The sequence below is a fragment of the Micromonospora sp. NPDC047527 genome, from assembly GCF_040643015.1.
Lineage (GTDB): Bacteria > Actinomycetota > Actinomycetes > Mycobacteriales > Micromonosporaceae > Micromonospora.
Map to the genome: position 1 here is coordinate 1 of NZ_JBEYTK010000013.1, position 57671 is coordinate 57671.

Annotated in this window: 36 protein-coding genes and 2 pseudogenes (1 of these 38 running past the window's edge); 20 read left to right on the forward strand and 18 right to left on the reverse strand. The window is 70.6% G+C overall.

Annotated elements, in window-relative coordinates:
* The 8 genes from ABZ808_RS29840 to ABZ808_RS29875 all read right to left on the reverse strand — a co-directional run.
* A partial coding sequence (locus ABZ808_RS29840; RefSeq protein WP_357012722.1) for an amino acid adenylation domain-containing protein occupies positions 1-10843 on the reverse strand: 10843 nt, incomplete at its 3' end.
* Positions 10840-15837 carry an amino acid adenylation domain-containing protein gene (locus ABZ808_RS29845; RefSeq protein ID WP_357012723.1) on the reverse strand — a complete coding sequence of 1666 codons (4998 nt, stop codon included), beginning with the start codon at positions 15835-15837 and terminating at the stop codon, positions 10840-10842. The genes ABZ808_RS29845 and ABZ808_RS29840, both read right to left, overlap by 4 nt.
* Positions 15838-15885: 48 nt before the next feature.
* On the reverse strand, positions 15886-16092 hold the full coding sequence (locus ABZ808_RS29850) for an MbtH family NRPS accessory protein (protein WP_124855650.1): 207 nt from the start codon (positions 16090-16092) through the stop codon (positions 15886-15888).
* A 10-nt stretch (positions 16093-16102) separates the two neighbouring features.
* Positions 16103-17125, reverse strand: a complete 1023-nt coding sequence (gene sbnB / locus ABZ808_RS29855) for a 2,3-diaminopropionate biosynthesis protein SbnB (RefSeq protein ID WP_357012724.1) — start codon at positions 17123-17125, stop codon at positions 16103-16105.
* Positions 17119-18087, reverse strand: coding sequence for a 2,3-diaminopropionate biosynthesis protein SbnA (gene sbnA, locus ABZ808_RS29860; protein WP_357012801.1), 969 nt, complete (start codon positions 18085-18087; stop codon positions 17119-17121). Before sbnA ends, sbnB begins: the two co-directional genes overlap by 7 nt.
* Positions 18088-18300: 213 nt before the next feature.
* Positions 18301-19656 (reverse strand): condensation domain-containing protein, encoded by a 1356-nt coding sequence (locus tag ABZ808_RS29865; protein WP_357012725.1) that lies wholly within the window; start codon positions 19654-19656, stop codon positions 18301-18303.
* Positions 19653-19907, reverse strand: a complete 255-nt coding sequence (locus tag ABZ808_RS29870; RefSeq protein WP_357012726.1) for an acyl carrier protein — start codon at positions 19905-19907, stop codon at positions 19653-19655. Before ABZ808_RS29870 ends, ABZ808_RS29865 begins: the two co-directional genes overlap by 4 nt.
* A 42-nt stretch (positions 19908-19949) precedes the next feature.
* Positions 19950-20906 (reverse strand): beta-ketoacyl-ACP synthase III, encoded by a 957-nt coding sequence (locus ABZ808_RS29875; RefSeq protein WP_357012727.1) that lies wholly within the window; start codon positions 20904-20906, stop codon positions 19950-19952.
* Positions 20907-21086: 180 nt separating this feature from the next.
* Between ABZ808_RS29875 and ABZ808_RS29880 the strand changes: the two genes are divergently transcribed.
* Positions 21087-21974 (forward strand): SDR family NAD(P)-dependent oxidoreductase, encoded by an 888-nt coding sequence (locus ABZ808_RS29880; RefSeq protein WP_357012728.1) that lies wholly within the window; start codon positions 21087-21089, stop codon positions 21972-21974.
* Here the strand turns inward: ABZ808_RS29880 and fabG are convergent.
* The 4 genes from fabG to ABZ808_RS29900 form a co-directional block, all read right to left on the reverse strand.
* On the reverse strand, positions 21946-22692 hold the full coding sequence (gene fabG / locus ABZ808_RS29885; RefSeq protein WP_357012729.1) for a 3-oxoacyl-ACP reductase FabG: 747 nt from the start codon (positions 22690-22692) through the stop codon (positions 21946-21948). The genes ABZ808_RS29880 and fabG overlap by 29 nt on opposite strands.
* Positions 22689-23153: a beta-hydroxyacyl-ACP dehydratase gene (locus ABZ808_RS29890; RefSeq protein ID WP_357012731.1), complete on the reverse strand. Its 465-nt coding sequence runs from the start codon at positions 23151-23153 to the stop codon at positions 22689-22691. Before ABZ808_RS29890 ends, fabG begins: the two co-directional genes overlap by 4 nt.
* The gene (locus ABZ808_RS29895) at positions 23153-23521 is read right to left on the reverse strand and encodes a hypothetical protein (protein WP_357012732.1); all 369 of its coding nucleotides are present in this window, start codon (positions 23519-23521) and stop codon (positions 23153-23155) included. The genes ABZ808_RS29890 and ABZ808_RS29895 overlap by 1 nt, the downstream gene beginning before the upstream one ends.
* A 76-nt stretch (positions 23522-23597) precedes the next feature.
* The gene (locus tag ABZ808_RS29900; protein WP_357012734.1) at positions 23598-25418 is read right to left on the reverse strand and encodes a BTAD domain-containing putative transcriptional regulator; all 1821 of its coding nucleotides are present in this window, start codon (positions 25416-25418) and stop codon (positions 23598-23600) included.
* Positions 25419-25700: 282 nt separating this feature from the next.
* Here ABZ808_RS29900 and ABZ808_RS29905 point away from each other — a divergent pair, with 282 nt between their 5' ends.
* From ABZ808_RS29905 to ABZ808_RS29915, 3 genes are all read left to right on the forward strand, one after another.
* Entirely contained in the window at positions 25701-28883 is a 3183-nt protein-coding gene (locus ABZ808_RS29905; protein ID WP_357012735.1) for a type 2 lanthipeptide synthetase LanM family protein, read from the forward strand.
* Positions 28883-29137: a hypothetical protein gene (locus ABZ808_RS29910; RefSeq protein ID WP_357012737.1), complete on the forward strand. Its 255-nt coding sequence runs from the start codon at positions 28883-28885 to the stop codon at positions 29135-29137. The genes ABZ808_RS29905 and ABZ808_RS29910 overlap by 1 nt, the downstream gene beginning before the upstream one ends.
* A gap of 102 nt (positions 29138-29239) precedes the next feature.
* A complete protein-coding gene (locus ABZ808_RS29915) occupies positions 29240-32143 on the forward strand; it encodes an AAA family ATPase (RefSeq protein ID WP_357012738.1) in 2904 nt (967 codons plus the stop codon).
* 88 nt (positions 32144-32231) lie between these two features.
* Here ABZ808_RS29915 and ABZ808_RS29920 read toward each other — a convergent pair whose 3' ends face one another.
* Complete coding sequence (locus ABZ808_RS29920) at positions 32232-34931, reverse strand: ricin-type beta-trefoil lectin domain protein (protein WP_357012740.1); 2700 nt, start codon at positions 34929-34931, stop codon at positions 32232-32234.
* Between the two features lie 1236 nt (positions 34932-36167).
* Between ABZ808_RS29920 and ABZ808_RS29925 the strand changes: the two genes are divergently transcribed.
* Positions 36168-36521 (forward strand): hypothetical protein, encoded by a 354-nt coding sequence (locus ABZ808_RS29925; protein WP_357012742.1) that lies wholly within the window; start codon positions 36168-36170, stop codon positions 36519-36521.
* Between the two features lie 41 nt (positions 36522-36562).
* Here ABZ808_RS29925 and ABZ808_RS29930 read toward each other — a convergent pair.
* Positions 36563-36695: pseudogene (locus tag ABZ808_RS29930) on the reverse strand (kinase); the annotation flags it as partial.
* Between the two features lie 102 nt (positions 36696-36797).
* Here ABZ808_RS29930 and ABZ808_RS29935 point away from each other — a divergent pair.
* The 4 genes from ABZ808_RS29935 (at position 36798) to ABZ808_RS29950 (ending at position 43738) form a co-directional block, all read left to right on the forward strand.
* The gene (locus ABZ808_RS29935; protein ID WP_357012743.1) at positions 36798-37235 is read left to right on the forward strand and encodes a sigma-70 family RNA polymerase sigma factor; all 438 of its coding nucleotides are present in this window, start codon (positions 36798-36800) and stop codon (positions 37233-37235) included.
* 52 nt (positions 37236-37287) lie between these two features.
* On the forward strand, positions 37288-38841 hold the full coding sequence (locus ABZ808_RS29940; protein ID WP_357012745.1) for a recombinase family protein: 1554 nt from the start codon (positions 37288-37290) through the stop codon (positions 38839-38841).
* 959 nt (positions 38842-39800) lie between these two features.
* A complete protein-coding gene (locus ABZ808_RS29945) occupies positions 39801-40910 on the forward strand; it encodes a nitroreductase (protein ID WP_357012746.1) in 1110 nt (369 codons plus the stop codon).
* Between the two features lie 92 nt (positions 40911-41002).
* Complete coding sequence (locus tag ABZ808_RS29950; RefSeq protein WP_357012747.1) at positions 41003-43738, forward strand: cation-transporting P-type ATPase; 2736 nt, start codon at positions 41003-41005, stop codon at positions 43736-43738.
* A gap of 302 nt (positions 43739-44040) precedes the next feature.
* Here ABZ808_RS29950 and ABZ808_RS29955 read toward each other — a convergent pair whose 3' ends face one another.
* Positions 44041-44598, reverse strand: a complete 558-nt coding sequence (locus tag ABZ808_RS29955; RefSeq protein WP_357012748.1) for a CBS domain-containing protein — start codon at positions 44596-44598, stop codon at positions 44041-44043.
* A 95-nt stretch (positions 44599-44693) separates the two neighbouring features.
* On the opposite strand from ABZ808_RS29955, the gene ABZ808_RS29960 reads away from it, so the two are divergent.
* From ABZ808_RS29960 to fdhF, 3 genes are read left to right on the forward strand one after another with little or no spacing between them, the layout of a single operon-like run.
* Positions 44694-45212: an NAD(P)H-dependent oxidoreductase subunit E gene (locus ABZ808_RS29960; RefSeq protein WP_357012749.1), complete on the forward strand. Its 519-nt coding sequence runs from the start codon at positions 44694-44696 to the stop codon at positions 45210-45212.
* Positions 45209-46447, forward strand: coding sequence for an NADH-ubiquinone oxidoreductase-F iron-sulfur binding region domain-containing protein (locus ABZ808_RS29965; protein ID WP_357012751.1), 1239 nt, complete (start codon positions 45209-45211; stop codon positions 46445-46447). The genes ABZ808_RS29960 and ABZ808_RS29965 overlap by 4 nt, the downstream gene beginning before the upstream one ends.
* Complete coding sequence (gene fdhF, locus ABZ808_RS29970) at positions 46448-49159, forward strand: formate dehydrogenase subunit alpha (protein ID WP_357012753.1); 2712 nt, start codon at positions 46448-46450, stop codon at positions 49157-49159. It abuts the gene before it with no gap.
* Between the two features lie 511 nt (positions 49160-49670).
* Here the strand turns inward: fdhF and ABZ808_RS29975 are convergent.
* Both ABZ808_RS29975 and ABZ808_RS29980 read right to left on the reverse strand, forming a co-directional pair.
* Complete coding sequence (locus ABZ808_RS29975; protein ID WP_357012755.1) at positions 49671-50783, reverse strand: FUSC family protein; 1113 nt, start codon at positions 50781-50783, stop codon at positions 49671-49673.
* Between the two features lie 174 nt (positions 50784-50957).
* Positions 50958-51641 (reverse strand): BON domain-containing protein, encoded by a 684-nt coding sequence (locus tag ABZ808_RS29980; protein WP_357012756.1) that lies wholly within the window; start codon positions 51639-51641, stop codon positions 50958-50960.
* Between the two features lie 316 nt (positions 51642-51957).
* On the opposite strand from ABZ808_RS29980, the gene ABZ808_RS29985 reads away from it, so the two are divergent.
* From ABZ808_RS29985 to ABZ808_RS30020, 8 genes and pseudogenes are all read left to right on the forward strand, one after another.
* Positions 51958-52401, forward strand: coding sequence for an SCP2 sterol-binding domain-containing protein (locus ABZ808_RS29985; RefSeq protein ID WP_357012758.1), 444 nt, complete (start codon positions 51958-51960; stop codon positions 52399-52401).
* Complete coding sequence (locus ABZ808_RS29990; protein WP_357012760.1) at positions 52398-54467, forward strand: glycogen debranching N-terminal domain-containing protein; 2070 nt, start codon at positions 52398-52400, stop codon at positions 54465-54467. The genes ABZ808_RS29985 and ABZ808_RS29990 overlap by 4 nt, the downstream gene beginning before the upstream one ends.
* Positions 54468-54503: 36 nt before the next feature.
* Positions 54504-54998, forward strand: a complete 495-nt coding sequence (locus tag ABZ808_RS29995) for a DUF892 family protein (RefSeq protein WP_357012762.1) — start codon at positions 54504-54506, stop codon at positions 54996-54998.
* A 171-nt stretch (positions 54999-55169) separates the two neighbouring features.
* A pseudogene (locus ABZ808_RS30000) lies at positions 55170-55394 on the forward strand (hypothetical protein); the annotation flags it as partial.
* Complete coding sequence (locus ABZ808_RS30005) at positions 55391-55576, forward strand: hypothetical protein (RefSeq protein WP_357012763.1); 186 nt, start codon at positions 55391-55393, stop codon at positions 55574-55576. The pseudogene ABZ808_RS30000 and the gene ABZ808_RS30005, both read left to right, overlap by 4 nt.
* A 72-nt stretch (positions 55577-55648) precedes the next feature.
* Entirely contained in the window at positions 55649-55936 is a 288-nt protein-coding gene (locus ABZ808_RS30010; protein WP_357012765.1) for a magnesium transporter, read from the forward strand.
* 101 nt (positions 55937-56037) lie between these two features.
* Positions 56038-56757: an MFS transporter gene (locus ABZ808_RS30015; protein WP_357012767.1), complete on the forward strand. Its 720-nt coding sequence runs from the start codon at positions 56038-56040 to the stop codon at positions 56755-56757.
* A 12-nt stretch (positions 56758-56769) separates the two neighbouring features.
* Entirely contained in the window at positions 56770-57387 is a 618-nt protein-coding gene (locus ABZ808_RS30020) for an MFS transporter (protein ID WP_357012769.1), read from the forward strand.
* Positions 57388-57488: 101 nt separating this feature from the next.
* Here the strand turns inward: ABZ808_RS30020 and ABZ808_RS30025 are convergent, their stop codons facing one another.
* Positions 57489-57671 carry the 3' end of an IS630 family transposase gene (locus ABZ808_RS30025; RefSeq protein WP_357012771.1) on the reverse strand. Its footprint extends 936 nt past the window's final position, so the window shows 183 of its 1119 coding nt (coding positions 937-1119); its start codon lies off the right edge, out of view; it ends in the stop codon at positions 57489-57491.

Sequence of the window (57671 nt, forward strand, 5' to 3'; positions counted from 1 at the left end):
CCGGATCCGCCACCATCGACTCCAACACCACCCGGAACATCCCCGCCAACCGCACCAACCCCGCCGAACCAAACACCCGCCCATCAGCAACGAGGTCGAGGAATCCGCTGGCCGCGGTGACCTGGAGGGCGAACTCGGTGCCACCTTCACCGGCGACGGCTTCGAAGCCGACCTGCTCCTCGCTGTCGGTGTTGGCACGCCGGAACTCGGTGTAGTCGAAGACGACGTCGATCGGGTGCGTGTCGACACCCGTCAGCCTGCATACCGCCGGCAACGGGAAACGCCGATGCGGCCACAACCGCACCTCACCGTCGAACACCGACCGCACCAGATCACCCCACGAACCCCCACCCCGCTCATGACCGAACGGCAACACATTGATGTACATGCCATGCACACGCTCCGCACCCCGCACCTCCGGCCGCGCATCACACACCAAACCCGTGTAAAAACGCCGCTCATCAGTCAACTGACTCATCACCTTCAAATGAGCCGCGTGCAGAACAGCCTTGGGTGACACCTCGAGCGTCGAGGCCAGGGCGCGGATCCGTGGGTCGAGGTCCTGGTAGCTGATCCGGTGCCGCAGCACCGTCCCGGGAGTCGCGGCCGCCTCGCCCCAGCCCGACGGCGGAACGAATCTGGCGTACTCGGAAGTGATCTCCCGCCAGTACGCCTCGTCGCCCTCCGAGGCGAGCGCCGCCCGCTCGCCGGCGACGAAGTCGGCGTACCGGACCGCGGTCGGCTCCGGTGCCTCCGGCGCCATGCCCACGCACCGCCGCTCGTAGCAGCTGAGCAACTCGGCCAGCAGGGTGTTGAGGTCCCATCCACCGGTCACGAGGTGGCTGATCGCCACGGTGAGCCACCATCCGCCGTCGGTGGCGACGTGAGCGCTGACCCGCAGCAGCGGGGCGGGGTGCTCGGCGTCGAACGGTCGGGCCCGCTCGGCCTCGACATAGCCGCGCAGGTGCGCCTCGGCCCGCTCCTCGTCCAGACGCAGGATCCGTACGTCGACGGGGGCCTGGGCGTGCACGAGTTGCAGCGGCACCGAGTAGGTGTGCGGGTCGAACGACGTACGCAGAGTCTCGTGCCGGGAGACGATGTCGTGCACAGCCGTCGTGAGCGCGTCGCCCGAGAAGGGCTGGCGACTGTGCACCCGGAAGCAGCGGACGATGTGGTACAGCGACCGCGTCGGGTCCTTCTGGATCTCCACCAGCATGCCGAGTTGGACCTGGGCGATGGGGTAGGCGTCGGTGAGGCCGGCGGGCAGAGCGGCCCGGTCGGCGTCGTCGAGCAGCGCGAACGGCGCGACCGGCTGGAACTCCGGTGCGACCTCGGCGGCGTCCTTTGCCGCGAGGTGCGCGGCGAGCGCGGCGACGGTGCGGTGCACGAAGACGTCCCGGACACCGACGGGGAAGCCGGCTCCACGGAGGGCGCCGACCAGAGCGACCGCGCGCAGTGAGTCGCCGCCGAGGTCGAAGAAGCTGTCCACGACGCTGACCGTGTCGAGGGTCAGCACGCGTGCCCAGATTTCCGCGAGCTGCCGTTCCAGGTCGGTACGGGGAGCCACGTGCGCCCGGCCGGATGCTCCGACCGACGCGGCGAGGGCGGCCCGGTCGACCTTGCCGTTGGCGTTCAGGGGGATCGACTCCACCACGACCAGGTCCGCCGGGATCATGTACTCCGGCAGTCGAGTTTCGCACTCCTGCCGGACCCGGGCGGCCAGGTCGGCGTCCGGTCCTGCGGGCACGTAGAAGGCGAGCAGCCGCGCCTCTTCCGGATCGATCAGGGCCACCGTCTCGCGGACGCCGGCCACGGCGCTGATCACCGACTCGATCTCACCCAGCTCGATGCGATAACCACGAACCTTCACCTGATGATCAACCCGACCGACGAACTCGACCGCACCATCGGGCAACCGACGAACCAGATCCCCGGTCCGATACAACCGCGACCCATCCGAGGCGAACGGATCCGGCACAAACCGATCCGCCGTCAACCCCGACTGACCCACATAACCCCGAGCAACACCAACACCACCAACGAACAACTCACCAACCACACCCACCGGCACCAGATTCATCAACGAATCAAGCACGAACATCCGCATACCCGGCAACGCACGACCAATCGGCACCACCGGCAACGTCTGCTCCACCCGCACCGGGAAAACACACGTCCCCACCGACGCCTCCGTCGGCCCATACTCATTAATCAAATTCCCCGGACCCAGAAGACCCAACCACCGATTAGCCAACGCCGCAGGCAAACCCTCACCCGCAACCACCACCACCGGCGCCAAACCAGCCAACAACTCATCCGGCAACTGCCGACCCAAAATCTCCAAATGACCCGGCGTCAACTTCAAAAAACTAAACGGAGCAGCCCCCGACAACACCGACCCCAACTCCGCCAAATCCAAATCCTGATCCACCATCAACACCCGCTGGCCCACCACCAACGGCGCCCACACATTCGGCACCTGCAAATCAAAAGCCACCGACGAAAACACCGCCGACCCCGCCGAACCACGACCCGCCAACACCACCGACGCCCAACGAACATGATTCGCCAAACCCCGATGCGTAACCTGCACACCCTTCGGCCGACCCGTCGAACCCGACGTGAAAATCACATACGCCAAATCATCGGAATCCACCACGCCCGGCAACACCACCGACTCCACCGGCGGAGCGTGGTCCACCACCAACACCTCGACGCCGGACGGGAACCGATCCGCGTAACGCGCCGAGGTCACCACACGAGACACACCGGCATCGGCCAGCATCGAGGCGATCCGACCGGCCGGATACGACGGGTCCAGCGGCACGAACGCCGCGCCCGTCTTCCACACCCCCAGCAGCGCCGCCACCAGATCAACACTCCGATCCAGCAGCACCCCCACCACCGACCCACGAGAAACACCCCGCGAGGCCAACCACGACCCCAGCACCACCGCCCGCGCATCCAACTCCGCGAATGTCACACCGTTGACGGCCTCACCCGACGGCACCGCCGTGACCTGGCGCTCAACAGCCGCCAGCACCGACTCCGACACGGGCTCCACCGCGCCGTCACCATCGGCCAACACCACCGACACCTCGCCGGCCGGCAGACACACCACCCGCGCGTCCCCACCCGGGTCCGCCACCATCGCCTCCAACACCGCCCGGTACATGGCGCCCAAGCGCAGCACGTTGGGGTAGCTGACGACGTGGGGGTCGCTGAGGATGCTGAGCGTGCCGTCCAGCGTGGAGACGTGCAGGTCGAACTCACTGGATGCCTCGTAGACGGCGTCGTCGAAGCCGACCCGCTCGGTGTCGACCTGCGCGAAGTCGAGGTAGTTGAAGAGGATCTCGATGGGCCGGGCACCGTCGGTGAACCGCTGCACCGACGGCAGCGGGTAGTGCCGGTGCGGCCACAGCTCCACCTCGGCGGCGAAGGTCTGCCGGATCAGCTCCGTCCAGGTGGCTGCCGGACCACGGTGCACGATCGGCAACGTGTTCAGGTGCATGCCGTACACCTGGTCCGCGCCGGTCACCTCGGGCCGCCCGTGGCAGACCAGGCCGCTTGTGAAGACGGGCTCGACGGTGATCTGGCTCATCACCTTCAGGTGCGCGGCCAGCAGCACGCTCTTCAGCGCGGTGCCGGTGCTGCTGGCCAGGTCCCGGAGCCCGTCGAGCAGGTCGTGCAGCGGCACCCGGGTGCCGCACTGGAACTGGGGGTCGGAGTCGGGGGCACCCCAGCCGGTGGGCAGGGCGAACCGCGGGTACTCGACGACACCCCGCCAGTACGCCTCGTCCTCGGCGGACGTCAGCGCGGCCAGTTCCGCGGCGACGAAGTCGGCGTAGCGCACGGGCAGCGCGTCGACGGGCACCGGAGCACCGGTGTCCCGCAGCCGCCGGTAGTTGTCCAGGATTTCCATCAGCAGGGAGTGGTGGCTCCAGCCTTCGAGGATGCCGTGCGACATGGTCAGCACGAACCACCAGGCGTTGCCCTCGCCGATCGCACCGGCGACGCGTATCTGCGGGACCTCATCCGGAGCGAACGGGTTGGCCCGTTCGGCGGCCATGAAGGCGCTCATCCGGGCCTCGGTGTCCGGGCCGCGCAGGTCGAGTTCGGTCACCTCGATCGGCACCTCGGCGTGCACGAGTTGCAGCGGCACCGAGTAGCCGTTCAGGTCGAACGACGTACGCAGGATCTCGTGCCGGTCGACGACGGTCTGCACGGCGCGGCGCAGCGCGTCGAGGACCAGCGGCTGCTCGTCGTGGATCGGGAAGGCCGAGACGTTGTGGTACGTGTGCCGCTCGGTGTCGGTCATCGTCTTAACGAGCATGCCGAGCTGGACCTGGGCGATGGGGTACGCGTCGGCGAGGCCGGCGGGCAGTGCGGCCCGGTCGGCGTCGTCGAGCAGCGCGAACGGCGCCACCGGCTGGAACTCCGGAGCGACCTCGGCGGCGTCCCCCGCCGACAGGTGCGCGGCGAGCGCGGCGACGGTGCGGTGCACGAAGACATCACGTACCGAGGCGGAGAAGCCGGCCGCGCGCAGCGCGCCGACGAGAGCGATGGCGCTGATCGAGTGGCCGCCGAGGTCGAAGAAGCTATCCGCCACGCTGACCGTGTCCAGGGTCAACACCCGCGCCCAGATCTCCGCGAGCTGCCGCTCCAGGTCGGTACGCGGGGCCACGTGCACCCGCCCGCCACCGGTCACCGACGCCGCGAGAGCAGCCCGGTCGACCTTCCCGTTGGCGTTCAGCGGGATCGACTCCACCACCACGAGGTCCGCCGGGATCATGTACTCCGGCAGCCGGCTCGCGCACTCCTGCCGCACCCGCTCTGCCAGACCGACATCGGGACCGTCCGGCACATAGAACGCCACCAGCCGCGAGCCCTCGCCCTGGACCAGGGCCACCACATCGCGAACCCCGGCCACGGCGCTGATCACCGACTCGATCTCACCCAGCTCGATCCGGTAACCACGAACCTTCACCTGATGATCAACCCGGCCGACGAACTCCACCGCACCATCGGGCAACCGACGAACCAGATCCCCGGTCCGATACAACCGCGACCCCGCCGGCCCGAACGGATCCGGCACAAACCGATCCGCCGTCAACCCCGACTGACCCACATAACCCCGAGCAACACCAACACCACCAACGAACAACTCACCAACCACACCCACCGGCACCAGATTCATCAACGAATCAAGCACGAACATCCGCATACCCGGCAACGCACGACCAATCGGCACCACCGGCAACGTCTGCTCCACCCGCACCGGGAAAACACACGTCCCCACCGACGCCTCCGTCGGCCCATACTCATTAATCAAATTCCCCGGACCCAGAAGACCCAACCACCGATTAGCCAACGCCGCAGGCAAACCCTCACCCGCAACCACCACCACCGGCGCCAAACCAGCCAACAACTCATCCGGCAACTGCCGACCCAAAATCTCCAAATGACCCGGCGTCAACTTCAAAAAACTAAACGGAGCAGCCCCCGACAACACCGACCCCAACTCCGCCAAATCCAAATCCTGATCCACCATCAACACCCGCTGGCCCACCACCAACGGCGCCCACACATTCGGCACCTGCAAATCAAAAGCCACCGACGAAAACACCGCCGACCCCGCCGAACCACGACCCGCCAACACCACCGACGCCCAACGAACATGATTCGCCAAACCCCGATGCGTAACCTGCACACCCTTCGGCCGACCCGTCGAACCCGACGTGAAAATCACATACGCCAAATCATCCAGCTCCACCACACCCGGCAACACCACCGACTCCACCTGCGGCACAGAGTCGACGGTCAGCACCTCGACGCCATCGGGGCAGCGGTCCACGTGCCCCGACGACGTCACAAGCACCGACGCGCCCGCATCGGCCAACATGGCCTCGACCCGACCCACCGGATACGACGGGTCCACCGGCACGAACGCCGCACCCGCCTTCCACACCCCCAGCAGCGCCGCCACCAGATCGGCACCCCGATCCAGCAGCACCCCCACCACCGACCCACGAGAAACACCCCGCGAGGCCAACCACGACCCCAACGCCACCGCCCGCGCATCCAACCCGGTGAACGACACACCGTTCACCGCCTCGCCCGACGGCACCCGGGAAACCTGCTCCTCGAACCACCGCAGGACCGACCCCGACACCGGCTCCACCACACCACCGCCGTCGGCCACCACCACCGACAGCTCACCCGCCGGCAAGCACACGACCCGGGCGTCCCCATCCGGATCCGCCACCATCGCCTCCAACACCACCCGATACATGGCGCCCAGGCGGCGCAGGGCGTCGTGGCCGACGTGCCGTTGGCTGGCTTGCAGGGTGAGGAAGCCGAGCCGGCTGAACACGCCCAGCGGGAACTCGGTGGGGCTGTCGTCGATGGACTCGGCGTAGTCGATGTCGTCGGCGTCGATCTGGTGGAAGTCGTGGAAGCTGAACCGCACGTCGAGCATGCGGGCGTCCTCGCCGACCTCCCGCTGCAGGGTGGACAGCGGATAGCGCCGGTGCGGCCACAGCTCCACCTCGGCGGCGAAGGTCCGCTGGATCAGCTCCTCCCAGGTGGCGGCCGGCCCGTCGTAGCCGACCGGCACGGTGTTGAGGTGCATGCCGTACACCCGGTCGGCGCCGGCCGCCTCGGGCCGGATGTTGCAGACCAGACCGGTGTAGAACCGCTCCGCGCCGGTGAGCTGGCTCATCACCTTCAGGTGCGCGGCCAGCATGGTCGACTTGAACGGCACGCCGAGGCGCCGGGCCAGGTCGCGCAGCGAGGATTCGAGGTCCTGCACCGGCACCCAGTGCTCGTGCTTGGCACCCTCCGGCGCCTCGGGGTCACCCCAGCCGGTGGGCAGGTCGTGACGGGCCCGACCGGCCAGGACACCACGCCAGTACGCCCGGTCGGCGTCGCCGGTGACCGACCGCCGTTCGGCCGCGACGGCGTCGGCGAACCGCACCGACGGGACCGGCTGCGGCGACAGCGGCTCTCCGGCACGGATCTGCTGGTACGCGCGGACCAACTCCATGATCAGCGAGTGGTAGCTCCATCCGTCCAGGATCGGGTGGCACTCGGTGATGGTGAGCCACCAACTGCCGTCCGGGCAGGTACGGGCGTGCAGCCGCAGCAGCGACGGGCGATCGAGGTCGAACAGTTGGGCCCGCTCGACAGCGATGTGCTCACGCAGTTCCCGGTCCAGCTCAGCCCGCTCGGTGGTGACCGTGTGGTCGTGCGTGACGGTCAGCTCGGCGGTGGCGTGCACCAGCTGCATCGGCACCGAATAGCTGGTCAGGTCGAACGAGGTACGCAGCACCTCGTGGCGGCGCACCAGCAGTGCCGCGGCGGCGCGCAGCGCGTCCAGGGAGAACTCCCCTTCGCCACGGACCCGGTAGCTGGTCACGTTGTGGTACGGGTTCTGCTCGGTGTCGGACAGCAGCTCGACCAGCATGCCGAGCTGTCCCTGGGTGCACGGGTAGGCGTCCACCAGGCCGGCGGGCAGCGCGGCGCGGTCCTCCTCGCCGACCAGCTCGAACGGGTCGACCGCCGGCTCCGGCTCGGCGGCCGGCCGCGCGGTGAGCAGTTCGGCCAGCTCGGCGACGGTACGCCGCTCGAAGATGTCCCGGACCTCGACGTCGAAGTGCGCCTCACGCAACGCGCCGGCCAGTGCCACCGCACGGATGGAGTCGCCGCCGAGGTCGAAGAAGCCGTCCTGCACACCGACCCGGTCCAGCCCGAGTGTGGCGGTCCAGATGTCGGCGAGCTGCTGCTCCACGGTCGTGCGCGGGGCCACGTAGGGGCGGTCGACGGCGGCCACCGAACGGCCCGGGGCGGGCAGCGCGGCATGGTCGAGCTTGCCGTTGACGGTCAGCGGGATCCGGGGCAGCGGCATGAACGCCGCCGGGACCATGTAGTCCGGGAGCGTCCGGCCGAGCGCCGCGCGCAGCTGCGACGGGCGCAGCAGCGTCGAGGTGTCGTCGGCCACCAGGTAGGCGGTCAGCCGCTGGTCGCCCGGGTTGTCCTCGCGCAGCACCACCACCGCGTGCCGGACACCGGGCAGGACGGTCAGGGCCGCCTCGATCTCGCCCAGCTCCACCCGGTAGCCGCGGATCTTGACCTGGTGGTCGATGCGTCCGACGAACTCCAGCCGTCCGTCGGCGTGCCGGCGGGCGAGGTCGCCGCTGCGGTAGAGCCGCGAACCCGCCGGCCCCCACGGGTCCGGCACGAACCGCTGCGCGGTGAGTTCGGCGCGACCGAGGTAGCCGCGGGCGACGCCCGGGCCACCCACGTGGATCTCACCCGGTACGCCGATCGGCACCGGTCGACCGTCGGCGTCGAGCAGGTGGACGGTGAGGTCCGACAGCGGTACGCCGATCAGGCTGGCCGTACCGCCCACCTCGTCGGCGGTGACCCGGTGGTACGTGGTGTGCACGGTGGTCTCGGTGATCCCGTACATGTTGATCAGGTGCGGTGCGTCCACGCCACGGCTGGCCACCCACGGTGCCAGCTCGGCGAAGTCCAGTTTCTCGCCGCCGAAGGTCACCACCCGCAGGGCGAGCCGGTCGACCCGGGGGTCGCCCTCGGCCGCCAGCCGGACCAGCGCGCGGAACGCCGTGGGCGTCTGGCAGAGCACCGTGACCCGGTGCGCGATCAGCTCGTCGAGCAGCTCCTGCGGGGATCGGGCCAGCGCCCGGGGCACCACGAGCAGCCGACCGCCGTGCAGCAGGCAGCCCCAGATCTCCCAGACGGAGAAGTCGAAGGCGTACGAGTGCAGTAGCGTCCACACGTCGTCCGGGCCGAACCGGTAGTCGGCGGCGGTGACGGTCAGCAGCCGCAGCACCTGCCGGTGGGCCACCGCGACACCCTTGGGGCGGCCGGTGGAGCCCGAGGTGTAGATGACGTAGCAGAGGTTGTCCACGTCCATGGGCACGGCCGGGTCGGCGGCCGACTGGGTGGCCAGCTCGGCGACGAGGGACGGGTCGTCCAGCAGCACAACTGTCCCACCGAAGTCGGCGAACCGGTCGCGGTGGGCGGTCGTGGTCAGCACGATCTCCGCCCCGGCGTCGTTGATCATGAAGTCGAGGCGCTCGTCCGGCGAGGCCGGGTCGAGGGGCAGGTACGCCGCGCCGGACTTGAGCACGCCGAGCAGGGCCGGCACCAGTTCGGGGCCGTGGTCGAGATGCACACCGACCAGCCGCTCCGGGCCGGCACCGTGGCCGCGCAGCCAGTGGGCGAGCCGGTTGGCGTCGGCGTTCAGTTCGGCGTAGCTACGGGTGGTGTCGCCCGCCGTCACCGCCGCCGCGTCGGGGTGGGTGGCCGCCATCGCCTCGAAGACGCCGTGCACGGTGCCGGTGACCGGGTCCGCCGTGACCGGCCCCCGGGTCACCACTGCCAACTCGGCGGCACCGAGGATGGCCAGGTCGGACAGTCGGGCCATCGGGTCGGCCGTCACCTGCTCCAGGAGCCGCACCAGGTGGTCGGCGGCGCGCTCGACGGTGGCCGCGTCGAACAGGGCGGTGGCGTACTCGATCCGGCCGCGCAGCCCGCCGTCGGCGCCCTCCATCATGTGCAGCGTCAGGTCCACCTTGGACGTCCGCAGGGGCAGCTCGACCGGCTCCACGCGCAGGTCGCCGGGCCAGTTGGTGGAGGGCGGCTCGCTCTGGAGGGTGAACGCGACCTGGTAGAGCGGGGTACGGGACAGATCCCGTTCCGGCTCCAGCTCGTCGGCCAGCAGCGCGAACGGGGCGTCGGTGTGGTCGAACGCGCCCAGCACGGTGTCCCGGGTCTGCGCCAGCAGGGCGGCGAACGAGGGGTCGCCGCTCCACCGTGCCCGCAGCACCAGGTTGTCGATGCCGTACCCGACGAGGTTGTGCAGCTCCGCGCGGCTGCGCGCGGACGACACCGTGCCCACGGCGAGGTCGGTCCGGCCGGTGTAGCGCGACAGCAGCACCTGGAAGGCGCTGAGCAGGGTGACGAAGACGGTGGTGCCGGCGTCGCGGGCGACGCCGCGCAGCGCGGCGGAGAGATTGGCGCTCAGGGTGAAGGGCACCGACGAGCCGCGCCAGTCGCGGTTCTTCGGACGGGTCCGGTCGGCCGGCAGCTCCACCGGCGTCAGCCCGGCGAGCTGGTCGCGCCAGTAGTCGAGCGACCGGGCCACCGACTCGGCGCGCGGCCGGCCGCGCTGCCAGGCGGCGAAGTCGGCGTACTGCACGGCGGGTGCCGGCAACCAGGGCTCGACGCCGGCCCGCAGGGCGGCGTACAGCTCGGCCAGCTCACCGGTGAGCACCGCGACGGAGGGCGCGTCGCAGGCGATGTGGTGCAGCGCCAGGGCGAGGACGTGCTCGTCGGTGTCGAGCCGGACCAGCACGGCCCGCACCGGCCAGTCCCGGGCCAGGTCGAACCCGGTCAGCGCGGCGTCGGCGAGCACCGCGTCGAGCGCCGCCTCCCGCTCGGTGCCGGGCCGGTCGGTCAGGTCCACCACCGGCAGGTCGCGGTGCGCCGGCGGGTCGATCACCTGGACCGGAGCGCTGCCGGCGAGGGCGTAGCGGGTGCGGAGGATCTCGTGCCGGGCGACCAGAGCGTCGAGGGCGCGGCCCAGCGCGTCGGCGTCCAGTTGTCCGCGCAGCCGCAGCGCGCAGGAGACCAGGAACTCGGCGCTGGTGGGGTCCATCCGGTTGAGGAACCACATCTGCTGCTGGCCGTACGACAGCGGCAGCTCCCCGGACCGGTCGACGGTCGGGATCCGGTCCCGGCGGCCGGTACGACGGCCGGCCAGGCGACGCTGGACGAGTTCTTCACGCAGGTTCGGCTCGTTGGCGATGCTGGTCATGCCGGGGACTCCTCGGATCGCGAAAGGTCGTGGGTGAGGTCGGCGGCGTCCAGCGCGTCGACCTCCGCCCGGATCAGGTCTTCGATGGCGATCGCCTGGGCGCGCACCGTCGGGTGCTCGAACACCAGCCGGATCGGCAGGTCGAGGTCGAACTCCTCCTGCAACCCGGCGATCAGCCGGGCGGCGAGCACCGAGTGACCACCCAGGAGGAAGAAGTCGGTGGTCGCGCCGATCCGCGCGTCCAGCAGCTCCGCCCAGTTCTCGGCGACGCGCTTCTCGACCACGGTCTGCGGTGCGACGAACTCGGTGGGGTCGGCGGTGCCGTCGGCGAGCGCGGCGTCGAGCCGGCCGCGCAGGGCGTCCCGGTCCACCTTGCCGTTGGCGTTGAGGGGGATCCGCTCCACCGGTACGAACAGGCTCGGCACCATGAAGTCGGGCAACTGCCGGGCGCAGTACGCGGCCAGGTCGGTGGCCTCGCCGAGGTAGAAGGCGACCAGGCGGTCCTGGTGGGCGAGGACCACGCAGTCGCGTACCTGGGGATGTTGGGCGACGACGGCGCTGATCTCGCCGGGTTCGATTCGGTAGCCGCGGACCTTGACCTGGTCGTCCACCCGACCGACGAAGGCCATCGTGCCGTCGGGTCGCCAGTGCCCCCGGTCGCCGCTGCGGTAGAGGCGGGCACCCGGTGGGCCGAAGGGGTCGGGCACGAAGCGCTCGGCGGTCAGCCCGGGCCGCCCGAGATAGCCGGTGGCCAGGCACGCGCCACCGATGTACAGCTCGCCGACGGCGCCCACCGGCAGCAGCCGCATCGCGTCGTCCAGGATCCGCACCACGGTGTTCGCCATCGGCCGGCCGATCGACACGATCTCGCTGGTCTGTGGTGCGACCACCGGGTACGCCGACATGATCACGGTGGTCTCGGTCGGACCATAGGAGTTGATCAAGCCGCCGGGACCGAGCAGGTCGAGCCACTGGTTCGCCACCGACCGGCGCAGCACCCCGCCGGCCACCCAGAGCTGACCGGCCAGCCGCTGCGCCTGCGCGGCGTCGACCTGCGCGGCCAGCAGCTCCAGGTGCGGGGGCGTCATGATGAAGCGGTCGTACGGGCCGGCCGCCAGCAGCAGCGCGCCGAGCTGGGTGAGGTCGAACTCCTGCGGCAGCAGGGTCACCGGCTGCCCGGCCACCAGCGGCCCCCAGAGGTTGGAGATCGACAGGTCGAAGGCGATGGTGGAGAAGAGCGGGGCCCCGCCACCGGCCGGGCGGCGTCCCCGGTCGCCGAGCGCCTCGGTCTCCGTGGCGCAGGCCAGGAAGTTCGTCACCGCCGCGTGGGAGAGCAGCACCCCCTTGGGGCGGCCGGTCGATCCGGAGGTGAACAGCACGTACGCCGTCTGCGCCGGGTCGAGGTCGCGAGTCGGCGCGGTAGGCGGCTCGGCACTGACCATCAACCGGTGGGTGTCCACCTGGAGGGTGGGCACACCGAACCGGTCGGCGTACCGCGAGTCGGTGATGGCGAGGCCGACGCCAGCGGTGTCGAGCAGGTAGCCGATCCGGTCGGCCGGATACGAGGGGTCCAGCGGAAGGCAGGCGGCACCCGCCTTCCAGCAGCCGAGAATCGCGGCGACCAGGTCGGGTCCCCGCCCCAGCAGTACGGCGATGGTCGTGCCCGGCGCGACGTCGGACCGACGCAGGTGGTTGGCGAAGCGGTTGGCCCGGTCGTCCAACTCGGCGTAGCTGGTGCGCGCGTCGCCGTGGCGCAACGCCACGGCGTGCGGTGTCGCCGCGCGGCGTGCCTCGAACAGGTCGACCACGGTGGTGGCCGGCCGGGCCACCGTCGGCCCGTTCCACTCGTGCAGCAGCCGGTGCCGCTCCTCGGCCGAGAACAGGTCGAGCTGGTCCAGGCGGGCGTCCGGCTCGTCGGCGGCGGCGCGGAGCAGCCGGACGAAGTGGTCGGCCAGTCGTCGCACGGTGGCGTCGTCGAACAGCGCGGTGGCGTACTCCACGGCTCCGGCGAGCGAGCCGTCCGGCTGCGGCCACAGGTGCACGGTCAGGTCGGTCTTGGCCACTGTGGACGCCTGCCGCAGCGCGTCGATCGTGAGCGGATCGTCGGCCACCCGGCCGGTGATCCCGCCCTCCTGGTAGTTCAGCGCCACCTGGTAGAGGGGGGTGCGGGAGAGGTCCCGCTCACCGACCAGGTCGTACACCACCCGGTCGAAGGGCAGGTCCTGGTGGGCCAGGGCCGCGGCGGTCCGGTCGCGGACCTCCCGGACCGCCTGGGTGAAGCCGGACGCCGGGTCCAGCGTGCAGCGCAGCACCACCGGATTGAGGAAGATCCCGGCGATCTGGTCCAGCTCGGCGGGCCGGTGCCCCGAGGTGGGCGTGCCGATCGGCACGTCCCACTGCCCGGTGTAGCGAGCGAGAACCGTGGCGAAGCCGGTGAGCAGCGCGATGAACGGGCTGGCCGCGCAGCGCCGACCCAGCTCGGTCAGTGCGCCGGCGACCTCCGCCTCGACGGTGAAGCCGAGCATCCGGCCCTGCGCGTCCCGCCGGGCCGGGCGCGGACGGTCCAGCGGCAGCTCCAGCTGGGGCATCCCGGCCAGCGTCTCCCGCCAGTACGCCAACTCCCGCTCGACGACCTCGTCGGTGAGGTGCCGCTGCTGCCAGACCGCGTAGTCGGCGTACTGCACCCGCAGCTCCGCCAGGTCGGCCGGCCGTCCCCGCGCGGCGGCGTCGCACAGCTCCCGTAGATCCCGTTCGAGGACGTCGGCGGTGCCGGCGTCGGACGCGATGTGGTGCACGGCCAGCACCAGCAGGTGATCACGGCCGGCGGCGATGGCCAGCCCGGCCCGCCACAGCGGCCCGGTGTGCAGGTCGAAGCCCCGGCCGAGTTGTGCGGTGATCAGTTCGGCCAGCCCGCCGTCGCTGACGTCGCGCACCTCCAGGTCGACCTCTCCCGGCGACACGACCTGCTGCCGGGCCACCCCGTCGACGACCAGGTAGCGGGTGCGCAACGGCTCGTGCCGTACCTCGAGCGCGTGCAGGGCCGCCCGGACGTGGTCGGGGTGGATGGCGGCGGGCAGCCGTACGTGCACGGGGACGACCCACTCCTTGCTGCCCGGGTCGAGCTGGTCGAGCATCCAGAGGCGGTGCTGGGCTGCGGAGAGCGGCAGGGGTCGGTCGCGTCCCACCGGCAGCACCGGCGGAGCCGCCGGGGTGGCCGCCTCCACCAGCCGGGCCTGCGCCGCCACGGTGGTGTGGGTGAGCAGGTCGCGCAGCGCCACCGCGCCGCCCGCCCCGCTGAGCCGGCTCTCCAGCAGCAGCGTCACCAGTGATGAGCCGCCGAGCTGGTAGAAGTCGTCGTCGACGCCGACCTGGTCGACGCCGAGCAGGTCCCGCCAGATGGCCGCGACCGTCTGTTCGGCGGCGGTCCGCGGTGGCCGCAGCGCCGGCCGGTCGAGAGGGTCGATCGCCGGCAGGGCGGACCGGTCGATCTTGCCGCTGGCGGTGAGCGGGAACTCCGCCACCGGCTGGAACACGGCCGGCACCAGCGCCTCGGGCAGCCGGCCGACGCAGAACGCGCGCAGGGCCGCCGGGTCGAGTGACCGCCGACCGGCGACGTACGCGGCGAGCTGCCGGCGACCGGCCGGGTCGATGTGCCCCACCACCACCGCCGACTGGACGTCCGGGTGCGCGGCGAGCACCGCCTCCACCTCGGCCGGTTCGATCCGTACCCCGTTGACCTTGAGTTGGTGATCGGTCCGACCGACGAACTCCAGGCTCCGGTCGGCGCGCCACCGGACCTGGTCGCCGGTGCGGTAGAGGCGCTCGCCGGGCGGCCCGTACTCGTCGGGCACGAACCGTTCGGCGGTCAGGTCCGGCCGGTGCAGATAGCCCCGGCCCAGGTTGGCCCCACCGACATAGAGCTCGCCGACCACACCCACCGGCACCGGCCGACGGTCGGCGTCGAGCACCTGGACGCGGACGCCGGGCAGCGGGCGTCCGATCGGCACCGGCCCGGCCGGCTGGGACGGGTCCACCGGGTGGGCGGTCACGTCGATGGCGCACTCGGTGGGGCCGTAGGTGTTCCACACCCGCACGTCGGGCGTGACCGTCAGCCGTCGGCACAGGTCTGCGTGCAACGGCTCGCCCGCCGAGAAGATGAGCCGCAGGCTGGTGCAGTCGACCCAACCGGGCTGGTCGACCAGCCGACCGAACACCGACGGCACTCCCTGTAGGACGGTGATCCGGTGCCGGACGACCGCCGCGACGAGTGCGGCGGGATCCCGGTGTGCCCCTTCCGGCGCGAGCACCACGGTGCCGCCACTGGCAAGCGGGGCGAAGAACTCCCAGCCCGCCGCGTCGAAACTGACCGAGGTCTTCTGCAACACCCGGTCGCCCGGGCCCAGGCCGTGCTCCCGGATCGTCCAGGTCACCCGGTTGCCGATGCCGCGATGGGTGATCAGCACTCCCTTGGGTTCGCCGGTGGACCCGGAGGTGTAGATGGCGTACGCCAGCGAGTCCGGGTCGGGTGACGGCACCGCGGCGGTGTCCGGGCAGGCCGCGATCCGCGCCCGGTCGGTGTCCAGGCAGACCACGCGACCGGGCGTCGCCTCGTCGCGCAGCGCGTCACGGGTGAGCAGCACCGCCGCCCCGCTGCCGGCGAGGAGACGCCGCCGCCGCTCGGCGGGGTGGGTCGGGTCCAGCGGCAGGTACGCGGCACCGGCGCGCCACACTCCCAGCAACGCGACCACGAGGTCGACGCCGCGGTCCAGGTTGACCGCGACAAGCGATTCCGGGCCGACGCCCAGCTCGGCCAGGTACCGACCGAGTTGGTTGGCCCGCCGGTCCAGTCCGGCGTAGTCCAACCGCTCGGACTCGCCGCTCACCGCGATGGCGGTGGGGGTCAGCGCGGCCTGCCGGGCGATCAGCTCGGACAGGGTGCCCGCCCCCTGGGTGGCGGCTGCGGCTGCGGGCGCCGCTGGCGGAACGATGCTCATGGTGCTCCTCCGGGGGACCGGGCGCGGGCGTGGGATCGGATCAGTTGGTCAGGCCGTGGCCTGGGACTCCATGCGCTGGCGCAGGCTCAGCGGCCGCATGTCGGTCCAGATCTCGTCGATCCGGGCCAGGCATTCGTCGCGGCTGCCCTCGGTACCCTCGGCACGCCAACCGGCGGGCAGGTCCCGGTCGGTCCACCAGACCGAGTACTGCTCCTCGTCGTTGAGCACCACGCGGTAGCTGCGGTTGTCGGTCATTGCCACTCCTTCAGAGAGATCCGGCGAACGCCCCGGTGGCGTCCCCCACGGGTAGGAAGTCGTCGACGCGTACGCCCAGGTGCCGCCGGTCGGCGGTGGCGCGGACGTGCTCGGCGAGCACGAGGTCCAGCACGCCCAGGCCGAACGGGGACACCACCACCGGCACGTCGTCGACGGGCAGTCGCACCTCGCCGCCGGCCAGCGAGCCGATGGTGGCGTGAATGAAGTCCCGACCGCCGGTGAGCTGCTCGGCCAACTGCAACGAGGTGCCCTCACGGCAGGCGTGATCGGCGTCGTCGACCACGTTGCGCGCGGTCAGCAGCCCTTCGGGGCGCAGATCGCGCAGGGACAGGTGCAGCACCACCGCGCCGGGCCGGCAGGCGGCCAGGTCGAGGTGGGGCTCGGTGGCGGTGGTGGCGATCGAGACCAGCCGGTGCGCGGCCAACGCCTCTTCGGCGGTCCCGGCGAGTGTGGTCGGCGTACCCGGCAGCAGGGTCCGGGCGGCCTCGGCGAAGGCCTCGGCCCGGTTCGGGTCGGTGTCGAACAGCGTCAGCGCCGGTGGCGGGGCGACGGTGCCCGCCACGAACCGGAGCACCTGCTGGTTGATCAGCCCGCAGCCGATCAGGGCCAGGCCGTCCGGGCGGCGGCGCGCGGTGAGCAGGCCGGCCGCGAGCGCCGCGCTCGCCGCGGTACGCCGGGCCGAGATGACCGAGCCCTCGACCAGGGCCACCGGGTGGCCGGTACGCATCGAGTTCAGCAGGACCGCCGCGCTGGCCCGCTCCAGCCCGACGGCCAGGTTGCCGGGGAAGGAGGAGATCCACTTGATCCCGCTCACCGGCGGGTCGGCGCCGAGGTAGGCGGGCAGGCCGATGATGCGGTCGCGGGGCCGCTGCGGGAAGCGCAGGAAGACCGAGTGCGGCAGGCTCGTATGGCCCTGCTCGTGCAGCAGGTACGCGTGCCGGACCAGATCCACCACCCGGGCGTCGTCGCCGTCGAGGATGTCCCGCACAACAGCCCGACCGATGATCAGCACGTGGCGTCCTTCCACAGGTGGGTGATCTCACCGAAGTGCCGGGACACCCACTGATCCGAATAGATCGTGTCGAGGTAGCGGTCACCGTTGTCGGGCAGGATCAGCACGGCGGTGGCACCCGCCGGGATGTCCGCCATCCGCTGGCGCAGCGCGGCCACGGTGGCGCCGGAGGACCCGCCGGCGAGGATGGCCTCCCGGTGCAGCAGCAACCGGCAACCGACCACGCAGTCCAGGTCGGAGACGTGCATGATCTCGTCCGGTGCGGCGTCGGCGGCCAGGGGCGGCACCACCGAGGCGCCGTGCCCGGGGATCAACCGGGTCGCCGGCTCGCCGCCGAAGATGGCGCTGCCCACCGCGTCCACCGCCACCACCCGCGTGGACAGCCCGTGGTCGCGCAGGTAGCCGACGCAGCCGACAAGCGTCCCGCAGGTGCCGGTGGAACAGAACAGGTAGTCGATCCGCCCGTCGAGCGCGGTCACGATCTCCGCCATCGTCTGCCGCTGCGCGGCGGCGTTGAGCGGGTTGGCGTACTGGTCCGGGCGGTAGGCGTGCGGGACCTGCTCGCACAACTCGCGGACGCGGCGTTGCCGGGCCGGCAGGTACTCGCCGGTCACCGGGTCAGGGTGCTCGACCATCTCGATCTCCGCGTGGTACGCGGTCAGGATCGCGAGGTTCTGCCGGGTGGTCTTCGGGTCGACCACGCAGATGAACCGGATCGCGTAGTACGCGCAGACCTGGGCCAGCCCGATGGCCAGGTTGCCCGAGCTGGACTCGACGACCACCGATCGGCCGGGCACCAGCTCCCCGGAGTCGACCTTGGCGCGCAGCATGCTCAGCGCGGTGCGGTCCTTGATGCTGCCGCCGGGATTGAAGCGTTCGAGCTTCACGAATAGCCGGGAGGGGAACTCCGGAAACAACCGGACCAGCTGTACCAGCGGTGTGTTCCCGACCGTCGAGAGGATGCCCTCGCGCACCGTTCCTCCCTCCACGAGTGATCTACCAACGCCACGACGTTGTCAACCGGCGCTATACCGGCCCTATACCGGTGCTCGGGCGGTCAGCGCCGGGCCTGGACCCGGCCGGCGACGGGGGTCGCGCCGGCCGGATCCGGCCCGTACGGCGGGCACACCGTCCCGGTGGCACCAGAGGCGCCACGGGGGCCACGCCGCACCGGTCTATGAGGTGCCGAGCGCCAGCAGAGCGCGCAGCTCCGCCTGGTCGACCATCGGCGCCAGGGACACCACCGCCTCCGGCGTCGTGCAGGCCACCCGCAGCATCTGGAGGAAGTGCCCGGCCAGCCGCCGCACTGTCGCCTCGTCGAACAGGTCGGTGTCGTAGCCGAACTCCGCCTGGAGCCGGCCGTCCTGATACTGGGTGAGGGTCACCGACAGGTCGAACTGCCCCTCGTCGTACGGGATGTCCAGCAGCCGGATCTGGTGCCCGGCGAACGCGTGCCGCTGGCTGGTGTAGTTGTCGCCGTGCTGGTGAGCCAGCAGGGTGACGGTCACCCGCACCGGCGGCGCCTGGTTACGCCGACCCGATCTGAGCAGCGGGAACGGGTAGGCGGCGTGGGCCACGGCGTCGGTCAACTGTCGGCCGGCCGCGGTGATCGCCGTGGCGAACGTGGTGCCCGCGTCGAACGACCCCCGCAACGCGATCGTGTTGATCAACATGCCGACCACGCCGCGCAGCGCCCGTCCCCGCCGAAGCGACGCCGGACAACCGACGGTGAACTCCCCCAGACCGGTGTAGCGGTACATCGTCGCCTGGAACGCGGCGAGAACGACGGCGTACGGCGTCACCCCGGCCGCCGCCGCGGTCTCCCGCAGCCGGGCGGCGAGGTCGTCCGGGAGTTCCTGGCTGAACGCGCCGCCGCGAAACGAACGCACCGGCGGACGGGGCCGGTCGGTCGGCAGGGTGGCCGCCGTGGCACCGTCGCAGACCCGATCCCAGTACGCGCGCAGCCGCTCGCCGCGCTCGCCGGCCAGCGCCGCCCGCTCCCGGGACAGAAAGTCGTCGTAGCTGCCGGAGACCTGCGGCAACTCCACCGGCCGCCCCGCCTGCAACGCCCCGTACGCGGCGTCCAACTCCTGCCAGACGATCCGCTGCGAGTGGAAGTCGGTGGCGATGTGGTGAATGACGACCACCAGCACGCAGTCGGTACGCCGCCGCAGCAGCGCCATCCGCATCGGACCGTCCCGCTCGAGCCGGAGCGGCCGGTCGCCGAACTCCTGGCAGCGGCGCAACAGCCCATCGTCGTCCAGGTCGGGAACATCGTGGACCTCGACCTCGCACCCGAGGTCGGGATCGACGACCCGCACCGGCCCCTGATCGGTCTGCACGAACCGGGACCGGAGCAGGTCGTGGCGCGATCGCACCGCCGCCACCGCCCGGCGTACCAGGTCGGGGTCGAGCGCAGGTTCGACGTGCAGCCCGTGCACCACGTTGCTGGCCGGGCTGTCCGGGGCCAGCCGGTGGACCAGCCACAGCGCCCGCTGCCCGACCGACAACTCCCGGACGTCCTCGGTCACACCGCAGACCGTGCGGAGAGGACGAAGTCGGTGAGGTCCTGGACCTTGGCGAAGCTGCCGACCTTCTCGTCCGGCACCTCGAAGTCGAAGTGGTTCTCCACGGCGGCGAGCAGGTCGACGAGCTTGAGGCTGTCCAGCCCGAGGTCGACGAAGGTGTCGCCGGCGTTGATCTCCCGGTCGACGTCGTCGGTCATCAGCTTGCGGGTGAGCGCAACAACGTCGAGGGACACCTGGTTAACGGTCGTCGTCATGGTGCTTGTCCTTTCGTAGGAAGAGGTCGTGATCGAAAGTGGTCAGGGCATCCGGATGATCTGGCCGGCGTAGGCGAGTCCCGCCCCGAAACCCAGGAGCATCACGCGATCGCCGGGGGTGGTCCGACCGCTCTCGTACAGCCGGCTGAGCGCCAGCGGAACCGACGCGGCCGAGGTGTTGCCGGTGTCGACGATGTCCTTGGCGACCTTCTCGTCCGGGATCTGGAGGATCTCGGCCAACTGGTCGACGATGCGCAGGTTCGCCTGGTGCGGCACGAACCAGTCGATGTCCGACAGCTCGATGCCGGCGAAGGCGCACACCTTGCGGGCCACCCTCGGCACGTTCTTGGTAGACCAGCGGTAGACCAGGGGGCCGTCCATCTTGGCGAACTCGCGGCCGTTGGCGTCCCACTTGGTGCCGAGGATGTCGGACCGCGAGCCGTCGCTGCCCCACACGGTCGGGCTGATCCCGTCGACCTCCGCGGGAGAGACCACCGCGGCACCCGCGCCGTCACCGAAGATGACGTACGTCGCCGGGTCCTCCGGGTCGATGAAGCGGCTCAGTTGTTCCGCCCCGACGACCAGCACGTTGCGGGCGCCGCCCATGCGGATCTCGTTGGCCGCGATTCCGATCGAGTAGGCGAAGCCGGCGCAGGCGGCGTTCAGGTCGAACGCCCCGGTGGCGGTGATGCCGATCCGGCTGGCCACCTCGGGCGCCCCGCCCGGAATGCGGTCCTTCTTCGTCGCCGAGGCGAGGATGACCAGGTCCACCTCGGACGGGTCGACGTTGGCCATGGCCAGCGCCTTGCCGCCGGCCTCGGCGGCCATCATCACCACGGATTCCTCCGGCCCGGACCGGTAGCGCGATCGGATGCCGGTCCGCTCCTCGATCCACTCCGGAGTCACGCCGGCTTCCTCGGAGATCTCCTCGTTGGTGATCAGTCTGCTCGGCCGGTACGCCCCGAGCCCGGTGATTGCCGCACCTGTCATCTGTGCCATCGCCTCCTCCGCGCCACGCCTGGTCGGCGTCCTGGTGGCACCGTCCGGAGGCAGTGTTCGGCGGGGCTCTCATAACTTCTCTACATCGCACCCGGTATGGAGAAGAGATAGTCCGGCCACGGACCGTACGGCGGAAGTGTGTCGCCGCAGGCGGGCATGCCGATTTCCGAGGGAGCGCGCATGAAGGAATTCCGAGGCAAGGTCGCGGTCGTCACCGGTGCCGGTTCGGGCATCGGGCGGGCGTTGGCGGTCGAGCTGGCCGCGCAGGGCGCCCGTCTCGCCCTCTCCGACGCGGCGGAGGAGGGCCTGGCACGGACCGCCGCGATCTGCGCCGAACGGGGAGCCGAGGTCCGCACCTACCGACTCGACGTCACCGACAGGTCGGCCGTGCAGGCCCACGCCAAGGAGGTACGCGCCGACTTCGGCGGTGCCGACCTGGTGATCAACAACGCCGGGGTGACCCTGCTGGCCTCGATCACCGAGGCCAGGTGGGAAGACATGCGGTGGGTGCTGGACGTCGACTTCTGGGGCGTGGTGCACGGCACCCAGGCGTTCCTGCCGCTGCTCGTCGCCTCCCGGGGCCACCTGGTGAACATCTCCAGCATGTACGGGTTGACCGCGGCGCCGGCGCAGAGCGCGTACAACGCGGCCAAGTTCGCCGTGCGGGGTTTCACCGAGGCGGTGTTGCAGGAGATGCGGGTCGGCGACGTGCCGGTGCGGGTCAGCTGCGTCTACCCGGGCACGGTACGCACCGAGATCTTCAGCAACGCCCGGGCCTCGAAGGGGCTCGGCTATGGCGGGGTCCGGGAGCGCTACGCCCGGGAGGCGACGACCTCGGCCGATCAGGCCGCCCGGATCATCCTGCACGGGGTCCGGCGCAACCGAGTGAAGATCATCGTTGGGGCGGACGCCCGCCGGGTCGACCTGCTCACCAGGTTGCTCGGCACGGCCTATCTGCGGATCACCGCGCACCGCGCCCGGACGCAGGCGAGCCAGGTCCGCCTGGAGGCCATGCGGGCCCGGCTCGCGGCACAGCGGGTCAGAACGTCAGACCACCGTCAACCGTGACGACCTGCCCGGTCAGGTAGGAGGCCCGCTCCGACAGCAGGAACGTCACCACCGGGGCGACCTCCTCCGCCTGGCCGAGCCGGCCGAGAGCGGTCCGCTGCTGGACGCCCACGGCCAGCCCGGCAGGCAGGTCGTTCAGCATGTCCGTCTCGATGAAGCCCGGCGCCACGGTGTTGACCCGGATCCCGTACGGGCCGACCTCCTTCGCCAGCGCCTTGGTGAAGCCGATGATGCCGGCCTTCGAGGCCGAGTAGTTCGTCTGGCCCGGGCTGCCGGTCATGCCGGCCACCGAGGAGACCGTGACGATGGCGCCACCACGACGCCGCATCATCCGGCGGATCGCCGCCCGGCACACGTTGTAGACACCCCCGAGGTTGACGTCGATCACCGACTGCCAGTCCTCGTCGGCCATCATCGCCACCGGCCGGTCGCGGATGATCCCGGCTACGGTCACCAGGGCCGCGATCTCGCCCAGGTCCCGCTCCACCCCGGTGACGAAGTCGCGCACCTGCGCGGAATCGGCGACGTCCACCTGCCGGGCCAGCACCTGGGCACCGGTCTCCAGCACCTCCGCGGAGACCTTGTCGGCGGCCTCCCGGTTGCTCTGATAGCAGAAGGCCACGTCGTACCCGTCTGCGGCGAGCTGCCGGACCACGGCCCGGCCGATCCCTCGGGATCCGCCACTGACCAGGGCGACGGGTCGTCGGGTTTCACTCATGTCGACTCCTTGACGTCGGAGACCCCGGCCAGGACGGCGGGGCGAAGCGCGGCCGCCGGGCGCACCGCGCCGACCAGACGACCGACCTGCATGACCACCTCGGCGCCGACCACGCTCTCGCCCCGGACGAAGCCCGTGTCGGCGATCAGTCGGATCAGCTCGACCCGGTGCTCGACCGTCTCACCCGGCAGGACCGGCCGGCCGAAACGGATTCCCTCGAAGGCGCCCGCGATCGGCACCCCGTCGGTCAGCACGTCGGGCATCGGTCGGTCGTGCCTGATCAGGACCAGCGCGGCCTGGCCCCACGACTCCAACAGCAGCACGGCAGGCAGCGGCCGGGGCCCGGTCACCGTGTAACTGCCCACCAGCCGGCGCCGGGGTACCAGTTCGCTGACCCGGTCGACCAGGAGCATCGGTGGGCGGTGTGGGATGAGCCGTCGAATGTCGTCGCGGTCGAGCATCAGCCGTTCCCTTCCTGATAGCGCAACACCACCTCGGCGGCCGGCACACCGGACACGGCGACCGCGCCCCGGCGTAGCCCGCCGTCACACCGGATGGTGATGACCAGTTCGTCGTCGAGATCGATCGTTCGGAGGAACCGGCAGGACACCAGCTCGGCGAGAATCGCCGACGGCGTCGCCGCGAGGACGGCGCGGTGCACGTACTCGACGATGTAGACGCCGGGCAACAGGGGGAAGCCGGGATAGTGCCCGACGAAGACCGGGTCGTCCCGGTCGGGCCGGACCCGGGCGACGATCTCGTCCCCGCTGGCGTGGTCGAGATCGATCCGCGCGCTGGTCGCGCACTCGGGCGGGATCAGGATGGTCACTGGCTGACCGTGCCGGCACCGGCTATATCTTCTCCATACGCTGGCCGCCGGGCGCACGGCGGAGATGCCGGCGCGGTCAGGCGGACATCGCCGACCGGGCGGTCACCACGCGGTGGTCCACCGGGTCGGCCTTCTCCCGCGCGAAGACCCGCACCAGGTCGTGGAAGCGGTGTCGCTGCCGCCGCCCGCCGTCCGAGCCCGCGATCTCCAGCAGTCGGGCGTCGACCAGGCCCTCGGCGACCTCCTCCCCCACCCGGGGCGTCACGCCGAGCACCCGGGCGGCGGCCCCGATCGGGAAGTCAGCCGTGTCCAGCAGGGCCAGCCGGCGCAGCGCGACCTGGCTCTCGACCTCCAGCTCCTGGTAGCTGCCCTCGATCCGGGCCCGCACGTCCAGCGTCCCCAGCCGCAGTTCGTTGAGACGGAACCGTTCGTCGGCCAGCCGCTGCGCGAGGTAGCGCAATGACCAGTGCGGCCGGGCGATGAGACGCGCCGCAGCCACCCGGATGCCGATCGAGAGCCGCCCGCACAACTGCACGATCCGGTGTGCGGCACCGGGCTCGGCGGCCACCCTCCGCGAGCCGACGATCGTGGCGAACAGCTCCAGCGCCTGCTCCGGATCGAGGATGCCCACCTCGACGCGGGTGGCACCGGGCAACTCGGAGAGGCGGCCCCGACAGGTCAGGATCACCCGGCAGGATGGATCACCGGGCAGCAGCGGGCGGACCTGCGGATAGTTGGCCGAGTTGTCGAGCACCACCAGCACCCGGCGGCCGGCCAACTGGCTGCGGTAGAGGTACTCGCGTTCGTCGAGGCGCCTCGGAATGGCCTCCTCGGCATTGCCGAGGCTCCGGAGGAACCAGCCCAGCACGTCGCCCGGGTCGATGGCGTTGCCCCGGGTGCCGCCGAGGTCGGCGTAGAGCTGCCCGTCCGGGAACTCGCTGCGGCACAGGTGCGCGGCCCGCAGCGCCAGCGCCGTCTTGCCGACGCCGGCCATCCCGGTCAGCAGTGTGCGCTGCGGAGCGGACGGCGACGTCTCGGTGAGCAGCCCGGCCAGCTCCCGCAGTTCCTGCTCCCGGCCGCAGAAGTCCTGCGCTCCGGGCGGCAGCATCGCCGGTCGGACGTCGCGCCAGCCCGGTCCGGCCCGTGGTGCGACCGCGACGTCGGGCATCCTCGGGCCGGCCAGCACCCTCTGGTACGCCTCGGCCAGGGCGGAACCCGGATCGGCCCCCAACTCGTCGGCGAGCACCCGCCGGCCCTCGTGGTAGACGGCCAGCGCGTCGGCTTGGCGGTCACAGCGCAGCAGCGCCGTGATCAGGTGGCTGCGCAGTTGCTCGTGCAGCGGCTGCGCGGCGACCAGGTCGCTCAGCTCCACCACCAGCTCGGCCTGCCGGCCCAGCATCAGGTCGGCCGTGATCCGATCCTCCAGGACCGCCATCCGCACCTCGGTCATCCGGGGCGACTCCGCCTCGACGAGGTAGTCGGTGACGTTGGCGAGCGTCGCGCCGCTCCACAGCGCCAGCGCCTCGTGCAGTTCCCGCGCGGCCTCCTCGTACCGACCGGAGCGCAGCGCGGCCCGACCCAACCCGGCCAGCCGCTCGAACTCGTCGATGTCGAGCTGGCTGTCACCCGTCCGCAGCATGTACCCGGACCACTGCCGGACGATCTCCACCTCGTCGCCGAGATATTTACGCAGGCGGGAGACGTAGTTGTAGAGCTGGGCGGCGAACGTCGCGGGCGGGTTCTCGTCCCACAGCAGCTGGCAGAGCCGGGTGTCGGAGACGATTCGCCCTCGGGCGAGCAGCAGGACGGCCAGGACGGTTCGCTGCTTGGCGCCGTCCAACGGGACCTCACCGCCGTTGCGCCAGGCGCTCACCGGTCCCAGTACGCGAAACTCCACAGTCGCTCCGATCGGGTCAGCCCATCGAACAGTCGGAGAGTCGACCACCGTCATGCGCCGACGCATCTGTGCCGGGCACCCAAGTTCCGTCGCCCCCGCACCCGCGTCATGTCGCCACACCACCGACACCCGGCACCCGGTCGGGGCAGCCGGGCGGGCCCACCCGCCGTCGTGGATGACGAGACCGGAGGGTGCGCGGGCCACGGCGACCAGCCGGGACGACAAGAATTTGGGTGGATCCCACGCATGAGTTACCCGCCGTCGCTTGGCACGCTCTATTCGATGAACACCACGGACGCCGACGGCCCATCCAGCCTCGCTCCGGCCGAGTCGTACCGACTCAGCCGGAGCTGGTGGGCGCGTGGCCTGGCGCTGCACGAGCGGGTGGCCGCCAGCTGCGGCACCGACCCGGTGGACGCCGGGCGACTCGGGCACGCCCGGCAGCGGCTGGATCTGTGGCGGGCCGACCGCGGCCCGAATCTGGACGTCCGGCTGGGCGAGCTGGGCGTCGATGAGGACCGGTTGCTCGCGTGCATGGCCGAGGAGGACGGGCACCTCGCCACGCGGGTCGACCCGCCGTCCTGGGCGGTCCTGATCGAGTCCGCGGTGCGCGCCGCCGCGCCGCCTCCGTCGGTGCCGGTCCCATCGGACTGGAGGACGGCGTTCGCCCTGCCGTTGCGCCCGTTGGTCGACCAGGCGAGGATTCGCTTCCGCCGGGACGCCGGCCCGGTGACCGACGCCCACGTCGACCTGGGCGCGCTGGATGCCGCGTTGGGGGCCACCCTGGAACGGCAACTGGCCGCGTTGGCCGCCCGTACCTTCGTCGCGGAGCTGCACCGCCGCAGGACCGCCGGCCTGCTCCAAGGTGCCGACGGTCGCGCCCGATTCGTCGACTTCGTCGGCCAACTCGGCACCCCGGCGGGACTGGCCGCGCTGTTCACCGACCTTCCGGTCCTGGCCCGGCTGCTCGGGCAGGCCACCGCGCACGCCACCGACGCGATGCTGGAGCTGCTCGCCCGGTTCACCGCCGACCGGGACTGCCTGGTCGACGACCTCCTGGGCGGTGCCGACCCCGGTCCGCTGGTGGCAGTCGAGGACCGGCGGGGTGACCCGCACCGGGCCGGCCGGACCACCACCGTGATCCGGTTCGCCGACGGTCGGCGGCTGGTCTACAAGCCCCGAGACCTCAGCCACGACGCCCGACTGGCCGCCTTCGTCGGCTGGATGAACCGGGTGGTGCCCACCGTCGGCATGCGGACCGCCGCATGCCTGGTCCGCCCGGAGTACGGCTGGACCGAGTTCGTGATCGCGGCACCGCTGGCCGACCCGGGCGGCGCGGACCGCTTCTATCGACGTCAGGGCGCCCTGCTGGCGCTCGCCCACGCGCTGAACACCACCGATCTGCACTACGAGAACGTGATCGCCAGCGGCGAGGACCCGGTGGCCATCGACGTCGAGACGTTGTTCAGCCCCCGGTGGCGGCCCGCGACGGACAGCGGCGATCCCGCCGCCGACCTGCTCAGCGCCTCGGTGCACCGGACGGCGTTGCTGCCGCTGATCGTCGTCGGCGAGCAGGGCATCATGGACCTGTCCGGCAGCGGCGGCGACCAGGGCCGGCAGAGCCCGGTCAGTCAGATCGACTGGGCGGACCCGGGCACCGACCGGATGCGCCTGGTACGCCGCGCGTCCACCTTCGACGGTGCCTCGAACCGGCCCCGGCTCGGCGACCGCGTGATCGATCCGGAGGACCACGAGGCGGCGATGCTGGAGGGTTTCCGGCTCGGCTACGAAGCGATCGAGGCGCACCGCGGGGACTTCGCCCAGCTGGTCGAGGCGTCGTCGGCCATGACGGTGCGACTCGTCGTACGGCCCACCTGGGCCTACCGGACGCTGCTCGACGAGGCCACCCACCCGAGCCTGCTGCGCGACGGCCTGGATCGGGACCGCTTCCTCGGGCAGATCTGCGGCCGGACGACACTGCCCGGCGACCCGGTGTTCGCCCGCCACGAGATCGTGGCCCTGTGGCGCGGTGACGTGCCGTACTTCCACGCCCGGGCCGACAGCCACCAGCTGTCAGCCGACGGGGAGCCGACCGCGGTGCCGCTGTACCGCAGCGGCGTCGACGCGGCACTGGACCGGATCGCCGGGCTCGGCGAGGCCGACCGGCAGGACCAGGAGTGGGTCATCACGGCCAGCCTGGCCACCCGCCGGCCGGTCGGCGCGCATGGCGACGCGGCGCCGATGCCAGGGCCGTCGCACGGCACGGCCGCCCCACCCGAACGGCTGGTCTCGGCAGCCTGTGCGATCGCCGACCAGCTCGTCGCCCGTGGCGCACCGGGCCGGGACCGGGTGAACTGGCTCGGCCTGGAGCTGGTCGACGACCGGCAGTGGCTGCTGCTCCCGATGGGTGCCAGCCTCGCCAACGGGTACCTCGGCGTGGCGCTCTTCCTCGGCCAACTCGCTCAGGTCAGCGGCGTGGCCCGCTACGGCGACGTGGCCCGGCGGGCGGTCGCCGCGACGCCGGGGCTGCTGAGCCTGCTCTCGGATCGGCCGGAGCTGATCACGGCGATCGGTTGTGGTGGGCTGCACGGCCTCGGCGGAGTGGCCTACGGGCTGGCTCGGCTGGCCGTGCTGCTCGACGACCCGGAGATCGGCGGGTGGGTCGACACGGCGGTCGAACTCGCCGAGGTCGCCGTCGCCGGCTCCGCCAGCGACGACTGGGCCACCGGCCAGGCCGGCTGCCTGGCCGCGATGACCTCGATCCACGCCGAGCTGGGCCTCGATCGGGCGGCGGCGCTGGCCCGGACCTGCGCCGACCACCTGGCCGGTACGGCCGCGTTCGATCACCCCACCAGCCCGGCCGGCTTCGCCGAGGGCACGGCCGGCATCGCGTACGCCCTGCACCGGTTCGTCGACGCCGGCGGCGGTTCCCCGCAGCACGCGGACGCGGCACGGAAAGCTCTGCGGCACGCCCGGCATACCCCGACCAGCTCGTCCGGGTGGTGCGCCGGCACCTCCGGCCTGGCCCTCGCCCTCGCCGGCCGGCACGACACGGGCACCTCCCCCACCGCGGACTCGGACGCGCCGGCTCACCTCGTCCGGCGGTTGGCCGACCGGCCGCTGTCCCGCGACCTCAGTCTCTGCCACGGCGAGTCCGGCGTCGGCGAGGCGCTGACCGTGCTGGCCGCGGGGCCGGCCGGCGCTACGGCAGCCGCCGTGCTACGGCAGCGGACCACCCTGCTCCTCAACTCCCTGCAGTGGCAGACGCGCTACTGCGGCACACCCGACGGCGTGCTCACACCGGGGCTGTTGACCGGGCTCGCCGGCATCGGCTACGGGCTGCTGCGCTCCGCCCTGGCCGCGCGGATACCGTCCGCGTTGCTCCTGGAACCCACCCCACAGCCAACCGGACCCGGCTGGCTGTCGCTCACCAACCCCTTCACACCGAGGAGAGAAGAAAAATGATGTCTCACCAGCTCACCACCGACCTCGCCGACACCGACCTTGTCGACACCGACCACGTTGAGGAGACGCACCCCGCCGGGGAGCCGAAGGTCAGCCCGATGGTGGCCTTCGGCCTGCGTACGGCGGCCCTGGCCGGTCTGGCCATCCCGGTGGGTCTCCTGGTCGGACACCTGGTCGCAGGTGACGCCGGAGACGCCGTGGACGCCTCCGTCCCGCTCGCGCTGACCACCTGCTGCCCCACCTTCGCTTTGTGACCCTGGGCAGGGTCAGCCCGGTCGGCCGGTAATCTCGCCGGACTCGGTGTACCTGCCGACTGACCCTGGTTATCGCTGGGCGGCCTCGCTATCGTTGCCGCCGTGCAACGATCCCGCGTCCTGGTAGGCCGAGATGCGGAATTCGGTGTGCTGAGCGGCATGATCGAGGCTGCCCGCGTCGGGCGCGGGGGCGCGGTCTTCATCGTCGGAGAGGCCGGCATCGGCAAGTCGCGGCTCGCCGCGGCGGTCGCCGAGTCCGCCTACACCGCCGAGATGAGTCTGCTGCGGGGGCGGGCCAGCGCACTCGGCACCGGGGTGCCCCTGCGACCGCTGACCGAGGCGGTGCTCTCCCTGCTCCGATCCGCCACAGTGGACGTCACGGCGCTCGGCCCGTACGGCCCCATCCTCGGCCGGTTGGTGCCCGACTGGGGCACCAACCTCGCCGACCAGGAGACCGGATCGGTGGTGATCCTGGCCGAGGCGGTGCTCCGGCTGACCGGTCTCGCCGGCCAGGATCGCGGTTGCCTGATGGTCCTGGACGACCTCCAGGACGCCGACGCCGAGACGCTCATGGTGGTCGAATACCTGATCGACAACCTCGACCAGCAGCCCACCCTGCTGGTCGGCGTCATCCGGGCCGACGACTCCCCCGCGCTGGACGTCGCCCGTGCAGCGGCCCGCCGGGGCCGTTGCACGGTGATCGAGTTGGGCGGGCTCGGGCCTGAGGACCTGCGCGCCATGGCCGGTGCCTGCCTCGGCGTGGCGGCAGACGAGCTTCCCACGGCCGCGGCCGAGCTGCTCTGGGGCGGCAGCGGCGGCAACCCGTTCCTCATCGAGGAGATCCTCGCGGCGATGGTGGAGAACGGGTTGCTCCGGCACGGTCCCGAGGGGTGGCTCGTCACTCCGCAGGCGCCCGCCACCCTGCCCGCCGCCTTCGCCAGAAGCATGGCGCACCGGATCGAGAAGCTGAGCCCGCAGGCACGGGAGCTGCTGGCCTGCGGCGCCCTGATCGGGCAACGCTTCTCGGTGGCCGTGGTGCAGGCGGCGACCGGGCTCAGCGACCGCGACCTGTTCAACCATCTGCACGGCGACATCGTCGCCCAACTGGTGGCGCCGGACGACCAGTTGACCGACTGGTACACCTTCCGGCACCGCGTCACCCGCGAGTCGCTACTCGCCCTGGTCGAGCCGGACGACCGGCGGGAGTTGGCCCACACCGTCGCCGAGGCCGTCGCGAAGGTCCACCCGGAGTTGCCGGGTGAGTGGTGCCAGATCTCCGCCACCCTGCGCGTCGAGACCGGCGACGCCCTGTTGGCCGGTCGACTCTTTGCCGAAGCCGGCCGGAGGGCCCTCGCGCAGGGTGCCGCCACCTCGGCCGTCGCCCTGCTCGACCGGGCCTGGGAGCTCCAGGCCGACGGGCCGGCCGAGGCACGCGCCGACACCCTGGAGACGCTCCTACAGGCCCTCGGCGAGGCTGGCCTGGTCCGGCGGGCACTGGAGTTGGTCAACAGCCCGGACCAGGTGGCCGGTCTCCCCGCTCGACGGCAGGCCAGGCTGCACACCCGGCTGGCCTGGACCGCGGTGGTGGCCGGGGAGCTGACCGACGCGCTGGCCCAGGTGGAGATCGCCCGTGAGCTGCTCGGCCCGGACCCGGCTGCGGAGGACGAAGCCCCGGTCGACATCGTCGCCGCACACCTGGCCCTGGACACGCCGGGGCGGGGCCAGATGGAGGTCGCCGAGACCCTGGCCCGCCGGGCCGCCACGGTCGGCGCCGCAGTGCCGCTGCCGGTGGTGGCCTGTCAGGCCTGGCAGTTGCTCGGCGCGCTCGTCCGGCATCGCGACCCGGCCGAGGCCACCCGCTGCCTGGAGCAGGCCCGGTCCATCGCGGCCGAGCACGGCCTGCCGATCTGGGAGGTCCACGCGCTGATCCGGCTCGGCAACGACGACGCGTTGCTGCACGGCGCGCTGGACCGGCTGGAACAGGCCCGAGAACGGGCGCTGCGGGTCGGGGCGGTGACCGCCCGTCAGCAGGCCGAGGCGAGCATCGCACTGCACCTGATCATGCGCGGCGACTACCCGGCCGCACAGGACCTGATCGACCAGGTCCGCACCGCGACGACCCGCCTGAAGTTGATGGAGACCACCCAGTACGTGCTGCTGCTCAGCGCGGTGCTCGCCGCCCACCAGGGCCGGCGGATGGAGATGCAGGACGCGCTCGCCGAGTTCCGACGCTGGGGCGGTGACGAGAGCCTGCACACGCAGCGGGTCCACGGGCTGGCCGGCACGTTCTGCGCGCTGCTGGAGGAGGACCGCCCGCGGGCGTTGGACGAACTGTCTCTGGCGGTACGGGCGGAGGAGACCAACCCGACCGTGTTCCACCTGGGCGGGCGGCTCGGCCTCCAACTGCTGTTGCGGGCGATGGCCGGCGAGGTCAGCTTCCCGGCGTACGAGGCGATCGTCGGCGCACCGGCGAGCCAACTGCGGTGGGACCGGCAGTTCGCGCTCTTCGCCCAGGCGGTCCTGCTCGGCCGCGCGGGTCAGCACGGCGCCGCGACCGCCACCGTGGCCGAGGCGATGGAGGTCGGCGCGCTGTACGCGATGGGGCGGCACCTCGCCCTGCGGCTGGTCGCCGAGTCGGCGCTCGCCGACGGCTGGGGCACCCCCGTGGAGTGGCTGCGTGCCGCCGAGGACTACTTCCACCAGGCGAACGTTGTGCCGGTCGCCGGGGCGTGCCGCACGCTGCTGCGCCAGGCGGGCGCGCGGGTCGCCCAACGTCGGCGCGGCGCCGCCGAGATCCCACCTGAGCTACGGGCAGCGGGCGTGACGGTACGCGAGTGGGAGGTGCTGCGACTGCTCACCGGCCGGCTGAGCAACCGCGAGATCGCCGAGCGGCTACACCTGTCGCCGCGCACGGTGGAGCGGCACGTCTCCAGCCTCATCACGAAGACCGGCCAGCCGAACCGGATCGCCTTGAGCGATATCGCGACCGACTTCGACACGGGCTGACGTCTCGTTTCGGGTCCGCGCGGCGAACCGTCCGCGTCGAGGTCGCCCCGAGGGCCGGGCCTGGTCGGACCGGCCCCCGGGGTACGGGTCAGCTGCGCAGGCTCCACTGCTGGTTCGCGCCACCGTTGCACGACCAGAGAATGATCTTCGTACCGTTGGCGCTGGCGGCACCGTTGGCATCCAGGCAGAGCCCGGACTGGGCGTTCGTGACGGTGCCGTTGGTGTTGACGTTCCACTGCTGGTTGAGCCCGCCGTGACAGTCCCAGATGATGACCGCGGTGCCGTTGGCCGTGCCCGCACCGGAGGCGTCCAGGCATTTGTTGCCGTACACGGTCAGTTGCTTGCTGGCGGTGGAGGTCCACCGCTGGTTGGTGCCGCTGCCGCAGTCCCAGAGCTGCGTCTGGGTGCCGTTGGTGGTCGACGCGTTGGGCACCTCGACACAGCGGCCGGACTGGCCGCCCACGAGCTGGCCGGTGCGCTGGCCACCGCCGCTGCCCGGCTGCCTGACGAGCGAGCTCGACTCGGCCGACCGGTTGCCCTGAGCGTCGACGACGTAGAGCCGGTACTCCCCCTGGGCCGTCGGCACGGCGATGGACGTGGCGGTGCCGCCCGCGCTGGTCATCGTCGGCCCAGCGGCGAAGGTCGTCGTGCCGGAGGGAGCCAGCCAGAGCGTCCGGGTGGCGTCGCCGGTGCTGCGGATCGGAATCGACGACGCCCCGCTGCTGACCACCGTGCTCGCCGGCAGGACGTAGTTCGGTAGGGAGAGATTGCTGGCCGGAATGACGTCCCGGTAGGAGTCCTCAAGGCCGGAGTTCACGGCGATGCCGTAGGCCGGCGCCGGCCAGACGTAGTCGGAGGAGACGAGGATGTCCTGGATCGTGCTGTTGGGCAGGGTCTTGTTCGAGACCTTGTTGATCGGGCCGTAGCTCTGCGTGATGCTCAGGTCGTGCTTGCGCCCGAAGTCGTCTGAGTTGATGAGCCAGGTGATGTTCTTGTCCACGCTCAGGACGTTGTCGCGGAAGGTGATGTACGCCGAGCCCTCGTCCGGGTGCAGGCCGTACTTGTGGCCGGACGGCACACCCTGGAGATAGTTGTTGGTGATCGTGGTCCCCGGCTGCGCGCCCAGCGTGTAGATCGGGGCGGTGTCGCTGAGCCGCTGCACCGTGTCGATGATGTGGTTGTAGCTGATGGTGTTGTTCTTCGCCGTCGTGGTGGGCCGGTTGGGTGCGATCGAGCCCGACGAGCCGTCGAAGTTCCACCAGCCCCACCCGAGGGTGATGCCCGACCACGGTGACTTCTCGATCCGGTTGCGCTGGATCGTGAGGGTGTCGACGAAGTACGCCGAGATGGGGCTGTGCCCGTTGAACAGGACCGCACTGTCATAGATGTAGTTGTTCTTGATGTCGATGTTCTTGGGCAGCCCTTCGACCTGCGCGGAGTACTTCTCGCGGTTGGTCGAGGTGTGGTCGCCGATGAAGACGTGCTGGGGGTGGCCCACGCTGATGGCCGAGCCGGCGATGTCGTTGGTGTAGTTCCCGATCAACTGCGTGCCCTGCACGTCGTTGACCATGCTGATGCCGTCGGCACCGGTGTGCTGGATCCGGTTGCGCTGCAACAGGATCCCGTCGGCGTTCTGCACCTGGACGATGCCGGGCGTCACGTCGACGTTGCGGTAGTAGTAGACGTGGAAGTTGCCCTTCGCGTACGCGAAGGCGCTCAGGTTGCCCTGCTGGGCCTGCTTGAAGGCCGAGCCCGCGACGTTGACCAGGTTCCAGTCGGAGTGCTGCACCGTCAGCCCGGAGAACGTGATGTTGCGGGCGTGGTTGCTCGTCGAGGTGCCGGCGACCCGCAGCAGGGTGGTCACGTTGTTCGGCGCGTACACCGTGGCGGTCGCCATGTTCTCGGAGCTGGCCTTGTAGTAGTACAAGGTTCGGCTGGTCTTGTCGAAGTGGAACTCGCCGGGCGCGTCCAGGAACTCGTAGGCGTTCATGACCTTGTGGGTGCCGCCCACCTGGGCGTTGCCGTTGAACGCGCCCTGGGCGATCGCCGCACCCGGTTGCTGGAACAGAGCGACCCGGCTCCCGCCATCGGAACTCGTGGTCACCTGGCGGACGCCCACGAAGGCCGTCGTCCAGGTCGTCCCCGTCTCGATCTCGATGTCGTCCTGGTTGCGGGCGATGGCCGGAAAGTCGCTCAAGCTGTATCGGGCGCCATCACACTGCGACCCCGACTCCCAGGCCCAGTCGGCCTGTCCAGCAGTGATGTTGTACGTCCCGTAACACCCCGCCGAGTTGATCGTCTTCGACGCCATGAAGGCGCGCTTGTCGTTGACGTACAGCGTCCGCAGCTTGTTGGCACGGTCCAACGGTGCCTTCCAGATGTTGCCGCTGTGCTGGGTCCACCCCGTCACCTGGACCCCGCCGTCGAGGACCGGCCTCTCGTTGCCGTAGGCGGCATAAACGACCCGGAAACCGTTGGTGCCCGAGTCGGCGGCACCGAACTCGACGGTGCTGCTGATCGGATAGGTGCCGCCCCGAAGGAACACGTTGATGTCGCCGGTCATGCTCGCGTTCACCGTACGGACGACGTCCCGGGCGCGTTGCAGAGTCCGGAACGGGGACTGGAGCGTGCCAGGGTTGGCGTCGTTACCGTCGGGGGCGACGTAGTAGGTCTGCTGGACTGCCGCGGAGGCGGGCGTGGGGTGAGTCAGCACAGCCGGGAACGCGGCGGCGACGAGCACGGCGAGCGCCAGCAATGACGTTCGGGCAGTGGTTGCGGGTGGCTTCACGTACTGTTCCTCTCACTTGCCGTCGACAGTGGACCTACGCGCCTATCGAGCGACGAGTACGGAAACAGCGACGCCACTAAGGGCGGCGGGGGACGACTGCCGCCGACCGCACTGTGCCCATCGCTACGAAAGTCTTCCTCGGAGCGTAGGTCACACGTGTGACGTCTGCAACAGTCAATCCGAGGTCATCTATGCGCGAATGCCATGGGATTTGGACAGAGCGACCACCCTGGCCATCGCGCCGCTCTGGATCATCAGATGATTCGCCTGCCACTGGCGGCAGGGGCTTCGGCAAAGCCGGGCCGCTAGACTCCGCGCGTGCAGCATTGCCGACTTTTCTCCACCAAACGCACGGCGATCGGGGCGCTACTGCTGGCCTTGGCCCTGGCCGGCTGCGACTCCGAGGCGGAATCGTCCTCCGGTGCCACGTGGTCGAGCCCTGACACCGCCGCTACCGCGACCGCCTCCCGCGCTGCTTCCCCCCCAAGTCCCCGTGACGCCGCACCTTCCGCATCTTCCTCCCCCACCGCGGACGAATCACGGAAGGCCGAAGCGGCAGAGGAGCCCAAAGCGGCAAAGAAGACGGAGGCGCCGAGCGGGGGCGGCACCAAGTACCCGGCGTGTGCCGACGGCGACTGCAAAGTGTCTTTCTCCCGTTCGGTCAACTTTCCACTCGGCAGGTGGACCGTGTCGTCCTCTGTGGAGGATGGCGGTGTCAGGGTGCGACTGACCGACGCCAATGGCAGGGGCGGCGGTGGCGGCTTCATGGCAGGGCCCGGGTGCAGTGTGGCGATTCACGCCGACGGCGGCGGGCGAGTCGGATGCGACCAACCCGGAGCCGAGCCCGATCCGGGAGGGTGGGTCGTACACCTACTGGAACTAAACGGGGACACCGCGGTCATCCGAGCGATCCTGGGCTGACTGTGACGATCGCTGGCGGATTCGCGATTCGCCGCGCAATTCGCACTGATAACGCCGCGCAGATCCGCCGAGATAACACCGGAAACTGCATGCCCAATCCATGGCGGACCGAGAGATTTAGTTCACGTGAACCACATCGCCTGGCCGCGCGTTTAACATGGGCGATTTTCTACCGGCGGCATCCGGTTCTCAATGCTTACGATCGACACATTGACATGTACTTCATTGAGGCGTCAAATGTTTAGTCAGTTGGCTTGGCGGAGTGAGTTCATTCCCGCGCCAACTTACCCACACCTGTGTCTGCAGGAGGATGCCATGCGCCCATCACCGTCTGTCCGAGCCGCCCTGCTTGCGGCCATCAGCGCCGCAACAATCGTGGTGACTGCCGCCCCCGCTGTCGCGGCTGAACCCAACAGCAGCTGCACCTATCTCGACGGCACTCTCTGCCTCCACGTGTCGAAATGGTTCGACGGCACCACTATGGAATACACGGCGCCGCTCGGCACCGAGTGCGTCGACACCCCGGTCGGCTACCTGGGCTGGGTGAACCTCACCGACGAAACCCTGATGGTCTACTCGGGCACCGGCTGCACCGGCGTCCCCTACTTCGTCCCGACCGGCGATCTGCACAACGTCCAGTCGCCCCTGCGCAGTTTCAAGGTCGTCTGATTTCGGCTCCCGAATCGCATTGGACGCGGATGCCGGCTGCTCTACCCAGACGGAACGTTCGGAATAAAGTCGTCGTCGCGGACGGCCCGGGGGTAGCCCCGCGGCAGCGGCGATAGCCTCGACGGCCTCGTCCTGCCCGGTGGTCTCGGGCAGGACGAGGCCGTCGGGCCAACCAGCACGTCGTGGGTGGCCGACGCCCCGCTCGTTCGCCAACTTTGTCGTAACCTGCCACAACCGAATCCGGCCCCGGCCACTCAGTGTTGTTGGGAGGCTGGGTTGCAGAGTGAGCGGGAGTACGTCGAGTACGTCCAGGCGCGGATGCCGTGGCTGCGACGGTTGGCGTACCGGCTGTGCGGGCGGTGGTCGACTGCCGACGACCTGGTGCAGGAGTGCCTCGTCGCGCTGTATCGGCATTGGCGCAAGGCGTCGGCTGCCGATTCGCTCGACGCGTACGTCCGGGCGATGCTGGTGCATGCCTACCTGGCCGAGCGCGGGCGGTTCTGGATCCGCCAGGTGCGGCCTGTAGCTGACGTGGCTGGCCCTCCGGTGGCGCCACTGGCCGGTGCCGAACACCGCGTCGACCTGCTGGCCGCGCTCGCGAAACTCTCCCCCGGGCAGCGCGCGGTGCTGGTGCTGCGATTCTGGGAGGACCTCGACGTCGCGCAGACCGCGGCAGCGCTGGGCTGCTCGACGGGCACTGTCAAGAATCGTTAGAAGCTATGGTCGATGTTGCCGATGCGAACGTCGATCTAGGGGGACGGTTCTGATGGTACGGCGGAAGGCCCGGTCGGGGAATCGGGGCCGGTTCGACAGCAAGGACGCGTTGCTGGCCGGTGGCGTAGAGGTGCGGGCGTTGCGGTATCAGCGCGCGAGTCAGGACAAGAAGGAGCAGGGCAAGAGCGTCCACGACCAAGGTGTGTTGAACCTGGCGGAGATCACGAAGCGGTCGTGGACCGACGCGGGTTCGTTCACCGACAACCACCGATCGGCCAGCCGCCGCGCCACGAAGGAGCGCGAGCAGTTCGAGTTGTTGATCGAGCAGATCCGCGCGGGCAAGGGTGACGTGCTGGTGGTCTGGGAGATCTCCCGCAAGGAACGTGACCTCGCGGTGTTCGTGAAGATCCGCGACATGTGCCACGAGGTCGGTCTCAACTTCTGGCTGGTCGGCGGGGTTCTGTACGACCTGCGGGACAAGAACGACCGGATGATGCTCGGCTTCCAGGCGGTGCAGGCGGAGTGGATGGCCGACTCGATCCGCGACAACGTGTTGCGCGGCATCGTCGGCGCCGCGGAAGCGGGCCGCCCGCACGGGAAGATCACCTACGGGTACCGGCGAATCTACGACCAGCGCACCAAGGCCCTGCTGCGCCAGGAGCCGGACACCGAGATCCGCACCGCGGTCGCCGCGGACGGGACCGTCACGCAGTACTCGCACGCTCAGGTGGTGCGGGACAACTTCCGCAAAATCTCCGAAGGCATGCCCCTCACCGTCCGGGAGGCCGAACTCAACCGCCTCGGGATTCCTGCCTCGCAGGGCGGGATCTGGCGGCGGGGCATCTTGCGGAAGCAGTTGATGAACCCGGCGTACATCGGAAGGCGGGTGCTGCGCGGGGAGATCGTCGGAGACGGGATCTGGCCGCCGCTGGTGTCGGAGGAGACGTACTGGTCGGTGGTGCGAATGCTGGGCGACCCGTCCCGCACGACGACCCGTCCCGCCCGTGCGGTGCATCTGCTGTCGTACATCGTGCGCTGCGGGGTGTGCGACGGACCGTTGTCGTCGCAGCGGCTCAACCGACACGGCTGGACCGGGCAGGTGTACTCCTGCCTGCACAAGCGGTGCACGGCGGTGAAGGCCGAGTTCCTCGACGAGTACGTGCAGCGCACGGTGGTGGCGTGGCTGTCCCGCCCCGACGTGCACGACATCCTCACCGCCGCCAGCGCCACCGACGAGGAAGTCGCCCACGCCCGCGCCGAAGCACAACGGCTGCGCGGGGAGCTGGAGGACTGGCGCAAGCTCGGCGAGGAGGGCGAGGTCACCGCGATCGCCTACGCCCGCGCCGAGAAGGGCATCCTCGCCCAGATCGCCGAGCACGAGCAACGCGCCGCCGACGCCGGGATCCCGGCCGTGCTGCGCGGACGCATCGGCGACCAGGCGGTGCAGGCGTGGCGGGACCTCGGTGACGACATCGCGGTCAAGCGGGAGATCATCCGCCTCGTCGCCGACATCAAACTCCTACGCGCCGGGTTCAAGGGCGAACGCCGCACCTTCGGCCGCCACCGCCTCGACTGGACCTGGAAGTTCGGCCCGCAAGACCAGTAAGCGACCTGATCCTGCGCGGCAGCCGCGAGGCGAGTCGCTGGACGACTTGACCTTTCGGCCGGGGGTGAGTGTCGGTCGTGTCCGCCGCCTGTCTCCTACCGGGCCGGCGGGTGCTGCGGCGGTTCGCCTTCGACGTCACCGCTGCTGACCAGCCGAAACGAGCAACTGCCGCAACCCGCAGGCGGCGTAGGTCTTTCCTACCCGTGCAGGCCCTCGACGCCCCGTCCAGCCTGCGGCGTATGCTTTTGCTTCCGGTCGCCAGAGGTCCGGCGACTTGCCGGCGATTTGCTCGCACAGCAGGTCAACAGGGGTCACACTCTCGGATCCGAGCCATCGGGTCGGGTCGAGGGATAGTAGCTGTCGCGACATCGCGACGTACGCCGCTGAATCACTCTGCTTCACCGGACTTTAGCCGTCTCGAAGGATCGCGTGGTGGCTGTTTCCCTACGCTCATAAGGGCAAGGTCGTACTCCTCTTTCCTGGGCTGGCCTGGTCTGGCCGGAGAACCGCAGGACCGCTGCGCCTGCCGTCGGCCAACCGGATCCAGCTGCGCAACGTCTTCGGGTTCATGCCGAGGTCGTTCGCGATCGGAGCGACCGCGTCGGCCTTGGACTCGGGCGGGTAGTGTTTCGTCACCCTCTGTCACAGACTCCTGTCCACCTGGACCTAAAGATCCGAGTCTCAGTGTCCGAAGATCATGGGCAGGCTTCCGATGCGGCCTCCGCTCGACAGCGGTTTCTGGAACGGCCCGCTTTGGCACCGCGCCACCTTTTTCCGAAGGTCCCGCCGAGTAGGCATTGGACGCGCTCGGGGCTGGCTGGGCGGCTTCCTCACCGACGTGAGCGCCCAGCACGGAGTCACCAACGCTCGGTGCTGCTCACCGTCACGCGTTCCTTCAGATCGGCCGACGCGGGCTGAAGGGCTCTGCGGTAGGGATTCTGCGCACCGGGTGACCGTGCATGTATCCCGGGTGGTGGAGTGGCAACACTGCGCGGGATGCGGCCGGGGTGGGGCACGATGAGGAACGGGGGTTCGATGAGGGAAGCGGGAAGGTCGTGACGATGGGCCACAAGACGGCGGCTACCGGCCGGCCCCTGATCACCGCGCTGACCGAAGCCGCCGCCACCTCCGGTCGCGCCCCTTCGGTGCACAACAGTCAGCCGTGGCGCTGGAAGGTTCTGCCGACCGCGCTGGAGCTACGGGTGGTGCGGGACACGCGGCTCGCCGCCATCGACCCGCAGGGCCGGCTGGTGACGCTGAGCTGCGGCGCGGCGCTGCATCACGCCCGCGTGGCGTTAGCCGCTGAGGGCTGGACCGCGCTGGTGGAGCGGCTGCCCTACCCGAACGAACCGGAGCTGCTTGCCAGGCTCGCCGGGTTGCGGCACACCGGGGCGGACCCGGACGCGATGCGCCTCGTGCATTGCATGCAGGTCCGGCGCACCGACCGCCGGCCGGTGAGCGAGGAGCCGGTGCCGGGCCCGGCCCTCGACGAGATCGTGCAGGCGGCCACCGCGGAGGGTGCGTGGCTGGAGGTGCTGGACTCCGACCAGGTGATGGAACTGGCCGCGGCGGCGGGGCGGGCCGCCGCCGCGGAGGCGGGGGAACCGGAGCTGCGTGGGGAGCTGGAGTACTGGACCAGCCGGGCTGGCACCGGCACCGGGCTGCCGCCCGAGGTGCTGCCCGAGCATGCCCCGCAGACCACCGTGCCGGCCCGGGACTTCGGCCGCCCCGGCACCCTGCCAGTCGGCCCCGGCCACGACCAGGCCGCCCGGTACGCCATCCTCTACGGCGACGAGGACGAGCAGGACAACTGGCTGCGGGCCGGCGAGGGGCTCTCCGCCGCCTGGCTGACCGCCACCCGCCTCGGGGTCTCCGTGGTGCCGCTCAGCGGCGTGGTGGAGGTGGACGGCACCCGGCAGGCCCTGCGCCGGCTGCTGGCCGGGCTCGGCTTTGCGTACCTCGTGCTGCGGCTGGGTATCGCGGACCCGGCGCACGCGGGGCCACCGCGCACCCCGCGGCTTCCCACCGAGCGGATCGTCGACACCTGCGCGGTGCGCGGGAGCGCTTAGCGGGCTCGTCCCGCCGCTTACCGGGCGGGAGGGCAGGGCAAGCGATAGACGAAACGCGCGCCTCGTGCCGTGCCGTACGGCAGCCTGGGAGCATGGCACGGCAGTCACCACAGGATGCGCGTGACGGACCCCTGCCGGCGGGGCACGATCCCCGTCAGCCGATCGGCCAGCTTCTCGAAGATCTGGGGACGAGCCTGGATGGGCTGTCGAGCGCGCAGGCGGGGCAGCGCCTGGCCGACTGGGGGCCGAACGAGCTGCGTCGGCTGGGCGGGACTCGGTGGTGGCGGGATCTGGTTCGGCAGCTGGTTCACCCGCTCGCGCTGGTGTTGTGGGTGGCGGCTGGCTTGGCCTGGGTCGCCGGGACACCGGTGCTGGCGGCGGCGATCGTGGCTGTCATCCTGATCAACGCGGTGTTCGCGTTCGCGCAGGAGCGTCACGCCGAACACGCCGTTGAGGCGCTGAGCCGGTACCTGCCTCAGCGGGTCAGCGTGCTGCGGGATCAGCGGTGGCAGCGGGTCGACGCACGGCGGTTGGTGCCCGGTGACGTGATATTCATCGCCGAGGGTGAGCGGATCTCCGCTGACGCCCGGCTTGTGGACGGGTCGGTCGAGGCGGATTTGTCGGCCCTGACCGGCGAGTCGCAACCCGTATACCGCGCTGCCGGCGACGCCGGCACGCAGGAGCCGTTGGTCCAGGCGTCCAACCTCGTGTTCAGCGGGACGGTCTGTCTGGGTGGGCAGGCCCGGGCCCTGATCTACGCCACGGGCATGCGCACCGAGTTGGGGCGCATCGCCGCACTGTCCCAGCGCGTGGGGCCTGAGGAGAGCCCGCTGGAGAGGCAGGTCAAGCGGGTGGCTTGGCTCATCGCGGTGGTCGCCTGCATCGCCGGGGCGGTCTTCTTTCCGATCGGAGTGTGGGCGGCCGGAATGCCGACCTCCGACGCGGTCGCCTTCGCGATCGGGCTCCTCGTCGCCAACGTCCCCGAAGGTCTGCTGCCCACGATCACCCTCGCCCTCGCCGTCGGCGTACGCGGACTCGCCCGGCGCGGGGCCGTTGTCAAGCGGCTCAGCGCGGTGGAGACTCTCGGGTCCACCGCGGTGATCTGTACCGACAAGACGGGGACGATAACCGAGAACAGGATGCGGGTGGTGGCGGCCTGGTCGGCCGGGGGCCTCATCGAGGAGGCCGACCTGACGCGTAGGGACCAGCCCGCGGGGGTCCGGGACCTCGCGCGGACCGGCGTGCTCTGCAGCAACGCACAACTCGGATCCGGGCCGGGCGCGGAAGCGACCGGGGATCCCACGGAGATCGCTCTGCTGCGGTTCGCCGAGGAGCTCGGCGTCGACACGTCACCGGAGCAGCGCCCGCGGTGCCGGCGGGGAGAGTTTCACTTCGACCCCACACTGCGGCTGATGTCCACCGTCGACGTCGACGAGCACGGTATGTGGCTACACACCAAGGGCGCCCCCGAAGCGGTCATCACCCGCTCCACCACGATCATCGAAGCCGACGGGCGAGAGCAGCCTCTGGACGACACAACCCGACAGCATCTGACGGAGGCCGTGACAGCGCAGGCCGCCAAGGGTATGCGGCTCATCGCAGCGGCCCGCCGCCCCATGTCGGAAGTCCCCGCCAGCCGTGACGAAGCCGAACGCGGCCTGTGTTTCCTCGGCTGGGTCGCCATGCTCGATCCCGCCCGCCCCGAGGTCGCGGATGCGGTGGCCTGCTGCCACACCGCTGGCATCCGCATCATCATGATTACCGGCGATCACGGGCTGACCGCTGCGGCCATCGCCACTCAGGTCGGCATCACGCAGCCAGACCCGACCGTCGTCAACGGCGACCGCGTCGACGCCATGCCCGACGACGAACTCACCGATCTTCTCGGACGTACCCCGGATCTCGTCTTCGCCCGATCCTCACCCGAGGCCAAACTCCGCATCGCCAAAGCGCTGCAGAGCACCGGTCACGTCGTGGCCATGACCGGCGACGGGGTCAACGACGCCCCCGCCCTACGCCGCGCCGACATCGGCGTGGCCATGGGCCGCACCGGCACGGACGTCACCCGCGAAGCAGCCACCCTGGTCCTCACCGACGACAACTTCGCCACCATCGTCGCCGCCGTCCAATCCGGCCGACAGGTCTACGACAACGTCCGCAAGTTCATCCTCTACATCTTCGCCCACGCCACACCCGAGGTCGTGCCGTTCCTCGTCTTCGCCCTCTCCGGCGGGGCGGTCCCGCTACCGCTGACCGTGCTGCAGATCCTCGCCATCGATCTCGGCACCGAAACCCTCCCCGCGCTGGCCCTCGGCCGCGAACCCGCCGAGCCGGGACTCATGAACCGGCCACCACGCAGGCGCGGCAGCACCATCGTCGACCGGCACATGCTCATCCGAGCCTGGGGTTACCTCGGGGCCATCTCCGCCGTCCTCGTCATGGCCGGCTTCTTCCTCACCCTCTACCGGGCCGGCTGGCGACCAGGCGACCCCACCGGCCCCGGAACCCCCCTGCACCACGCCTACCAGCAGGCCACCACCATGACCTTCCTCGGTATCGTCGCCTGCCAGATCGGTACCGCCCTCGCCGCCCGCACCGAGCGCACCTCGCTCCGCGCCGTCGGCCTGGTGACCAACCGCCTGCTGCTGTGGGGAATCGCCTTCGAGCTCGCCTTCGCCGCCGCCATCGTCACCGTCCCCCCGCTACAGGCGATCTTCGGCACCGCCCCACCCGACCCCCTGATGCTCACCCTCCTGCTCGCCTTCCCGATACTCGTATGGGCACCCGACGAGATACGGCGAGCGGTACGCTGCGCCGGAAGTCGCTGACGTCCCCGCGTCGGTGGCCAATGACATCGGGCTCTTGGTTGACGACATCACGCGCGCGGTGCCGGGAGGCCCCCCTCTGATCCCCCGATCCGTGCCGCCATGATGCTCGCGCCGATGGCGCTTCCGGCCGCCCCACGGCAGAACGCCGGCGTAGGGGTAGGGGACTCGGGCCGCCGTCGACCCGGCTGAGGACGACGGCGGCGCAGATGGCGTACGCGAGCACGCTGCCGGCCAGAGATCTCCTCGGCTTCATCCGGGTAGATCCAGCCTCGAGCGCGACTGCCCGCCGTCGTGGCTGGCGGCTACAGGTTCGGCGGTGCCGAGTAGATCCGGCCCGTGTACTGGGCCACTTTGTGTTCCCCGAGGTGGGTGGCGAGGTCCGCCTCGCTGATCATCCCGACCAGCTGCCGGTTCTCTATCACTGGCAGCCGCCGGATCTGGTGCTGTTCCATCAGCCGCAGCACCTCGTCCTCGGGGGCCTCGACGTCGACCCACACCGGCGTGCCCTGAGCCAGCTCGCGTGCCGTGGTCGTGCGCGGGTCGCCTCCTTCGGCGATGCACCGGATGACGATGTCCCGGTCGGTGACGATGCCGTGCAGGCGCTGATCGCCACCGCAGATCGGCAGGGACCCGACCCGCAGATCCCGCATCTTCCGCGCGGCCATCTCGAGGGTCTCGTCCTCCCGAATGCACTCCGCGCCGCGGTGCATGATGTCTCCGGCCCTGGCCATCCTCATCCTCCTGATCACCGAACGATCTTGGGCAGTGTCGTGGGTGCCGCCATTCAGCAGCGGCAGCGCGGCATCCCCTAGGGGTTGGTCATCAAACATCCGGCGTGCCGCCCGACGGCTGGTTGACATCCGCCAACCCGGGCAAGGTGCCTGTTTCACTGCGAACCGTCGTGAAGAGTACGTAGGTTTGCCGCAGGGGCAGCGGGTGCGCGGGGGTTGGTGTGATGGGTGAGCCGCGGGAGGCGTTCGTCGAGTTGCAGGACCGTCTGCGCCGGCCGGGCACGGGGATGTTGGATCGGCTCCGGCAGGCGCAGGTCAAGGATGGCCGCATCGACGCCGAGGACCTAGAACGGGTCGCCGGCGGGTTCGGCTGGCCGGTGGCGGCCGTGACAGGTTCGGTGACGTACTACGCGGACTTCGCGGAGGGTCGCCGGGGCCGGCGGCACGTGCGGGTGTGCGAGGGGACCTCGTGCTTTGTGAGCAGCCGGGGCGAGCACATCGCGCGGCTGGAGCGGGCGCTGGGCGTGCGGCTGGGCGACCGTGCTGCGGACGGGTCAGTTTCGCTGCAAGGGACGCGCTGTCTCGGGTACTGCTACGACTCGCCCGCCGTACTCGACGGGGAGCTACCAGCCAGCGGGGAGACTCTGGGCGGGCTGTTCGGTGACCGCTGGCCGCGCAGCGGCGGACGAGGCCCGGTTGGGTCGAGCCGTGGAAGATGCGGGCGGCCGACATACCGTACGTGAGCGCGGTCGATCAGCCGGTGGTGCTGGCCGGTCTGGTCGGCGGCGAGGAACCCTGGGCGGTGTGGCCCAGCGTGGTGGCAGCCGGTGCCCGCGAGAAGGTCATGTCCGAGATCGCCGCCTCGGGCTTGCGCGGGCGGGGCGGGGCCGGTTTCCCGGTGGCCAAGAAGTGGTCGATGACCGCCAGCGAACCCGCGCCCCGGTACGTGGTGGGCAACGGCGACGAGGGTGATCCCGGCTCGTACGGGGATCGGCTGCTGATGGAACGGGATCCGCATCGGATCCTGGAGGGCCTGGCGCTGGCCGGGTTCGCCGTGGGCGCGCGGCACGGGCTGATCCTCGTGCGCTCGGAGTACCCGGCCGCCGCCGATCGGCTGCGCGCCGCCGTGGTCCAGGCGCGGGAGGCCGGTCACCTGGGCGAGCGGGTGCACGGCTCGCCGGTCGACTTCGACGTGGAGATTGTGGTGGGCGCCGGCTCGTACGTGGCCGGGGAGGAGACGGCGTTGCTGCACGCCCTGGCCGGGCTGCGGGCGGCGGTGCGGGCGCGCCCCCCGTACCCGACCAGCCACGGTCTCCTGGGACATCCGACCGCGGTCAACAACGTGGAGACGCTGGCGGCCGTACCGTGGATCGTCCGGCATGGTGGGGCGGCCTACGCGCGGCTGGGCCACCCGGACGAACCCGGCACCAAGCTGGTCTGCCTGAGCCAGCGCTTCCGCCGGCCGGGCGTGTACGAGGTGGAGTTCGGCGTGCCGCTGCGCCACCTGGTGGAGGAACTCGGCGGCGGGCTGCGCGAGCCGTACCGGCTGCGCGCGGTGCAGGTCGGCGGACCGCTCGGCGGCTTCCTCACGCCCGACCAGCTCGACCTGCCGCTGCTGTCCGAACCGCTCGCGGAGGCCGGGGCCGCGTTGGGACACGCCAGCCTCGTCGCGGTCGACTCGACCGTGCCCGCCGCCGCGATCCTGCGCCACGCGTGGGCGTTCGGGGCGGCGGAAAGTTGCGGAGCCTGCACACCCTGCCGGGTCGGTACCCGCCGCGGCCTCGAGCTGGTCGAGCGGCTGCGGGAACCGGAGCGGGCCGGGGCGGTGCTCGCCGACCATGAGCCACTGATCGAGGTGCTGACTGTGGCGAGCCTGTGCGCGTTCGGGCGTGGGGTGTCCTGCGCGGTGCGCAGCCTGCTGCGGGTGTACTCCGACGAACTGCACCAAGCGGCCCTCACCGGCAAGGGGGGCGAGTAGATGCGGTTGTCCGTCGACACCATCGGCATCGAGGTGGCCCCGGGGGCCACCGTGCTGGACGCCGTGCGGGCGGCCGGTGCCGTGGTGCCGACCCTCTGCTACGACGAGCGGCTCACCCCGCAGGGATCGTGCCGGGTCTGCCTGGTCGGGGTCCGGGGGCGGGCGATGCCGGCCTGCACCACACCCGCCGCCGACGGGATGGAGATACAGACCGACGATGAGACCGCCCGCAGGTCGGCACAGCTCGCCCTGGAACTCCTCGTGTCCCAACTGCCTGCGCGGGCGCTCGACATCCCCGCCGAACGCAGCGAGCTGGTACGCGCCTGCCGGCACTTCGGCCTGACCGGATCCCGGTTCGACGGTGCTACCCGCAACGCGGGCGTCGACCACTCCCACCCGTACGTGAAACTCGACCGGGACTTGTGCATCGCCTGCAACCGGTGCGTACGCATGTGCGCTGAGGTGCAGGGCACGTTCGCGCTCTCCCTGGCTGGACGCGGGTTCGACACCGTCGTCGTGGCCGGCACCGGAGGCCCGTGGGTGTCATCCCCGTGCGTGGCCTGCGGCGGCTGCGTCGACACCTGCCCGAGCGGGGCACTGTCCGAACCAGGGCTGGCCGACCCCCGCCCGATCAGCCGAACGACCATTACCACCTGCGGCTACTGCGGGGTGGGCTGCACCCTGCGGGTACACACACGCGACGAGACCGTCGCCGCGATCACCCCGGCGCACGACGCCCCGGTCAACCGCGGCCACGCCTGCATCAAAGGCCGCTTCGCACACGCCTTCACCCGCTCCCGAGACCGGCTGACCACCCCACTGATCCGCGACGGCGGCCGGGACTCGCCACTGCGGCCCGCGTCCTGGCAGGAGGCCCTCACCTTCGCCGCGACCCGGCTGGCGGCCATCCGCGACCGCCACGGGCCCGATGCCATCGGCATGATTTCCTCCGCGCGGGCGACCAACGAGGAGAACTACCTCGCCCAGAAGTTCGCCCGCACCGTGCTCGGCACCAACAACATCGACAACTGCTCCCGGCTGTGCCACGCCCCGTCCGCGGTCGGGCTCGCCGCCTCGTTCGGCCACGCCGGCGGCACCAACTCCGCCGACGACCTCGACAACACCGACTGCATCCTTGTCGCCGGCGCGAACCCCACCGAGGCCCACCCGGTCATCGGGGCCCGGATCAAACAACTGGTGCTGCGCGGCGCACGGCTCATCGTCATCGACCCCCGCCGCATCGACCTCGCCGAGATGGCCGACGTGCACGTCCAGGCCCGACCGGGATCCAACGTCGCCGTCTTCAACGGCGTCGCCCGAGTGCTGCTCGACGAGGGATACGCCAACCAGGACTTCCTCCGTACCCGAGCCAGCGGGCTCGCCGAACTCGCCGCGCTGTTGGCCGACTATCCGCCCGACCACGCGGCACGGCTCGCCGGCGTCACGCCCGAGACGCTGGTCGCGGCGGCCCGCCTGTACGGGGCAGCACGCCGCCCGGCGATCGTCTACGGCCTCGGCATCACCGAACACGCCCACGGCACCGACGGCGTACGCACCCTGTCAAACCTGGCCATCCTCAAAGGCGCGGTCGGCACCCCCGACTGCTGCGGCGTGCTGTCCATGCGCGGCCAGAACAACGTCCAAGGCGCCTCCGACATGGGCGCCCTGCCGGACATGCTGCCCGGCTACCAGCGCGTCACCGACGCGGGCGTGCGCGCCCGATTCAACCGAACCTGGCGGGCGGAGGTGCCGGCCCGGCCCGGGCTCCGCATCCTGGACATGTTCGCCTCAGCCACCGCCGGCCGCGTGCGCGCGATGTACGTCATCGGCGAGGACATCGCCCAGACCGACCCGGACAGCGGCAACGTACGCCGGGCACTGGCCGCCTGCGACCTCGTCATCAACCACGACGTGTTCCTCTCCACCACCGCCGAACACGCCGACGTGGTCTTCCCCGCGGTGCCCTTCCTCGAGAAGGACGGCACCTTCGTCAACTTCGACCGACGGATCCAGCGGGTCCGCCCGGCGCTGGACCCACCCGGACAGGCCCGCAGCGACTTCGACATCCTGCACCTGCTCGCCCGCGCGATGGGCGCCGACCTCGGCTGCCCCACCCCCGCCGACGCGATGGCCGAATGCGCCACACTGACCCCCACCTTCGCCGGCATCTCACACACCCGACTCGACAGGGACGGACCACTGCACTGGCCCTGTCGCAGCCCCGACCAACCCGGCGAAGGGCGGCTCTACCTCGACTCGTTCGCCACACCCGACGGCCGCGCCGCACTCGCCGCCCGGCCGTACCTGCCGCCCGGCGAGCAAGCCGACACCACCTTCCCGTACGTCCTGATCACCGGCCGCCGGCTGGTGCACTACAACAGCGGATCGATGAGCCGCCGCACCCCCAACCACCAGCTCCGCCCACACGAAGTGCTCGACCTGCACCCCGACGACGCCGCCCGGCTCGGACTAGCCGACGGCGACCTCGTCGAAGTGACCAGCCGCCGCGCCACCGTCACCTACCCCGTCCACCTGACCGACACAATCGCCCCCGGCCAGACGTTCACCACCTTCAACTTCCCCGACACCCTCACCAACACCCTCACCTCCGACGCCACCGACACCGAAACAGGCTGCCCCGAATACAAGATCACCGCGGTCTCCCTGAGCCCCGTCCCTCATCGAGCTGACAGCCGGGCGGCAGGCCGCTGACTTCTCCGACGCGGGGACCACGCGTACATGGGATGACCGATCTGGCATCCATGTCGCGGTGGTACGCCGATAACAACTGACCGATGCGGGCATGGCCACGACGGCCAGCCACTGGTACAGATCAGGGCCTGCCGTACGTGCGTGGCGGTCGGCACGCCCTGGCACAGCAGCCGCAGCGCATCGACGGTCACGAGGTTCAGGTTCACATCTGGTCAGTGCTGGCCTGAGCGCGGCGAGCGCGGGGGCCGGGTCGGCGTGGATCCGGAGGATCTCGATCGCGTAGCCGATGCTGGTCATTCGGGCGAGGACGAACCGGTTGCGGATGGCGTCCGCGGCGACGCGGCTGGCCAGGACGGCGGAGCGGGTCATCGGCAGTGCCCGGAACCGGTCGATGTGCCGGTGGCCGGGGCCGTCGGCGAGGGTTACCCCGGTCTGGGCGGTGCCGAACGCGATGGGGAGGTCCCGGATTTCCGGGCAGCGCGGCAAGGGCGACGCGCAAACAGGTTGTTCGTCAGCTCGCGTCGGGCGCCAGCCCTGCCCGTTGATTCGCCTGTGCCTTCGGCACTCCGGATGCTTGCAGCAGTTCGCTGATGGCAAGGCGTAACCGCGAGGCGAGGCCCCTGCCGCAGAACCCGATATCGTCGGCGCATGCCTGGTTGACGTCGTCGATGGCCTGTTGTGCCCGCGCACGCGCACGGTCGGGCTTGCGGCCGGCGAGGAAATCACGATGCAGCAGCCGCACCGCCTGGCCGAGGTGCTCGATCGAGGCTGGAAGACTCGCCGGTATCGGCTCACCCAGCCGTACCGTCGATATGACCCAGTGCGCCATCTCGCGGCTGTCGGAGTAGGCCTGTTGGAGGTGCTCGGCGGCGTGCTGGTAGCGGCGCAGGATTTTCAAGCGTCGCCACCGCCACGGTGAGAGAAGGGCGATCTCCCCCGCGGCGGCCACCATCTCGATGGTCTTGTTTCTATGCTTTTCTGCCGCGACCAAGCTCCGCAGGGCGCCCTCAGCCTGGTGGACGTCACGCTGCCCCAAGGCGCGAGCGACCGCGGTGAGGTCACGGGCGACGATGTCCAACGTCGGACCGGCAGCGCGATGAACGACGCGCACGGGGTTGGCCGGCATGATCAGCAGCGCCACGGCGATGGCCGTCACCCCTCCGATCAGCCCGTTGGCGGCCCGCGCCGCGGCGAGGTTCTCCGTGGTCAGCGTTCCCAGCAGCACAGCGGTACTTCCGGCATGCACCATGACGGCGCCGCTGCCCTGAATCACGGCTGCCGACGAGATCGCGAACGTCACGATCAGCGCGGTCTGAACCGGTCCTGTCCCGATCACCTCGATGATCAACTGTCCGGCCACCGCGCCCAGGATCACCCCGGCGATGAGTTCCGCCGCTCGCCCGATCCGATTGCCGAGAGCAGCCGCGACCGTGCCGATCGACGCCGCGGGCGCGAACAACGGCTGCGGGATGTGCAGCACGTCGTCCGCGATGAACCAGGACAGACCGGCCGCCACACCTGCCTGGACCGCGATGATGAAGTAGCTGCGAAGCCGCTCGTAAGCCTCCCGGCTCTCTCGCTGCACCAACTGCTCTGGCCGCCCACCCTGGAATCGGCTGCGCACGTCTGACCTCCCCCAGGGGCGGTGCCACGGTCCCGCGGGCAACCGATGCTGTGCGATCCCTTGCCGCAGGTTGGCCGGGTGCAACGACGCCGGGGGCCAGGCCGTCAATCCCCGCACGGCCTGGCCCCACGACCGCGTCCCGTCCGCAGGCCGAACTGCAGGGCGCCGTCGTCGTCAGGCGTCGGGCATGACAACGATCCGGTTCTCCACCGACATCACGCCCGGCGTTGACCAGGCGACCCGTCCGGCTTCTTCGCGTTCACGCCAGGACCGGACCACGCCGGTCAGGACGACCTTGTCGCCCTCGATGGTCACGCTCAGCCGTTCGCCGGGCGTGTCCACGGCGCGGATGAGAGCCTCCTCGATCCTGTCGCGCGCCGCCGCCACGTCCACCTTCACCCGGGGCCGCAGTGAGATCTGATTCGTGACTCCCCGTACTCCCGACAGGCGCCGTACCGCCCGCTTCGCGGAGCGCCGCTGGAACTCCCACTCGACCTCGCCGCTGAGGGTCACCCAGCCCTTGGTGACGGTGACGTGGATGTTCTGGCTCGGCACCAGCGCGTCCCACTCCAGGGCCCGGGTCGCCGCGGCCGCCAGGTCAGCGTCGGTGCGTTCCGCCGCGGTCGGTAGCCGCACTTCGAGGTCGTTGGCAACCGCCTTCACGCCCCGCACCCGGTGCGCCGCGTCCTCGGCCGCCCACTTCTTCACGTACGAGTCCACCCATCCGGTCAGGGTCACCACACCGTCCTTGGCGGACACGCCGATCTCGTTCGGGTGGACGCGGGCGTCCCAATGCATCTCGGCCAGCACATCCCGCTGGAGTTGTTCATCTGTCCGGGCCATCGTCGTGGTGGTCATCGCGCTCCTTCCAAAGTTCCCGTCGTCGGCTTCACTGTGAACCACCCGCACTCGTAGGGGTGGACGCACTCTGGGACGTCGCGCTAACGAGCGAATCACCACAGTTACGGGGACGAGGACCCGTACCCTCCGTTATGGAGGTCCGGATTCTGCGCCGACGAGAGGCCGCATACGCCGCCTCGCTTCCGCCGGACGTTCCCGTTGACACCGGGGCTCACCCACCGGTGTTGTTGACGGGGCTGAGGCTGACGCCTCGTGTCGTGCGGGTTCGGCGTTCGTCCGGGTGGTGGCTCGTGTCGCGCCTACGATGGGGAGCATGCCGCCCTCGAGACGGGAGCTCACACGGGAGCGGGAGACGTTCTTCCGGTCTCTGCCGTCTCGGGCGGGGCGGGTGCTTCCCTGCTGGGCCGCCGGCGTGGTGTTGATCAAGGTGGAGGAGGGTGACGGCGGGGAGTTCTGGCGGGTGGCGATGCGTGACCGGGCTGTCGTCGTGGACAGGGGCAGCGAGCCGGCCGATGCCACGGTGGTGCTGTCGGCTGACCTGTTCCACGACTTGATCACGGGCGCTGATCAGTTGATCGCCGCGTTGCTGCGTAACGAGGCGACGGTGGTGGGGGAAGTCGCGCTGTTGTTGGTGTTCAGGCGGTTCTTCCCCTCCGCGCCAGGGTCGGGTGACCCGAGGGACGCGGTCGGTGGCAGTCGTTGGCGGGAGCGGATGGACGAGACCGTCGCCCGCAGCACACCAGCGGAGCGGGCATGAAGCCGTTGGTCAACATTCTTGACGGCAACACGTTTCTGGTCAGCGACCGGCAGGGGGATGTCGATCCCTCGCCGGCCTTTCCCACGGGCTTGTTCTCCTACGACACCCGCTTCTTGTCCACCTGGCAGTTGACCATCGACGGTGGCCGGCTCACCGCGTTGTCAGTGGATGACCTGCAGTACTACGAGAGCCGGTTCTTCCTGGTGCCCGGTGAGCCGACCCACTACGTGGACACCGACATCTCCGTGATCCGTCACCGCACGATCGGCGGGAGCTTCGATGAGGATCTCGCGGTGCTCAACGAGGGCAACGAGCCGGCGGAACTGGTGGTCAGGGTCGAGATGGGCGCGGATTTCGCGGACCTGTTCGAGATCAAGAACCCGGCCCGTAAGATGGCACCGGTCACCGTCACCGTCCGCGACGGCCTGCTGTGTTTCACCTACCGTCGGGACAACTTCGAACGCCAGACGGTGGTGTCCAGCAGCGTGGCCGGCGATGTCGACGAGCACGGCATGACCTTCCGGATCCAGGTCCCCGCGCACGCGGAGTGGCGCACCCGCTTGCATGTGGCGACGAACATCCTGGGCGCGCAGGGGCGGGACTTCCGGGACAGCCTGCGTCTGCACCGTCCCCGGTCCGCGGCGCAGATCGCCGAGGCGCTGACCAGATGGCTGGATGCCACACCGCGGCTGGTCAGCGACAGCGAGACGCTCACGTCCACCTACCGTCGAAGCCTCACGGACCTCGCCGCGTTGCGGTACACCTCGGTCAGCACCGCCACTCACCTGGTCGCCGCTGGCCTGCCGTGGTTCATGACCCTGTTCGGCCGCGACAGCATGTTCACCTGCCTACAGTCCCTGCCCTTCCTGCCGCGTCTCACGCCGCCGACCATCACCGCGCTGGCACTGGCCCAAGGGTCGCGTTTCGATGACTTCCGCGACGAGGAGCCCGGGAAGATCCTGCACGAACTGCGCTACGGAGAGTCAGCGGGCTTCGAAGAACAACCGCACTCGCCCTACTTCGGCTCCGCCGACTCCACCATGCTGTTCGTGATCCTCCTCGACGAGTACCACCGGTGGACCGGCGACGACACGCTTGCGAAACGTTTCGAGATGGAGGCCCGCGCGGCACTCGACTGGATCGACACCTACGGCGACCTGCTCGGCACCGGATACGTGTGGTACCAGACGCGCAACCCCGAGACAGGATTGCAGAATCAGTGCTGGAAGGACTCCTGGGACTCGATCTCCTACGCCGACGGCCGGCTGCCCGGCTTCCCGAGAGCCACCTGCGAGTTGCAGGGGTACGCCTACGACGCGAAGATGCGCGGCGCCCGGCTCGCCCGGCTGCTGTGGGACGACCCCGCCTACGCGCAGCGGCTGGAACACGAGGCGGCCGAGCTCAAGGACCGGTTCAACCGCGACTTCTGGGTCGGCGACGGACGGTACTACGCCCTGGCCCTGGACGCCGAGGGCGGGCAGGTCGATGCCCTGTCCTCCAACATTGGGCATCTGCTCTGGAGCGGCATCGTCGACCAGCAGCGGGCCGCCGACATCGTCGGCCACCTACTCGGGCCGCGGCTGTTCTCCGGCTGGGGAATCCGCACCCTCGCCACCGGCAACGGCCGCTACAACCACCTCGGATACCACGTCGGGACGGTGTGGCCGTTCGACAACTCGATCATCGCCTGGGGCCTGTGGCGCTACGGGTTCCGGGAGGAAGCCGCCATCGTCTGCCAGGCGATGCTCGACGCCGCCCGATACTTCCAAGGCCGCCTTCCGGAGGCGTTCGCCGGATACGATCGGAAACGAACGAAGTACCCCGTGCAGTACCCCACCGCCTGCAGCCCGCAGGCATGGTCCGCCGGAACGCCGCTGCTGCTCATACGGGTGCTACTCGGCCTGCAACCCCACGGTGACCATCTCGTCGTCGACCCGGCGCTTCCCGACAGCATCAAACGCATCGAACTGCTGGACATCCCCGGCCGGTGGGGAGTCGTGGACGCCCTCGGCCGCCGACGACCGGACACCAACCACAACGAACGAGACAGCGCCTCCCGCAGTTGATGAAAGGGCCGACACCGGCCAAAGGAGGGTGAAGCGGTGAAGACCGCCAACGAGATCTTCTTCTACGAGCTCGCGGCCATGCAGGACCTGGAACACCAGGCGCGTTCCATCCTCGGCCTCCTGATCGGCACCCGCATCCACGACAGCACGCTCAAACGCATCATCGAGGACATGGCCGACGCCAGCGAGCGCCACTCCGACCGGATCGACACCTGCCTGCGGGATCTCGGCACCGCACCCCTGCACACCCGATCCGGTCCCATCCGCGGAGTCGAAAGCGACTTCCAGGACTTCCTCCGCACCCCCCACAACGACGCCATCCGTGACCTGTTCGCCCTCAACGCCGCCCAACGCATCACCAAGCTCGCCATCGCCGGCTACGAACACCTCACCGACTGGGCCACCACCATCGCCGCCGTGACCTGCACCCAGTGCCTCCTCAAGAACCTCGTCGAAAAGACAGAAACCTCACAACAGCTGAGAAAGCTCAACCAAACCCTCAGCGAACAACTCCTCGCCACCACCACCTGAACCCCACCCGGGGCCGGCCGAAACCCCATCCGTCCCCTCCTCCCCGACTACCCCACACCCGGATGTCAGACCACGACTGCTCGCGCCCGGGCGGTTCCCCCGGGCTGGCGCGGCAGGGGCCGAATCGAACCACGTCACGATCGATAGAATCACCGTCTCGACGGTACGGCCGCCGGGGTGCCGTTCCGGCTGCTGGCCAAGGACCGGGCGCTGGCGGTGTTCGAGGAACTCGATCCGGTGGATCAGCAGGCCATCCTTGCCGGGCCGCGGGATCAGGCGTTCCGTGAGCTGGTCGAGGGGATGGACCCGGACGACCGGGCGAGGATGCTGCGCGAGGCGCCGGCCAAGGTCGCCGAGCGGGTCCTGTCGGGGTGTCGGCGCACGAGCGGCAGATGACCGCCGCGCTGCTGGGTTATCCGGCCAGGTCGGTCGGGCAGGTGATGACACCCGAGGTGGTGGAGTTGCCCTGGCAGCCCACGGCCGGGCAAGCGCTGCAAGCCGTGCGGTACAGGGGCGCGCAGGCGGAGACCGTCTACGCCCTGCCGGTGGTCGACACAGGTCGCCGCCTGGTCGGGTGACCGGGTTGCGCGACGTGGTGCTCAGCCCGCCCGGGCGGCCGGTGGCCGAGCTGGTCGACACCGGGTGCCGCGGTGATCTGGCGTGAGGCCCGGGTGGCACTGCTGCTCGGCGCGCTGCTGGCTCTGGTGGGCCTGACCGTCGGCGCTCTGGTCGTGGGTGGGAAGATCGCTCTGGTCGTCGGCATGTCCCTGGTGGTCATCTGCGCTCGGGCGGCCACCGTTGGCGCGACCATGCCGCTGCTGGCCAAACAGCTGCGTGTCGACCCGGCGGTGGTGTCCGCCCCGATGGTCACCACCCTCGTCGACGCCACTGGACTGATCATCTACTTCCTCGTCGCGCACGCCGTGCTCAACCTGTGACGGCCCGCGCGCGCCGCCACCCTACCGCGTCGGGCACACTGATCGGCTGTGAGCCCGACAGCGCCGCAACCGGTACCGGAGCACGCTGCCGCGGACCGGCGGTGGTTGACCCCGGGCGTGGCCGGGATCGGCGCGGCGAGCTGCCTGGCCGACGTCGGTCACGAGGTGCCCACCGCGCTGCTGCCGTCGCTGCTGACCTCGACGCTGGGTGCGCCGGCGGCGGCGCTGGGCGTGATCGAGGGCGTGTCCGACGCGGCGCGGCCCGATTCGCCGGCGGCGCCCTCGCCGACGACCCGGCTCGCCGGCGGACGGTTGCCGTCGGCGGGTACACCGCCACGGCGGCGCTGACGGCCGGCACAGGCGCGGCAACGCCGGTGTGGCAGGTCGGTGCGCTGCGCGCCGGGGCGTGGGCGGCGCGTGGGCTTCGGGTGCCGGCGCGTAACGCGCTGCTGGCCGACATCGTGCCCGCCTCCGCGTACGGGCGGGCCTACGGGTTCGAGCGGATGATGGACAACCTCGGCGCGATCGCCGGGCCGCTGCTGGCCCTGGGCCTGGTCGCCGCGGTCGGCACCCGCTGGGTGATCGGCCTGTCCGTCATCCCCGGCCTGCTGGCAGCAGCGGCGATCGTCTACGCGATCCGCCGTGCTCCGACGGCCGAGCCCCGCCCACGGGTACCGCTGCGGATCCGGGTGCGGCCGGTGCTACGCGGCGACCTGGGCCGGCTACTGGCGGCGGTGGCGGCATTCGAAGTCGGCAACGTCGCCGCGACCCTGCTGATTCTTCGGGCCACCGAACTGCTCAGCCCTGACCGCAGGCTGTGAGCCGCCACCACCGTGGCGCTGGGGATGTACGTCGCGTACAACGTGGCCGCAGCGGCCGCGTCAGTGCCCGCCGGTCGTGCCGCCGACCGGCTCGGCCAGCGCGGACCCGTCCTCGTTCTCACCGTCGGCGTAGCCGGGTTCGCCGCCGCGTACGCACTGCTCGCTATCCCCAGCCCGGGCCTGTGGGCGCTGGTGGTGCCGTTTCTGCTCGCCGGTGCCGGTATCGGCGCCGTGGAGACCGCGCAGCACGCGGCGATCGCCGCACTGGCCCCACCGCAACTGCGGGGGTCGGCGTTCGGGGTGTTGGCCACCGTGCAGTCGCTCGGCAACCTCGCGGCCTCCGCCGCCGCCGGCCTGCTGTGGACGGGCCGTCTCGCCCACAGCCGCGTTTGGTTACCTGACCGGATGGATGCTGCTCGCGATGGCCGGGCTGCTGCTGGCGGTGCCCCCGGACATGCGCCTACCGTGCCGGTACAGCCGACAGGCCAACGCAGGCCCCTGGCCCGGCTGGGGGAACGCATCCCGCCCTCAAGGAATATGCTGGGTGAGCTCCAGGGCAACGGCGTTGTTCGTCTGCAGTCGGTAAGCGAGCGCCAGTCGCAGACGGAGTGTCGGCGGTGCCGGTCGTAGAAGTCGGTGATCCAGGCAGCGGGCATCAGTGCGGGGTCCGGAACCGGCGACGGTGGACGTACTCGGCCTAGTGCCGTGACCACGAACGTTGACGGTGTTGGTCAGGCTGCGCGGGTGGCGGGTTGGCCCCATCGTCGTTGTCGTTCGCTGCGGATGCGGGCGCGTTCTCGGCGTTGGGCGGCCAGGACCTCGGGGTGGCGGGCGTTGGCGTTGCGCCAGCGTAGGTAGGCCTGCAACCGCCGGGTCAGGACGGTGTGGTTGGGGTGGTTCGAGCCGGCGATGAC

What these genes read in the sequence shown, in the direction of transcription:
- ABZ808_RS29955 (WP_357012748.1), bottom strand. Translation starts at nt 44,598, where the DNA reads ATGTCAACCAGCCGTCGGGCGGCACGCCGGATGTTTGATGACCAACCC.
- ABZ808_RS29925 (WP_357012742.1), top strand. Translation starts at nt 36,168, where the DNA reads ATGCGCCCATCACCGTCTGTCCGAGCCGCCCTGCTTGCGGCCATCAGC.
- ABZ808_RS29905 (WP_357012735.1), top strand. Translation starts at nt 25,701, where the DNA reads ATGAACACCACGGACGCCGACGGCCCATCCAGCCTCGCTCCGGCCGAG.
- ABZ808_RS29910 (WP_357012737.1), top strand. Translation starts at nt 28,883, where the DNA reads ATGTCTCACCAGCTCACCACCGACCTCGCCGACACCGACCTTGTCGAC.
- ABZ808_RS29845 (WP_357012723.1), bottom strand. Translation starts at nt 15,837, where the DNA reads ATGAGCATCGTTCCGCCAGCGGCGCCCGCAGCCGCAGCCGCCACCCAG.
- ABZ808_RS29980 (WP_357012756.1), bottom strand. Translation starts at nt 51,641, where the DNA reads ATGACCACCACGACGATGGCCCGGACAGATGAACAACTCCAGCGGGAT.
- ABZ808_RS29890 (WP_357012731.1), bottom strand. Translation starts at nt 23,153, where the DNA reads ATGCTCGACCGCGACGACATTCGACGGCTCATCCCACACCGCCCACCG.
- ABZ808_RS29960 (WP_357012749.1), top strand. Translation starts at nt 44,694, where the DNA reads ATGGGTGAGCCGCGGGAGGCGTTCGTCGAGTTGCAGGACCGTCTGCGC.
- ABZ808_RS29940 (WP_357012745.1), top strand. Translation starts at nt 37,288, where the DNA reads ATGGTACGGCGGAAGGCCCGGTCGGGGAATCGGGGCCGGTTCGACAGC.
- ABZ808_RS29880 (WP_357012728.1), top strand. Translation starts at nt 21,087, where the DNA reads ATGAAGGAATTCCGAGGCAAGGTCGCGGTCGTCACCGGTGCCGGTTCG.
- ABZ808_RS29945 (WP_357012746.1), top strand. Translation starts at nt 39,801, where the DNA reads ATGTATCCCGGGTGGTGGAGTGGCAACACTGCGCGGGATGCGGCCGGG.
- ABZ808_RS29990 (WP_357012760.1), top strand. Translation starts at nt 52,398, where the DNA reads ATGAAGCCGTTGGTCAACATTCTTGACGGCAACACGTTTCTGGTCAGC.
- fabG (WP_357012729.1), bottom strand. Translation starts at nt 22,692, where the DNA reads ATGAGTGAAACCCGACGACCCGTCGCCCTGGTCAGTGGCGGATCCCGA.
- ABZ808_RS29850 (WP_124855650.1), bottom strand. Translation starts at nt 16,092, where the DNA reads ATGACCGACAACCGCAGCTACCGCGTGGTGCTCAACGACGAGGAGCAG.
- ABZ808_RS29870 (WP_357012726.1), bottom strand. Translation starts at nt 19,907, where the DNA reads ATGACGACGACCGTTAACCAGGTGTCCCTCGACGTTGTTGCGCTCACC.
- ABZ808_RS30005 (WP_357012763.1), top strand. Translation starts at nt 55,391, where the DNA reads ATGACCGCCGCGCTGCTGGGTTATCCGGCCAGGTCGGTCGGGCAGGTG.
- fdhF (WP_357012753.1), top strand. Translation starts at nt 46,448, where the DNA reads ATGCGGTTGTCCGTCGACACCATCGGCATCGAGGTGGCCCCGGGGGCC.
- ABZ808_RS29985 (WP_357012758.1), top strand. Translation starts at nt 51,958, where the DNA reads ATGCCGCCCTCGAGACGGGAGCTCACACGGGAGCGGGAGACGTTCTTC.
- ABZ808_RS29875 (WP_357012727.1), bottom strand. Translation starts at nt 20,906, where the DNA reads ATGGCACAGATGACAGGTGCGGCAATCACCGGGCTCGGGGCGTACCGG.
- ABZ808_RS29950 (WP_357012747.1), top strand. Translation starts at nt 41,003, where the DNA reads ATGGCACGGCAGTCACCACAGGATGCGCGTGACGGACCCCTGCCGGCG.